The sequence below is a fragment of the Burkholderia sp. D-99 genome (assembly GCF_011605345.1).
Lineage (GTDB): Bacteria > Pseudomonadota > Gammaproteobacteria > Burkholderiales > Burkholderiaceae > Burkholderia.
Map to the genome: position 1 here is coordinate 56,612 of NZ_JAAOXM010000007.1, position 55,348 is coordinate 111,959.

The 55,348-nt window shown below is 65.0% G+C and carries 62 protein-coding genes and 1 tRNA gene (2 of these 63 cut by a window edge); 40 read left to right on the top strand and 23 right to left on the bottom strand.

From position 1 onward, the window contains the following. Positions 1–1,336, top strand: the 3' portion of a protein-coding gene (locus HAV18_RS23935) for a glycosyltransferase family 39 protein (RefSeq protein ID WP_166960716.1). It extends 557 nt beyond the left edge of the window; 1,336 of the gene's 1,893 nt are visible here — the last part of the coding sequence; the start codon falls outside the window, past its left edge; the stop codon is at positions 1,334–1,336. Between the two features lie 185 nt (positions 1,337–1,521). Here the strand turns inward: HAV18_RS23935 and HAV18_RS23940 are convergent, their stop codons facing one another. From HAV18_RS23940 to HAV18_RS24015, 16 genes are all read right to left on the bottom strand, one after another. Next, positions 1,522–2,139, bottom strand: coding sequence for a DUF924 family protein (locus HAV18_RS23940; protein WP_166960719.1), 618 nt, complete (start codon positions 2,137–2,139; stop codon positions 1,522–1,524). Further along, complete coding sequence (locus HAV18_RS23945; RefSeq protein WP_166960722.1) at positions 2,136–2,867, bottom strand: alanyl-tRNA editing protein; 732 nt, start codon at positions 2,865–2,867, stop codon at positions 2,136–2,138. The genes HAV18_RS23940 and HAV18_RS23945 overlap by 4 nt, the downstream gene beginning before the upstream one ends. A gap of 105 nt (positions 2,868–2,972) precedes the next feature. Then, a complete protein-coding gene (locus HAV18_RS23950; RefSeq protein WP_166960725.1) occupies positions 2,973–3,383 on the bottom strand; it encodes a group II truncated hemoglobin in 411 nt (136 codons plus the stop codon). A gap of 43 nt (positions 3,384–3,426) precedes the next feature. Beyond that, positions 3,427–6,042, bottom strand: a complete 2,616-nt coding sequence (locus HAV18_RS23955; RefSeq protein WP_166960728.1) for an ABC transporter permease — start codon at positions 6,040–6,042, stop codon at positions 3,427–3,429. Next, the gene (locus HAV18_RS23960) at positions 6,039–6,656 is read right to left on the bottom strand and encodes a DUF4126 domain-containing protein (protein WP_021161113.1); all 618 of its coding nucleotides are present in this window, start codon (positions 6,654–6,656) and stop codon (positions 6,039–6,041) included. Before HAV18_RS23960 ends, HAV18_RS23955 begins: the two co-directional genes overlap by 4 nt. Before the next feature lie 226 nt (positions 6,657–6,882). Beyond that, complete coding sequence (gene sugE / locus HAV18_RS23965) at positions 6,883–7,203, bottom strand: quaternary ammonium compound efflux SMR transporter SugE (protein WP_021161112.1); 321 nt, start codon at positions 7,201–7,203, stop codon at positions 6,883–6,885. A 163-nt stretch (positions 7,204–7,366) separates the two neighbouring features. Continuing rightward, positions 7,367–7,651 (bottom strand): DUF333 domain-containing protein, encoded by a 285-nt coding sequence (locus tag HAV18_RS23970; RefSeq protein WP_166960731.1) that lies wholly within the window; start codon positions 7,649–7,651, stop codon positions 7,367–7,369. A gap of 158 nt (positions 7,652–7,809) precedes the next feature. Then, the gene (gene kdpE, locus HAV18_RS23975; protein ID WP_048249307.1) at positions 7,810–8,508 is read right to left on the bottom strand and encodes a two-component system response regulator KdpE; all 699 of its coding nucleotides are present in this window, start codon (positions 8,506–8,508) and stop codon (positions 7,810–7,812) included. Next, the gene (locus HAV18_RS23980) at positions 8,501–11,344 is read right to left on the bottom strand and encodes a DUF4118 domain-containing protein (RefSeq protein WP_166960735.1); all 2,844 of its coding nucleotides are present in this window, start codon (positions 11,342–11,344) and stop codon (positions 8,501–8,503) included. Before HAV18_RS23980 ends, kdpE begins: the two co-directional genes overlap by 8 nt. Positions 11,345–11,501: 157 nt before the next feature. Beyond that, positions 11,502–12,083 (bottom strand): potassium-transporting ATPase subunit KdpC, encoded by a 582-nt coding sequence (kdpC, locus tag HAV18_RS23985; protein WP_166960738.1) that lies wholly within the window; start codon positions 12,081–12,083, stop codon positions 11,502–11,504. A 25-nt stretch (positions 12,084–12,108) separates the two neighbouring features. Next, the gene (gene kdpB, locus HAV18_RS23990; protein WP_166960742.1) at positions 12,109–14,193 is read right to left on the bottom strand and encodes a potassium-transporting ATPase subunit KdpB; all 2,085 of its coding nucleotides are present in this window, start codon (positions 14,191–14,193) and stop codon (positions 12,109–12,111) included. A 54-nt stretch (positions 14,194–14,247) separates the two neighbouring features. After that, a complete protein-coding gene (kdpA, locus tag HAV18_RS23995) occupies positions 14,248–16,053 on the bottom strand; it encodes a potassium-transporting ATPase subunit KdpA (protein ID WP_166960745.1) in 1,806 nt (601 codons plus the stop codon). Beyond that, positions 16,050–16,142, bottom strand: coding sequence for a K(+)-transporting ATPase subunit F (gene kdpF, locus HAV18_RS24000; protein ID WP_006752209.1), 93 nt, complete (start codon positions 16,140–16,142; stop codon positions 16,050–16,052). Before kdpF ends, kdpA begins: the two co-directional genes overlap by 4 nt. Positions 16,143–16,442: 300 nt before the next feature. Continuing rightward, complete coding sequence (locus HAV18_RS24005) at positions 16,443–17,417, bottom strand: quinone oxidoreductase (RefSeq protein WP_166960748.1); 975 nt, start codon at positions 17,415–17,417, stop codon at positions 16,443–16,445. Positions 17,418–17,594: 177 nt separating this feature from the next. Then, positions 17,595–17,987 (bottom strand): methylglyoxal synthase, encoded by a 393-nt coding sequence (locus tag HAV18_RS24010; protein WP_060172963.1) that lies wholly within the window; start codon positions 17,985–17,987, stop codon positions 17,595–17,597. Positions 17,988–18,042: 55 nt separating this feature from the next. Next, positions 18,043–18,822 carry an SDR family oxidoreductase gene (locus tag HAV18_RS24015; protein WP_166960751.1) on the bottom strand — a complete coding sequence of 260 codons (780 nt, stop codon included), beginning with the start codon at positions 18,820–18,822 and terminating at the stop codon, positions 18,043–18,045. A gap of 226 nt (positions 18,823–19,048) precedes the next feature. Here HAV18_RS24015 and upp point away from each other — a divergent pair, with 226 nt between their 5' ends. The 32 genes from upp (at position 19,049) to HAV18_RS24175 (ending at position 42,151) form a co-directional block, all read left to right on the top strand. Then, positions 19,049–19,699 (top strand): uracil phosphoribosyltransferase, encoded by a 651-nt coding sequence (gene upp, locus HAV18_RS24020; protein WP_011352740.1) that lies wholly within the window; start codon positions 19,049–19,051, stop codon positions 19,697–19,699. A 218-nt stretch (positions 19,700–19,917) separates the two neighbouring features. Continuing rightward, on the top strand, positions 19,918–20,646 hold the full coding sequence (locus HAV18_RS24025) for a YebC/PmpR family DNA-binding transcriptional regulator (protein ID WP_006478227.1): 729 nt from the start codon (positions 19,918–19,920) through the stop codon (positions 20,644–20,646). A gap of 104 nt (positions 20,647–20,750) precedes the next feature. Then, entirely contained in the window at positions 20,751–22,028 is a 1,278-nt protein-coding gene (gene purD, locus HAV18_RS24030; RefSeq protein WP_166960753.1) for a phosphoribosylamine--glycine ligase, read from the top strand. 118 nt (positions 22,029–22,146) lie between these two features. After that, positions 22,147–23,070, top strand: a complete 924-nt coding sequence (gene hemF, locus HAV18_RS24035; protein ID WP_166960756.1) for an oxygen-dependent coproporphyrinogen oxidase — start codon at positions 22,147–22,149, stop codon at positions 23,068–23,070. Positions 23,071–23,082: 12 nt separating this feature from the next. Next, entirely contained in the window at positions 23,083–23,808 is a 726-nt protein-coding gene (locus tag HAV18_RS24040) for a nicotinate-nucleotide adenylyltransferase (protein ID WP_166961349.1), read from the top strand. A 4-nt stretch (positions 23,809–23,812) separates the two neighbouring features. Beyond that, entirely contained in the window at positions 23,813–24,259 is a 447-nt protein-coding gene (rsfS, locus tag HAV18_RS24045; protein ID WP_027786832.1) for a ribosome silencing factor, read from the top strand. 25 nt (positions 24,260–24,284) lie between these two features. Further along, entirely contained in the window at positions 24,285–24,755 is a 471-nt protein-coding gene (rlmH, locus tag HAV18_RS24050; RefSeq protein WP_006484265.1) for a 23S rRNA (pseudouridine(1915)-N(3))-methyltransferase RlmH, read from the top strand. Between the two features lie 51 nt (positions 24,756–24,806). After that, the gene (locus HAV18_RS24055; RefSeq protein WP_166961352.1) at positions 24,807–25,439 is read left to right on the top strand and encodes a nucleoside triphosphate pyrophosphatase; all 633 of its coding nucleotides are present in this window, start codon (positions 24,807–24,809) and stop codon (positions 25,437–25,439) included. Between the two features lie 8 nt (positions 25,440–25,447). Then, the gene (gene rng / locus HAV18_RS24060) at positions 25,448–26,917 is read left to right on the top strand and encodes a ribonuclease G (protein ID WP_166960759.1); all 1,470 of its coding nucleotides are present in this window, start codon (positions 25,448–25,450) and stop codon (positions 26,915–26,917) included. Positions 26,918–27,086: 169 nt separating this feature from the next. Further along, positions 27,087–28,322, top strand: a complete 1,236-nt coding sequence (locus HAV18_RS24065; RefSeq protein WP_166960762.1) for a site-specific integrase — start codon at positions 27,087–27,089, stop codon at positions 28,320–28,322. An 81-nt stretch (positions 28,323–28,403) separates the two neighbouring features. Further along, positions 28,404–29,222, top strand: a complete 819-nt coding sequence (locus HAV18_RS24070; RefSeq protein ID WP_166960765.1) for a hypothetical protein — start codon at positions 28,404–28,406, stop codon at positions 29,220–29,222. Positions 29,223–29,387: 165 nt separating this feature from the next. Continuing rightward, the gene (locus tag HAV18_RS24075) at positions 29,388–29,618 is read left to right on the top strand and encodes an AlpA family transcriptional regulator (RefSeq protein ID WP_166960768.1); all 231 of its coding nucleotides are present in this window, start codon (positions 29,388–29,390) and stop codon (positions 29,616–29,618) included. Continuing rightward, complete coding sequence (locus HAV18_RS24080; RefSeq protein ID WP_166960771.1) at positions 29,615–29,938, top strand: transcriptional coactivator p15/PC4 family protein; 324 nt, start codon at positions 29,615–29,617, stop codon at positions 29,936–29,938. Before HAV18_RS24075 ends, HAV18_RS24080 begins: the two co-directional genes overlap by 4 nt. Before the next feature lie 147 nt (positions 29,939–30,085). Beyond that, positions 30,086–30,361, top strand: coding sequence for an XRE family transcriptional regulator (locus HAV18_RS24085; RefSeq protein WP_166960774.1), 276 nt, complete (start codon positions 30,086–30,088; stop codon positions 30,359–30,361). Between the two features lie 68 nt (positions 30,362–30,429). Beyond that, positions 30,430–30,711: a hypothetical protein gene (locus HAV18_RS24090; protein ID WP_166960777.1), complete on the top strand. Its 282-nt coding sequence runs from the start codon at positions 30,430–30,432 to the stop codon at positions 30,709–30,711. Continuing rightward, positions 30,708–30,851, top strand: a complete 144-nt coding sequence (locus HAV18_RS24095) for a hypothetical protein (RefSeq protein ID WP_166960779.1) — start codon at positions 30,708–30,710, stop codon at positions 30,849–30,851. The genes HAV18_RS24090 and HAV18_RS24095 overlap by 4 nt, the downstream gene beginning before the upstream one ends. After that, on the top strand, positions 30,844–31,077 hold the full coding sequence (locus HAV18_RS24100) for a hypothetical protein (RefSeq protein ID WP_166960782.1): 234 nt from the start codon (positions 30,844–30,846) through the stop codon (positions 31,075–31,077). The genes HAV18_RS24095 and HAV18_RS24100 overlap by 8 nt, the downstream gene beginning before the upstream one ends. Then, positions 31,070–31,282: a hypothetical protein gene (locus HAV18_RS24105; protein ID WP_166960785.1), complete on the top strand. Its 213-nt coding sequence runs from the start codon at positions 31,070–31,072 to the stop codon at positions 31,280–31,282. Before HAV18_RS24100 ends, HAV18_RS24105 begins: the two co-directional genes overlap by 8 nt. Next, positions 31,275–31,679, top strand: a complete 405-nt coding sequence (locus HAV18_RS24110; RefSeq protein ID WP_166960787.1) for a hypothetical protein — start codon at positions 31,275–31,277, stop codon at positions 31,677–31,679. Before HAV18_RS24105 ends, HAV18_RS24110 begins: the two co-directional genes overlap by 8 nt. Beyond that, positions 31,676–31,861, top strand: a complete 186-nt coding sequence (locus HAV18_RS24115; RefSeq protein WP_166960790.1) for a hypothetical protein — start codon at positions 31,676–31,678, stop codon at positions 31,859–31,861. Before HAV18_RS24110 ends, HAV18_RS24115 begins: the two co-directional genes overlap by 4 nt. Beyond that, on the top strand, positions 31,858–33,183 hold the full coding sequence (locus tag HAV18_RS24120) for an AAA family ATPase (protein ID WP_166960793.1): 1,326 nt from the start codon (positions 31,858–31,860) through the stop codon (positions 33,181–33,183). Before HAV18_RS24115 ends, HAV18_RS24120 begins: the two co-directional genes overlap by 4 nt. After that, complete coding sequence (locus tag HAV18_RS24125; RefSeq protein ID WP_166960796.1) at positions 33,180–33,668, top strand: hypothetical protein; 489 nt, start codon at positions 33,180–33,182, stop codon at positions 33,666–33,668. The genes HAV18_RS24120 and HAV18_RS24125 overlap by 4 nt, the downstream gene beginning before the upstream one ends. A 112-nt stretch (positions 33,669–33,780) precedes the next feature. Next, positions 33,781–34,152, top strand: a complete 372-nt coding sequence (locus HAV18_RS24130) for a single-stranded DNA-binding protein (protein ID WP_166961354.1) — start codon at positions 33,781–33,783, stop codon at positions 34,150–34,152. A gap of 10 nt (positions 34,153–34,162) precedes the next feature. Then, positions 34,163–34,840 carry a hypothetical protein gene (locus HAV18_RS24135; protein WP_166960799.1) on the top strand — a complete coding sequence of 226 codons (678 nt, stop codon included), beginning with the start codon at positions 34,163–34,165 and terminating at the stop codon, positions 34,838–34,840. Between the two features lie 122 nt (positions 34,841–34,962). After that, complete coding sequence (locus HAV18_RS24140; RefSeq protein WP_208102102.1) at positions 34,963–35,964, top strand: hypothetical protein; 1,002 nt, start codon at positions 34,963–34,965, stop codon at positions 35,962–35,964. Positions 35,965–36,243: 279 nt separating this feature from the next. Further along, positions 36,244–37,284, top strand: coding sequence for a hypothetical protein (locus HAV18_RS24145; RefSeq protein ID WP_166960802.1), 1,041 nt, complete (start codon positions 36,244–36,246; stop codon positions 37,282–37,284). A gap of 86 nt (positions 37,285–37,370) precedes the next feature. Then, positions 37,371–39,122, top strand: a complete 1,752-nt coding sequence (locus HAV18_RS24150) for a phage tail tip lysozyme (protein WP_166960805.1) — start codon at positions 37,371–37,373, stop codon at positions 39,120–39,122. 6 nt (positions 39,123–39,128) lie between these two features. After that, positions 39,129–40,205: a site-specific integrase gene (locus HAV18_RS24155; RefSeq protein WP_166960807.1), complete on the top strand. Its 1,077-nt coding sequence runs from the start codon at positions 39,129–39,131 to the stop codon at positions 40,203–40,205. A gap of 232 nt (positions 40,206–40,437) precedes the next feature. Beyond that, positions 40,438–40,626, top strand: a complete 189-nt coding sequence (locus tag HAV18_RS24160) for a hypothetical protein (protein ID WP_166960585.1) — start codon at positions 40,438–40,440, stop codon at positions 40,624–40,626. 167 nt (positions 40,627–40,793) lie between these two features. Then, positions 40,794–40,870, top strand: a tRNA-Met gene (locus HAV18_RS24165). A 368-nt stretch (positions 40,871–41,238) separates the two neighbouring features. Beyond that, positions 41,239–41,817 carry a hypothetical protein gene (locus tag HAV18_RS24170; protein WP_166960809.1) on the top strand — a complete coding sequence of 193 codons (579 nt, stop codon included), beginning with the start codon at positions 41,239–41,241 and terminating at the stop codon, positions 41,815–41,817. A 73-nt stretch (positions 41,818–41,890) separates the two neighbouring features. Next, entirely contained in the window at positions 41,891–42,151 is a 261-nt protein-coding gene (locus HAV18_RS24175; protein WP_166960812.1) for a pyocin activator PrtN family protein, read from the top strand. Between the two features lie 109 nt (positions 42,152–42,260). Here HAV18_RS24175 and HAV18_RS24180 read toward each other — a convergent pair whose 3' ends face one another. The 5 genes from HAV18_RS24180 to HAV18_RS24205 form a co-directional block, all read right to left on the bottom strand. Continuing rightward, positions 42,261–42,536: a SinR family protein gene (locus HAV18_RS24180; RefSeq protein ID WP_166960814.1), complete on the bottom strand. Its 276-nt coding sequence runs from the start codon at positions 42,534–42,536 to the stop codon at positions 42,261–42,263. A 639-nt stretch (positions 42,537–43,175) separates the two neighbouring features. After that, complete coding sequence (locus HAV18_RS24190) at positions 43,176–44,111, bottom strand: site-specific integrase (protein ID WP_166960817.1); 936 nt, start codon at positions 44,109–44,111, stop codon at positions 43,176–43,178. A 248-nt stretch (positions 44,112–44,359) separates the two neighbouring features. Next, entirely contained in the window at positions 44,360–44,899 is a 540-nt protein-coding gene (locus HAV18_RS24195; protein ID WP_166960820.1) for a hypothetical protein, read from the bottom strand. A 291-nt stretch (positions 44,900–45,190) separates the two neighbouring features. Continuing rightward, complete coding sequence (locus tag HAV18_RS24200) at positions 45,191–45,814, bottom strand: Fic family protein (RefSeq protein ID WP_166960823.1); 624 nt, start codon at positions 45,812–45,814, stop codon at positions 45,191–45,193. Between the two features lie 4 nt (positions 45,815–45,818). After that, positions 45,819–46,007 (bottom strand): hypothetical protein, encoded by a 189-nt coding sequence (locus tag HAV18_RS24205; protein ID WP_166960826.1) that lies wholly within the window; start codon positions 46,005–46,007, stop codon positions 45,819–45,821. Positions 46,008–46,737: 730 nt separating this feature from the next. On the opposite strand from HAV18_RS24205, the gene HAV18_RS24210 reads away from it, so the two are divergent. From HAV18_RS24210 to HAV18_RS24230, 5 genes are all read left to right on the top strand, one after another. Further along, complete coding sequence (locus HAV18_RS24210) at positions 46,738–47,073, top strand: YggL family protein (protein WP_166960829.1); 336 nt, start codon at positions 46,738–46,740, stop codon at positions 47,071–47,073. 482 nt (positions 47,074–47,555) lie between these two features. After that, the gene (locus tag HAV18_RS24215) at positions 47,556–48,785 is read left to right on the top strand and encodes a collagen-like triple helix repeat-containing protein (RefSeq protein ID WP_166960832.1); all 1,230 of its coding nucleotides are present in this window, start codon (positions 47,556–47,558) and stop codon (positions 48,783–48,785) included. Between the two features lie 259 nt (positions 48,786–49,044). After that, entirely contained in the window at positions 49,045–50,007 is a 963-nt protein-coding gene (locus HAV18_RS24220; RefSeq protein WP_166960835.1) for a PRC-barrel domain-containing protein, read from the top strand. Then, positions 50,004–51,263, top strand: coding sequence for an MFS transporter (locus HAV18_RS24225; RefSeq protein WP_166960838.1), 1,260 nt, complete (start codon positions 50,004–50,006; stop codon positions 51,261–51,263). The genes HAV18_RS24220 and HAV18_RS24225 overlap by 4 nt, the downstream gene beginning before the upstream one ends. A 41-nt stretch (positions 51,264–51,304) precedes the next feature. Beyond that, positions 51,305–51,871, top strand: a complete 567-nt coding sequence (locus tag HAV18_RS24230) for an aromatic acid exporter family protein (RefSeq protein WP_166961359.1) — start codon at positions 51,305–51,307, stop codon at positions 51,869–51,871. 64 nt (positions 51,872–51,935) lie between these two features. On the opposite strand, the gene HAV18_RS24235 is transcribed toward HAV18_RS24230, so the two are convergent. Together HAV18_RS24235 and msbA are read right to left on the bottom strand one after the other, a co-directional pair. Then, the gene (locus HAV18_RS24235) at positions 51,936–52,316 is read right to left on the bottom strand and encodes an RcnB family protein (RefSeq protein WP_166960841.1); all 381 of its coding nucleotides are present in this window, start codon (positions 52,314–52,316) and stop codon (positions 51,936–51,938) included. A gap of 94 nt (positions 52,317–52,410) precedes the next feature. Beyond that, positions 52,411–54,162: a lipid A export permease/ATP-binding protein MsbA gene (gene msbA, locus HAV18_RS24240; RefSeq protein ID WP_243771763.1), complete on the bottom strand. Its 1,752-nt coding sequence runs from the start codon at positions 54,160–54,162 to the stop codon at positions 52,411–52,413. A gap of 225 nt (positions 54,163–54,387) precedes the next feature. Here msbA and HAV18_RS24245 point away from each other — a divergent pair, with 225 nt between their 5' ends. Continuing rightward, positions 54,388–55,140: a glycosyltransferase family 2 protein gene (locus tag HAV18_RS24245; protein WP_166960847.1), complete on the top strand. Its 753-nt coding sequence runs from the start codon at positions 54,388–54,390 to the stop codon at positions 55,138–55,140. Between the two features lie 120 nt (positions 55,141–55,260). Then, positions 55,261–55,348 carry the beginning of a glycosyltransferase family 2 protein gene (locus HAV18_RS24250; RefSeq protein ID WP_166960850.1) on the top strand. 755 nt of this gene lie beyond the right edge of the window, so only the first 88 of its 843 coding nucleotides appear in the window; the start codon lies at positions 55,261–55,263; its stop codon lies off the right edge, out of view.

Genomic DNA, 55,348 nt, shown 5'->3' on the forward strand with positions numbered 1-55,348 from the left:
CGTCATCAAGCACGTGCACGACATGATGACCGACGTCGCGCTGTTCGCCGGCACGGCAATCGGCTTTAGCGGGCTGCTCGAACTCGTGATGCAGCACGTCGCGCGCGCGCAGCAGATGCGCCACGGGCTGCCGGTCCGGCCGTCGGGCCGCTGGGCCGCGCCGATCTTCGGCGCGGGCGTCGGCATTGCACTGATGACGAAGGGGCTGTTCGTGCCGCTCGTGTTCGCGGCCACGCTCGTCGGCACGCTGGTGCTCTATCCGGCCTGCCGCACCCGCTCGTTCGCACGCTCGCTCGGCGTCGCCGCGCTCGTGTTCGCGCCATTCGCGCTCATCTGGCCGATCGCGCTGTTCCTGCGCTCCGAGACGCTGTTCATGACGTGGTTCTGGGATAACAACGTCGGCCGCTTCTTCGGCTTCTCCGTCCCCGAACTGGGCGCGGAAAACGACAAGCCGTTCTTCATCCTTCGCGCGTTCCTGCTCGTCGGCTTCCCGGTCGCGCCGCTCGCGATCGTCGCGCTCGCGCGCGGTGTGTGGCGCGACTGGCGCGCGCCGCGCGTGGCGCTGCCCGTTATGTTTGCCGGCGTCGGTCTCGTCGTGCTGCAAGTGTCGGCAACGTCGCGCCAGCTCTACATCCTGCCGTTCTTCGCACCGCTCGCGCTGGTCGCCGCGCAGGCCATCGAACGCCTGCCGCGCCGGCTGCATCTCGCGTGGGATTACCTGAGCCGCATCCTGTTCGGCACGGCCGCCGCGCTCGCATGGGCAATCTGGGCGGTGATGGCCAATCCGGCCGCGTCGCGCACGGATCTCGCACTGCTCGGCCGCTGGCTGCCGCTCGACTGGACGATGCCGATCGAACCCGCGCTCGTGATCGGCGCGCTCGCGCTGACGGTCGGCTGGCTGACGCTGCTGCCGAAGCTGCGCGCGACGGGCCTCTGGCGCGGTGCGCTGTCGTGGGGCGCCGGCGCACTCGTCGCATGGGGGCTCATTTACACGCTGCTTCTGCCGTGGCTCGACGTCGCGAAGAGCTACCGCTCGGTGTTCGACGACCTGAACGCGCACCTCGCGCTCGAATGGAACGACGGCGACTGCATGGCGAGCCTGCACGGGCTCGGCGAATCGGAAGCGCCGATGCTGTACTACTTCTCCGGCATCCAGCACACGCCGATCGACGACGCGAAGACGACGCGCTGCACCTGGATGATCGTCCAGGGTGTGCGGGCCGTCGATCCGGCGCCCGGCAGCGAATGGAAACTGTTCTGGACGGGCGCACGCCCGGGCGACAACGACGAACTGCTGCGCGTCTACGTGCGCACGCCTGAGCAGCACCTGCAGTAATGCACGGCGCCACGGCGCGCCGTCGGACCTGCCTTCATGCCGGGCGTGGAGCGGTGAGCACCACCGCCTGATCCGCGAACAGCCGCCGGGAAATGCGCGCCGCCAACCGGCGCTCCCGGCCGACACGGTGCCCGTGTGACGCCGCGGGCCTGCCCCCTCCCCTTATCGCTCGACTGCCCGGATCGTCAGAACGAGGAACCGGGCTCGCGAAGAAACGCCGTCTCCTCGTCGCTCGACGCACGACCGAGAATCCCGTTCCGGTGCGGGAAGCGGCCGAAGCGCTCGACGACGGCCGCGTGCAGCAACGCGAAGCGGTGATAGCTCTCGCACCCTGCCTCGTCGCGGATGCCCGCGCACAGGCGCACGGCTTCGCGCTGGCTCTCGACCGATTCGTCGTGCTCGAACGGCAGATACGCGAACGCGCGGTGATGACCGCTCGGCAACTGCACGTCCCAGCCGGCCGCGACGACACGGCGCGCGAGCACGAGCGCCTTCGGATCGGCGGCAAACGCGCGCGGCGTGCCGCGATGGATGTTGCGCGAGAACTGGTCCAGCACGACGATCAACGCGAGCGCCCCCGACGGCGAGTCGGCCCAGTGATCGCAAGCGCCGTCGCAGGCGGCGTCGAGCAGCGCGCCGTAGCGCGCGCGCAGCACGTCGTCGAACGCCGCGCCGCCGTTGAACCACACCTTGCGTTCCTGCCCGAATTCGGCCGAGCCCGGCTCGCCGAACCAGAAATCCAGAATCTCCCGCGCTTGTGGATCCAGCGCCGTTGCGTCGGCGCGGCCGGTGTCGATCGTCATGCAAACTCCAGTACGAGGCGCCGGGTGCGCGCGCTCTTCTTTTCCAGTTTCGCGACCCGCAGCTCGCCGATTTCGGACGTGTTGCGCACATGCGTGCCGCCGCACGGCTGCAGGTCGACATGCTCGATGCGCAGCAGCCGCACCCGGCCGAGGCCCATCGGCGGCTTCACGCTCATCGTGCGCACGAGTTCGGGCCGCTCGGCCATCTCGTTGTCGGTGATCCATTCGGTCGTAACCGGGTGTGCGCCGACAACAAGGCCTGCGAGACGCCGCTCGACGTCGTCGCGGTCGATCGAATCTGACGTCGCGAAATCGAGGCGCACGTAGTCGGCCGTCACGCTGCAGCCGTCGACCGCGTACGGCAGCACCGCGCACATCAGGTGCGCGGCGGTATGCAGGCGCATGTGGCGGTAGCGGCGCAGCCAGTCGATCTCCGCGGCGACGCGCGTGCCGGGCACGAGCGCCGCGACACGCGCCTCCTGCCCCGGTGCGGGCACGTGCACGGCATCGTCGGGGGTCGCGCCGTCGAACTTTGCCTTGCGCGTATCGGCAATCGCGATCGTGCTGCCATCGGGCAGCGTCAGCGTGCCGGTGTCGCCGGCCTGGCCGCCGCCGAGCGGATAGAACACGGTGCGGTCGAGCCGGATGCCGTCGTCGCCGACGGCCAGGACGACCGCGTCGCATTGCGTGAGGTACGCGTCTTCGCGAAACAGCGCTTGTGTCGTCATCGGGCGAGCCTCGTATCGATTGGGGAAAGCGGCCAGTGTCGCGCCGCGCGGCGCACGCGCCCAGACGCAGATCGTCCCGCGCGCAGGCAGCGGCGTACCGGTCGATCAACCGGGCCGGTTGCGCATCCAGTCGGCCGTTTCGTAGAACGAATGCATGAGCCGCTCGCGCAGCGGTTCGGGCAGCCCGACATCCTCCATCGCCCACGCCATGCAGCGCAGCCACTGGTCGCGTTCGACCGACGCGATCGGGAACGGCAGGTGCCGCGCGCGCAGCCGCGGATGGCCGAACCGGCTGATGTAGTGGTCGGGGCCGCCGAGCCAGCCGCACAGGAACCAGAACAGCTTGTCGCGCGAACCGTCGAGCGACGGCGGGTGCACCGCGCGAATCTGCGCGAACTCGGGCTCCAGGTCCATCAGGTCGTAAAAGCGGTCCACCATTTCGCGTACGCGGGCTTCACCGCCCACGAGCTCGAACGCCGTCGGCTGCGACGGCGCATCATCATTCACATCGGTCATACGGATAGTCGGAAAACGGGATCTTCGGGGCCGCCGGCGACGCTCATGCGTCGCGCAGCGACTGCAGCGCGGGGCGCCGCAACACATTATGCAGGCTCAGCCAGCCGGCCGCACCGGCGCACGCGACGCCAGCCGCGATGCCGGCCGGCACGAGCCACGGATCGACGGCGAGCTGAAAGTCGAACACGCGCGACGCGAGCACCCAGCCGACTGCGATCGCGCCCGCTGACGCCAGCGCGCCGGCCAGTGCGCCGACCACGACGAATTCCGCGCGCTGCACCGCATTGACCTGCGCACGCGACGCGCCGAGCGCGCGCAGCAGCGCAGCCTCGCGCACACGCTCGTCGCGCGTGCCGGCCAGCGCCGTGTACAGCACGAGCACACCGGCCGCGAGCGTGAACGCGAACAGGAACTGCACCGCACCGACCACCTGCAGCATCATCCGCTGCAACTGCGCGAGGATCGGCGCGACGTCGATCGCGGTCAGGTTCGGGTAGCGCGCGATCAACGGATCGAGCAGCGCGGCGTCCGATGCCGGCAAATGGAAGCTCGTCAGGTACACGGCCGGGAAATCCTTCAACACCGGCGGCGGCATCAACACGAAGAAATTGACGCGGAACGAGCCCCAGTCGAGCTTGCGCACGCTCGTGATCGGCGCGTCGACCGTCAGCCCCGTCACGTCGAAGCGCAGCACGTCGCCCGGCTTCACGTTCAGCGTCTTCGCGAGGCCGGCCTCGATCGAGATCTGGGGCGTGGCCGCGGTGCCGAACCAGTCGCCTTCGACGATCCGGTTGTCGGACGGCAGCTCGGTCGTATAAGACAGGTTGAACTCGCGGTCGACAAGCCGGCGCGCCTCGTCGGACGGGTACGCGTCAGGGTTCACCGGCTTGCCGTTGATCGCGACGAGGCGGCCGCGCACCATCGGCGCGGGTACTGCGTCGCGCACGCCGTGCGCGGTCAGGTAGGCCGCGACGTCGGCGCGCTGGTCGGGCTGGATGTCGATCAGGAACTGGTTCGGCGCATCGGGCGGCGTCGACTGCCGCCAGCCCGCGACGAGGTCGTTGCGCGTGATCGCGATCAACAGCAGGCACATCAGGCCGAGCGCGAGCGCGGTGATCTGCAGCGCGCTGGCCGTGCCGCGCCGGTGCAGCGACGCGAGCGCGTAACGCCAGCCGACGCCCGCGGCCACGCGCGCATTGCGCACCGCGCGTGCGGCGGCGAACAGCACGAGCCGTGCGATCAGCGCGAAACCGACCAGCGCGCCGGCGAAACCGCCCGCGACGATCAGCCCGAGCTTCAGGTTGCCGGCGGCCACGATCAGCAGCCCCGCGAACAGCACGACGCCGATCGCATACGCAGCCCACGCGGTGCGCGACGCATCGCCCCACTCGCGCCGCAGCACGCGCACCGGCGGCACGCGCGTGAGCGGCACGAGCGGCGGCAGCGCGAAGCCGAGCAGCAGCACGAGCGCGGCGCCCACGCCGATCAGCGCCGGCCACAGCGTGGGTGGCGGCAGCACCACGTCGATCAGGCCGCCGAGCGCGGCCAGCAACGCCCAGTGGCCGCCGTAGCCGAGCACCGCGCCTGCGGCGCCGGATACGATCCCGATGCCGGCGAATTCGAGCGCGAACAACGCGCCGAGCGTGCGGCGGCTCACGCCGAGACAGCGCATCGTCGCGCAGCCATCAAGGTGGCGCCGCATGTAGCGCTGCGCGGCCATCGCGATCGCGACCGCCGCAAGCAGCGCGGTGAGCAGTGCGACGAGTGTCAGGAAGTGGCGTGCGCGATCCAGCGTCTGCCGCACCTGCGGCTGGCCTTCCTGCAACGATTCGAGACCGGCGCCGCGCAGTTTCCCGCCGTCGACGCGTGCGTGCGCATACGCTTCGAAGCGCGTGACGGCCGGCTGATCGCCGGCGACCAACAGCCGGTACGTGACACGGCTGCCGTAGCCCGTGAGCCCCGTCGCGGCGAGTTCATCCGCGCGCATCATCAGCCGCGGCGAAAAATTGACGAACGAAAACCCGCGATCGAGTTCACGGGAGATCGATGCGGCAACCTTGAACGTGCGCAGCCCGACGCGCACCGTATCGCCCGCCTTCAGGTGCAGCGCATCGAGCAGCGCCGGATCGGCCCACACGGTGCCGGGCGCGGGAATCCCCGCAGCCTTCTGCACGGCGGTGGCGCCGGCCGGCACGATGTCCACCGCGCCGCGCAGCGGATACCCGGACGACACGGCCTTCACGGCCGCGAGGCGCGAGGGCGCCGCGTCGGTCGCCGGCCCGCCCGTGGCGGACGCGATCATGCTCGGGAAGATCGCGGTCGTCGCGGTACGCAGGCCGAGCGCGCGGGCCTGCCGGTCGAACGACGGATCGACGGGGCGATCGGCCCGCACGACGAAATCGGCGCCGAGCATCTGGCGCGCGTCGCGCTCGAGCCCCTGGCGCAGCCGATCAGCGAGGAAGCCGACGCTCGTCAGCGCCGCGACCGCGAGCACCAATGCGAGGACGAGCAGCGTCAACTCGCCCGCGCGCCAGTCGCGCGCGGTCATGCGTGCGGCCTGGCGGATCAGGTCGCCCAGGCCGAAGCGGCCGGCATGCGCGGGTACCTCATGGCCGGGTTGCCCGGCCGGCGGCTGCGCCGCGTGTTGCCGCCCCTTCAATCGCGCTTCCCCCCGATCGAGTTCAGCCGCGACACCATGTGGTTCGCCATGCCGCGAAAGCCGCCCGAGACACCACGCCACAGGCGCGGGAGCGCCCACGCGGAAGCCGCGATGAACGCGGCGAGCAGCACGAGGAAGGCGAGCGGCACGAAGAACGCGAGCACGAGCCCGCCGACCACGAGGCCATCCTCGGTCGACGATGCGACCCAGTTCGAAATCGGTTCGGGAGACAGGTTGATCAGCGCACGCGTGCCGGCCTTCGCCACGTGCGCGGCACCGGCGAGCGAGCCGCCGGCGAGCCCCGCGACCGCGAGCACGGTCGGATCGGCATGGCCGAGTGCGCCGGCGGCGAGCACGGCGCCGGCCGGGATGCGAATGAAGGTGTGCACGGCATCCCACAGCGAGTCGAACGCGGGGATCTTGTCGGCAAGGAATTCGGTGACGGTGAGCACGGCCGCGGCGCCGATGACCCACGGCGACATCAGGACGGCCAACGTGTCGGGCAGGTGGAGCCAGCCGAACCGCGCCAGCAGGCCGGCGATCAGCACGGTCAGGTACAGGCGCAGGCCGCTCGCCCACGCGAGCCCCGCGCCGAGCGAAATGGCTTCGATCATCGCCCTCTCCTTGCACTTTCCGTGCGATTTGCCGATTGATCGGATCGGGTCGGACAGACCGGCCGCGCGGCGCGTGGCGACCGGCACCGTGTGCCGCGAGAAGCACGACGGTATTCAGGCCCGAATGCGTTCCATTATAGACAGGCTATCCGGGTGACCGGCGCAATTCCGCAGCGCGACATCCCGGGCGCACGTGCGCCCGGGTGCCGACGCCCGGATGCCGACGTCAGGCAGCCGACGACAGCTTGAGGCCGATCAGCCCCGCGACGATCAGCGCGGCGCTCGCGACGCGCGCGACGGTCAGCGCCTCGCCCATCATCACGATGCCGAACACGAACGCGCCGACCGCGCCGATGCCCGTCCACACCGCGTACGCGGTGCCGAGCGGCAACTGGCGCATCGCGACCGCGAGCAGCCCGAAGCTGGCCAGCGCCGTCACGATCGTAAACACCGACGGACCGAGCTTCGTGAAGCCGTCCGACGATTTCAGGCCGGCCGCCCAGGCCACTTCCAGCAAACCAGCAATCAACAACCATACCCACGCCATCTCGACGTACTCCGTATCGGATGGGGCCGTCCCCGTTGAAGCGAATGGCCCGGGGTCGTCCCCGGGCGGCGCCGAGTATAACAAGATGCTTACGGACGCGCCGGCTGCGGGGCAGGCCGGCGGCCGCTCGGGGGGCGCGATCGGCCGGGCCCGGTCAGTTCGGTCAGTTAGATACGCGCTTCGGCGTGGCACCGCCGACGCAGCGGTCGTCGCGGTACAGCGCCCATTCCTCGCACACGCGGCCGTCCTTGAACACGCACATTCCGACCTGCCCGCTCGACAGGTTGCGGATCGTGTGGCGGCCGCCGAGCTTGGCGCAATTGACCGACGCGGGATTGGCCATCGCCTGCTGGGGCGACGACGGTTGCTGCCCGGGCGGCAGCGGTTGGGCGAACGCGCCAGACGCAGCAAGCGCCAGCGCACAGATGACGACCAGACGGACGGACATTGCACGCTCCTCGTTTTCGTTCGCGGAACGGTCAGGATAACGGGGAATGAGCGCCGGGTGTGCACCGCGCGCGCAGGCCGCGAGACTGTCGCGCCGACGCAACCCTGCCGGCGCGCAACGTCACGCGCACGTGCGCCGCGGCAGCCCGGCCGGCTCCGTCATGCGGCGCCGACGAGCCGGTATCCGACGCCCGTCTCGGTGACGATGTACTCGGGCTGCGCCGGGTCGCGCTCGAGCTTCTGGCGCAGGTGCGCCATGTAGATGCGCAGGTAGTGGTGGCTCTCGACATGCGACGGCCCCCACACGTCGCGCAGCAGCTGCCGGTGCGTGAGCACGCGCCCCGCGTGCCGCACGAGCGTGGCGAGCAGCCGGTATTCGAGCGGCGTCAGGTGCACGATCTCGTTGTCGCGCCACACCTGGCGCAGCGCGAGATCCACGATCACGGTGCCGAAGCTCACCTTCGGCGACTCGTTCGCGCCGCCCTGGTTGCGCCGACGCAGTTGAGCGCGAATCCGTGCGCGCAGCTCGGACACGCCGAACGGCTTGGTGAGGTAATCGTCGGCGCCCGCGTCGAGCGCCGCGACCTTCTCTTCTTCCTGGGTTCGCGCAGACAGTACGATCACCGGCACCTCGGACCAGCCGCGCAGTTCGCGGATCACGTCGAGGCCGTCGGTATCGGGCAGGCCGAGGTCGACGATCACGAGATCGGGCTTGCGCGTCGCCGCGTCGATCAGCCCCTGTTTGCCCGTCTCGGCCTCGAACACGGCGATGTCCTCCTCCTCGAGCGCGGCGCGCACGAAACGGCGGATCTGCTTTTCGTCCTCGATCAGGACAACGGTCAGGCTGGGTTCACTCATGGTCTGGCAATGACTCGGATGGGGACGATGCGCCCGGCACATCGGGTTCGTCGTCGGGCACGGCAGGCGCGGCTGGCGGCGTCTCGACCGGCAGCGTGAACCAGAAGCGCGCGCCCGTCACATGGCCGTCGGGTGCGGTGCGGTTGAGCGCGCCGATTTTACCGCCGTGCGCCTCGACGATCGCGCGGCAAATCGCAAGGCCGAGCCCGATGCCCGGCGTCGCCGATTCCTTCTCGCCGCGCGTGAACTTGTCGAAGATGCGCGTTTCCATGCCGGCCGGCAGGCCCGCGCCGTAATCGTCGACATGCACGCGCACGAACGGCAGCCCGTCTTCGGTCACGCGCTCGGCGCCGATGTCGAGCGGCGCATCGGGCGGTGTGTACTTCGCCGCGTTTTCAAACAGGTTGGTGAACAGGCGTTCCATCAGCACCGCGTCCATCTGCAGCAGCGGCAGGTCGGCCGGCAGCACGACGCGCGCGGGATGGCGCGCGAGCACGCGCTTGCATGCGGCGAGTGCGGCGCCGACGGTTTCCTCGAGCAGCGACCACTGGCGCTTGAGCTGCAGGCTGCCGGCCTGCAGCCGCGCCATGTCGAGCAGGTTCGTGACGATGCCCGTCATCCGCAGTGCCTCGTCGTGGATCGCGTCGACGAGTTCGCCCTCGCGCTGCGCAAAGCGTTCGGCCGCCGCGGTGTCGCCGCCCTGCGCGGCCGCGCGCCCGTTCGCGAGCATCGACGAGAAGCCGACGATCGTCGTGAGCGGCGTGCGCAGGTCGTGCGAGATCGCCGACAGCAGCGAGTTGCGCAGCCGCTCGGATTCCATGTTGACGAGCGCGTCGCGCGCGATTTCGACGTAGTGCACGCGTTCGAGCGCGAGCGCGATCTGCGCGGCGAATGCGTCGAGCATCCGCTGCTGCTCGGGCACCTCGAGCTCGCGCGGCTCGCGTGACGCGACCGCGAGCACGCCGCGCGTGCGCATCGGCGCCTTCAGCGGCAGGTACAGCGCGACCGTCGCGGGCAAGGTATCCGTGCCGCGGCCGGCTGGCTTCTGCTGGTCGTACACCCACTGGCCGACGTCGCTGTCGAGATCGGCGCCCGTCAGCGTGACGGCCGCGTCGGGCTCCTCGATCTTCTGGCGCACCTTGTCCGCGCTGTCGGGCAGCAGGAACGCGACGCGCGCGCGGAACACCTCGCCCACGTGGCGGCTGCCGATCTCGACGATCTGCTCGGTCGTCAGCGCCGCGCCCAGCTCGCGCGCCATCGCGTAGATCGCACCGGTGCGGCGCTCGCGGCGCTGCGCGACGCTCGCCTGGCGCGTCAGCGTCGACGTCAGGTGGCTGATCACGAGCGACGTCAGCAGCATCCCGAAGAAGGTCAGCAGGTATTGCGTGTCGCTGACCGAGAACGACATGCGCGGCGGCACGAAGAAGTAATCGAACGCCGCCACCGACAGGAACGACTGCAGCACGCCCGGGCCGCGCCCGAGCCGCACGGCCGAGAACACGACGCCGAGCAGGTACAGCATCACGAGGTTCGTGAGGTCGAGCCGCTCGGACACGAGGCTCGCGACGACCGTGATCGCCGCGCAGATCGCGGCCGCGTATGCGTAGTGCCGCGGCGGCGAACGATGCGTGCCGAACTGCGCGAACGCGTCGCGCCAGTCGCGCGCACGCGCGTCGAGCGGCGCGGCGCGCGCCTCGTCGCTCGCCGACGCGCGGATCAGCATCAGGTCGACGTCGCCCGCGCGCTCGGCGAGCTTCTCGCCGAACGGCCGCGCGAAGCGGCGCATGAGCCCGACCTTCGGCGAGCCGCCCGCGACGATCTTCGACACGTTGCGCACCTTCGCATAGCCGATCAGCGCGGCGACTGCGTCGGTGCCCGCCAGCGTGGCCGTCTCGGCGCCCAGCTCGGCCGCGAGCTTCAGCGCGTCGAGCGTGCGCTGCCGCTGCGCGTCGGGCAGCCGCTGCAGGCGTGGCGTCTCGACATACACGGCGATCCAGTCGGCCTTCAGGCTCGCGGCGAGCCGTGCGGCCGCGCGCACGAGCGTCGGCGCCTCGGCGCCGGGCCCGACGCACACGAGCAGCCGCTCGCGCGCCTGCCAGATGCGCTGGATCGAGCGGTCGGCGCGGTATTCGCGCATCTGCGCGTCGACGCGATCGGCCGTGCGTCGCAGCGCGAGTTCGCGCAGCGCGATCAGGTTGCCCTTGCGGAAGAAGTTGCGCACCGCGCGCTCGGCCTGCTGCGCGAGATAGACCTTGCCGTCGCGCATCCGCTCGAGCAGTTCCTCGGCCGGCAGGTCGACGAGCGTGACTTCGTCGGCCGCGTCGAACACGCGGTCGGGCACGGTCTCCCACACGCGGATGCCGGTGATCGCGCCGACCACGTCGTTCAGGCTTTCGAGGTGCTGGACGTTGACGGTCGTATACACGTCGATGCCCGCGTCGAGCAGCTCGTACACATCCTGCCAGCGCTTCAGGTGCCGCGCGCCCTGCACGTTCGAATGCGCGAGTTCGTCAACGAGGATCAGTTGCGGCTGGCGCGCGAGCGCGCCGTCGAGATCGAATTCGGCGAGCGTGCGGCCGCGATAGTCGATGCGCGCGAGCGGCAGCACGTCGAGGCCGCCGAGCAGTGCGGCGGTTTCGCTGCGACCGTGGGTCTCGACGATGCCGACGACGACGTCGACGCCTTCCTGCAGGCGCTGGCGCGCGGCCTGCAGCATCGCGTAGGTCTTGCCGACACCGGCCGATGCGCCGAAGAAGATCTTGAGCTGGCCGCGGCGCTGCTTTTCTTCGTCTCGCTGCAGCTTGTCGAGGAGTTGGTCTGGATCTGGACGGTTCATGCGTCAGGAAGGCGGAGCGCCCGGATGCGCGCGAGTACGAGCATTGTTGTTCCAAATCGCCGCAAAAGGCAAAGACGGCGCGTGCGCCGTCGGGAAAATGGCGCGTCCGGCGCGAATCTGGCCGCGCCGGACGCCGGTTGCCGCGCCGTGCGCCCGGTCAGTGCGCGGCCTGCGCCGCGTCGAGCGCGAGGTTCAGCTTCAGCACGTTCACGCGCGCCTCGCCGAGCACGCCGAACTGGCGGCCGGCCGTGTTCGCGGCGACGAGCTGCGCGACCGCGTCGGGCGCCAGGTTGCGCGCCTTCGCGACGCGCTCGACCTGGTACGCGGCGGCAGCCGGCGTGATCTCCGGATCGAGGCCGCTCGCCGATGCCGTCACGAGGTCGACCGGCACGGGCTTCGACATGTCGGTGCCTGCGTCGCGCAGCGCGGCGATGCGCCCCTTCACCTGGTCGGCGAGCGACGGGTTCAGCGGGCCGAGGTTCGAGCCGCCTGAGCCGGTCGCGTTGTACGGCATCGGCGCGGTGGCCGACAGCCGGCCCCAGAAGTATTTCGGCGCGTCGAACTGCTGGCCGATCAGCACGGAGCCGACCACCTTGCCGTCCTTCTCGATCAGGCTGCCGTTCGCCTGCGACGGGAACACGGCCTGGCCGAACACGGTCATCACGGCCGGGTAAGCAAGACCCGTCACGGCGGTCAGGACGACAAACAGCACGACGAGCGGGCGAATCAACGTTTTCATGATGTTTCCTTCAATGGCGGCCGGTTCAGGCCCAGCCGAGTGCAGCGAGCGTCATGTCGATCAGCTTGATGAACGGGAACGGCAGCAGCACGCCGCCGAGGCCGTACACCAGCAGGTTGCGGCGCAGGAGCGACGCGGCGCCGAGCGGCCGGTACGTGACGCCCTTCAGCGCGAGCGGGATCAGCGCGACGATGATCAGTGCGTTGAAGATCACCGCCGACAGGATCGCGGAAGCCGGCGACGTCAGGTGCATGATGTCGAGCACGCGCAGCTGAGGATAGGTGGTCACGAACGCGGCCGGGATGATCGCGAAGTACTTCGCGATGTCGTTCGCGATCGAGAAGGTCGTCAGCGAACCGCGCGTCATCAGCATCTGCTTGCCGATCTCGACGATCTCGATCAGCTTCGTCGGGTTCGAGTCGAGGTCGACCATGTTGCCCGCTTCCTTCGCGGCCTGCGTGCCCGTGTTCATCGCCACCGCGACGTCGGCCTGCGCGAGCGCCGGCGCGTCGTTCGTGCCGTCGCCCGTCATCGCGACGAGCCGGCCGGCCGCCTGGTGCTCGCGGATCGTCGCGAGTTTGGTTTCCGGCGTCGCTTCCGCGAGGAAATCGTCGACACCCGCTTCCGCCGCGATCGCCGCGGCCGTCAGCCGGTTGTCGCCCGTCACCATCACGGTCTTGATGCCCATCTTGCGCAGCTCCGCGAAGCGCTCCTTGATGCCGCCCTTCACGATGTCCTTCAGCTCGATCACGCCGAGCACGCGCGCCGCCCCTTCATGCAGGTCGGCCACGACGAGCGGCGTGCTGCCGCGGCGCGCGACCTCGTCGACCGCGCGGCGCACTTCTTCCGGGAAGCGGCTGCCGTGCGCCTCGACGTAGTTGCGGATCGCATCGGCAGCGCCCTTGCGGATCTCGCGACCCGGAAGGTCGACGCCGCTCATCCGCGTCTGCGCGGAGAAGCCGATGAACGTCGCGTGCAGCTGCGCCATGTCGCGCTGGCGAATGTTGAAACGTTCCTTGGCCAGTACCACGATGCTGCGGCCTTCCGGCGTTTCGTCGGCGAGCGACGACAGCTGCGCGGCATCGGCCAGCGCTTCCTCGGTCACGCCCGGCGCCGGCACGAACGTCGATGCCTGGCGGTTGCCGAGCGTGATCGTGCCGGTCTTGTCGAGCAGCAGCACGTCGACGTCGCCGGCCGCTTCCACCGCGCGACCTGACGTCGCGATCACGTTCGCCTGCATCATCCGGCTCATCCCCGCCACGCCGATCGCGGACAGCAAACCGCCGATCGTCGTCGGGATCAGGCACACGAGCAGCGCAACGAGTGCGGTGATCGTCACGACGTGGCCGGCCTTCATCGCTTCGACCGAGAACATCGAGAACGGCAGCAGCGTCGCGGTCGCGAGCAGCATCACGATGGTCAACGCGACGAGCAGGATCGTCAGCGCGATCTCGTTCGGCGTCTTCTTGCGCTTGGCGCCCTCGACCATCGCGATCATCCGGTCGAGAAACGCCTCGCCGGGGTTCGCGGTGACCTTGACGACGATCCAGTCGGACAGCACGCGCGTGCCGCCCGTCACCGACGAGAAGTCGCCGCCCGATTCGCGGATCACCGGCGCGGATTCGCCGGTGATCGCCGATTCGTCGACGGATGCGACGCCGTCGACGACCTCGCCGTCGGCCGGGATCACGTCGCCCGCTTCGACGAGCACGACGTCGCCCTTGCGAAGTTCGGTTGCGGTTGTGATGCGGATCGGCGACTTCGGATGCGGCTCGTTGAGCTTCTTCGCCATCACGTCTTTCTTCGCGCTGCGCAGCGATGCAGCCTGCGCCTTCGAGCGCCCTTCGGCGAGCGCTTCGGCGAAGTTCGCGAACAGTACCGTGAACCACAGCCACAGCGCGATCGCGAGGATGAAGCCCGACGGCGCTTCGGCCTGGCCGGCGAGCGCCGCGATCCACAGAATCGTGGTCAGGATGCTGCCGACGTACACGCAGAACATCACCGGGTTGCGGAACTGCGTGCGCGGCGTGAGTTTCTTGAACGAGTCCACGATCGCCGGGCGCAGCAGCGCCGGATCGAACATGGACCGTGTTGCGGAATGTTGAGTCATTGCGATCTCTTCAATCTCTTCAGTCTTTTCAATGTGTCGCCATGCGGGCGCGCATCACGCGCCCAGCCACATCATCAGGTGCTCGACGCCCGGGCCGAGCGCAAGCGCCGGCACGTAGGTCAGCGCGCCCACCAGCAGCACGGTGCCGAGCAGCAGCACGACGAACAGCGGACCGTGCGTCGGCAGCGTGCCGCTCGTCACCGCGATGCGCTTCTTCGCGGCCAGCGAACCGGCGATTGCCAGCACCGGCACGATCGTGCCGAAGCGGCCGAACCACATCGCGATCGCGGTCATCCAGTTGTAGAACGGCGTGCCGACCGTCAGGCCCGCGAACGCGCTGCCGTTGTTGTTGGCGGCCGAGCTGAACGCGTACAGGATTTCCGAGAAGCCGTGCGGGCCCGGGTTCGCGATGCCGGCCTTGCCCGCATCGGCGAGCACGGCGATCGACGTGCCGACCAGCACGAGCAGCGGCGTGAGCAGCACGACGATCGACACCATCTTCATCTCGTACGCTTCGATCTTCTTGCCGACGTACTCCGGCGTGCGGCCGATCATCAGGCCCGCGACGAACACGGCGAGCAGCGCGAACACGAGCATCCCGTAGAGACCCGAGCCGACCCCGCCGAAGATCACCTCGCCGAGCTGCATCAGCAGCATCGGCACGAGGCCGCCGAGCGGCGTCAGCGAATCGTGCATCGTGTCGACCGCGCCGCACGACGCGGCCGTCGTCGCGACCGTGAAGATGCCGGTCTGCGCGATGCCGAAGCGCGTTTCCTTGCCTTCCATGTTGCCGCCCGGCTGCAGCGCGCTCGTCGACTGGTCGACGTGCAGCGCGGCGAGCGTCGGGTTGCCGCCCTGCTCGGCATTCACCTCGACGCCGATCGCGATCACGAACGCGACCGTCATCGCCGCGAGCACCGCGATACCCTGCCGGCGATCGCCGATCACGCGACCGAACACGAGACACAGCGCGGCCGGGATGATCAGGATCGAGAAGATCTGCAGGAAGTTCGCGAACGGCGTCGGGTTCTCGTACGGATGCGCGGAGTTCGCGTTGAAGAAACCGCCACCGTTGGTGCCGAGCATCTTGATCGCTTCCTGCGACGCGACCGGGCCCATCGCGAGCGTCTGCTTCGTGAGCGGAGTCGGCACCGTGACCGCGTTGCCCTTGTCGTCCTTCACCGGGTTGCCCTGCGCGTCGAGCTTCGGCGCCGCATAGGTGCTCGCCTGCAGCACCGGCACGTCCTGGTACGCCTTCATGTTCTGGATCACGCCCTGGCTCATCAGCAGCGCGGCGATCACCACCGACATCGGCACGAGCACGTACATCGTCACGCGCGTCAGGTCGACCCAGAAGTTGCCGATCGTCTGCGCGGTATGACGTGCGAAGCCGCGAATCAGCGCGATCACGACGACGATGCCGGTTGCCGCCGACAGGAAGTTCTGCACGGTCAGGCCGAGCATCTGCGTCAGGTAGCTGACGGTCTGCTCGGGCGTGTAGTCCTGCCAGTTCGTGTTGGTGACGAAGCTGACGGCCGTGTTGAACGCGCCGTCGACCGTCATCGCGCCGAATTGCTGCGGGTTGCCGGGCAGGAAGCCCTGCAGGCGCAGCAGGCCGTAGAGAAACAGCGCGCCGAGCGCGTTGAACGCGATCGTCGCGATCGCGTACTGTTTCCAGTTCATCTCGCTGCCGGCGTCGACGCCGGCGATGCGGTACAGCGCGCGCTCGAGCGGCCCGAACACGCGCACGACGCGCGAACTGCCGTCCATCACCGCCGACAGGTAGCGCGCGACCGGTACGGCCGCCGCGAGCAGCACGACGATGAAAAGCAGCGTCTGAAAAAGATTGTTCGCGTTCATTCGATGTCCTCCGCGCGCAGCAGCGCAAAGACGAGATACGCGAACAGCAGGGCCGTCGAGGCGCCCGCCAGCCAAAGCATCCAGGTCATGCTCGCCCCCCGCGACCGTATTGCACGAGCTTGTCGCAACCGGCAACCAAACCGAGGATCAGCGCGGTGAAAAGCACCAGGGCGCCGATAAATACCCCATCCATTTTTGTGTTCTCCGTCATCGAAGTGAGACGAGTAGAACCTTATGGGAACGCACGTAAAGGACGGGTCAAAGGTATCGGGGCGGATATAAAAAACGTGTAAACGCGAGGGCGGGGGCGATTCGGGGGCGGGACGGGCGGCGTCGAAGCGCCACCCGCGAAGGCGCGTGCCGGCATGGCGCCGGCACGGTGGGACGGGTCAGGGAACGAGGATCGTCGATCCGGTGGTCTTGCGCGCTTCGAGATCTTCATGCGCGCGGCCGACTTCCGCGAGCGGATAACGCTGGTTGATGCTGGTCTTCACCTTGCCCGACAGGATCACGTCGAACAGTTCGGCGGCCGCGGATTCGAGATCGGCGCGCTTCGCGATGTACGAGAACAGCGTCGGTCGCGTGAAGAACAGCGAGCCGCGCGACGAGAACTCCTTCGAGTCGATCGGCGGCAGCGGGCCCGACGCATTGCCGAAGCTGACGAACAGCCCGAGCGGCGCGAGGCTGTCGAGCGAGCCGATGTAGGTGTCCTTGCCGATCGAGTCGTAGACGACCGGCACGCCCGCGCCGTTCGTGATCTCCTTCACGCGCTGCGTGAAGTTCTCGCGCGTGTAGACGACCGGATGGTCGCAGCCGTGCGCCTTCGCAAGCGCGGCTTTCTCGTCGGAGCCGACCGTGCCGATCACGGTCGCGCCTAGCGCCTTCGCCCATTGGCACACGAGCAGGCCGACGCCGCCGGCCGCCGCGTGGATCAGGATCGTGTCGCCGGCCTTCACCGGATACGTGCGGCGCAGCAGGTAGTGCGCGGTGAGACCCTGCAGCATCACCGATGCCGCGTCGTCGTAACTGATGCCGTCCGGCAGCTTCACGAGCCGCTCGGCCGGCATCACGCGCTCCTGCGCATACGCACCCGGCGGCTGTCCGACGTACGCGACGCGGTCGCCAGCCTTGAGCGCGGTCACGCCGTCGCCGACGGCCGTCACCTCGCCCGCCGCCTCCATCCCGAGGCCGCCGGGCAGCGGCTGCGGATAAAGGCCGGTGCGGAAATACACGTCGATGTAGTTGAGCCCGACCGCGTGCTGCCGGATGCGGACTTCGCCCGCCTTCGGCTCGCCGACCTCGACATCGACCCACTTCATCACGTCCGGGCCGCCCGGCTGGTCGTATCGGATTGCTTTCGGCATCGTTTCGCTCCTTGTCTCTCTATCGGTCAGGGAAATGGTCGGATCGCCGACGCACGGCGCCGACCGATGCAGGAAACAGCCGGCGGCAGGCGCGCGTCGCGATGCACGATTCTCGCCCGACGCCGCCGTCCGTGCATGGCCCTGCCCGCAACAGGGGCAATCGGGCCGCACCGCGACCTAGCAGCGGTCCTGCATGTTTCGCGCCAGATCGTCGAGCAGCATCCGCGCGGTCGCGACGTTGGTCGCGACCGGCACGTCGTGCACGTCGCACGCGCGCACGAGCGCGGTGATGTCGGGGTCGTGCGGCTGCGCGGTCATCGGGTCGCGCAGGAATACGACGATGTCGACGCGGCCGTCGGCCAGTTCCGCGCCGATCTGCAGGTCGCCACCGAGCGGCCCCGACAGCTTGCGCTCGACTTCCAGCCCGTGCGCCGCCGCGATGCGGCCGCCCGTCGTGCCGGTCGCGACCAGCCGGCATTGCGCCAGTGTCTCGCGATATTGACCCGCGAGCGCGACGATCTCGTCCTTCTTCGCGTCGTGCGCAATCAGTGCGATGCGGGGTTTGCTCATCTCCGGTTCCTTCGTCGTTCGGTGGTTGTCGTGATCGTGATTCGGCGGATGCAGGTCAGAACGTGCCCGGATACGCGCCGCCGTCGAGCAGCCAGTTCTGCCCGGTGATGTAGCCGGCATGCACGCTGCACAGGAACGCGCACGCCGCGCCGAACTCCTCGCGCGTGCCGAGGCGGCCGGCCGGGATGTCCTTCGTGCGCCGCGCGCGCATCTCGTCGAGCGTCACGCCCTGCGCCTTCGCCGAAGCGGCGAGCGTGGTCGCGATCCGGTCGGTGTCGAACAGGCCCGGCAGCAGGTTGTTGATCGTCACGCCCTGCCCCGCGACCTTGCGCGACAGCCCCGCGACGAAGCCGGTCAACCCCGAGCGCGCGCCGTTCGACAGCGCGAGCACGTCGATCGGCGCCTTCACGGCCGAGCTCGTGATGTTGACGATCCGGCCGAAGCCGCGCGCGATCATCCCGTCGAGGGTCGCGCGGATCAGCTCGATCGGCGTGAGCATGTTCGATTCGAGTGCGCGGATCCAGTCGTCGTGCGAGAAGTCGCGGAAGTCGCCGGGCGGCGGGCCGCCCGCATTCGTCACGAGAATGTCCGGCTGCGGGCACGCGGCGAGCGCGGCCGCGCGCCCGTCCGGCGTCGTGATGTCGCAGGCGACCGCGGTGACCGACACGTTCGCGCCGGCGCGGATCTCCTCCGCGGCTTCCTCCAGCGTGTCGCGCGTGCGCGCGACGATCACGAGGTTCACGCCCTCGGCGGCCAGCGCTTGCGCGCAGCCGCGACCGAGCCCCTTGCTTGCCGCGCACACGAGCGCGGTCTTTCCTGCGATGCCGAGATCCATCGTCGATTCCTTGGTGGCGACACGCGCCGGCGCGGCCCGTTCGCCTGCCTGGACCACGGGCGGGCCAGGCAGGCGAACGGGCGGGCGCAGGCGCGCGGTTTGTCGTGAGACGTCGATATTATCCGGATCATGCGGCGCGCCTTGGTAAAATTGCGGACATAAGCGCGCGGCCGGCTTGCGCCCGCCCCCGCCCCCGATCCTCTTTTGCCGCCAAGGCGCCCCCGTCATGAAACAGGACAGCCGTTTCCCGAACCTCTTCATCACCGATCACCCGCTGATCCAGCACAAGCTCACGCACATGCGCGACAAGGACACGTCCACGCGCACGTTCCGCGAGTTGCTGCGCGAAATCACGCTGCTGATGGGTTACGAGATCACCCGCAACCTGCCGATCACGACCAAGCGGGTCGAAACCCCGCTCGTCGAGGTCGACGCGCCGGTGATCGCGGGCAAGAAACTGGCGATCGTGCCGGTGCTGCGCGCGGGCATCGGGATGTCGGACGGCCTGCTCGACCTGGTGCCGTCCGCGCGCGTCGGCCACATCGGCGTGTACCGGGCCGACGACCACCGCCCGGTCGAATACCTGGTGCGCCTGCCGGATCTGGAAGACCGCATCTTCATCCTGTGCGACCCGATGGTCGCGACCGGTTACTCGGCCGTGCACGCGGTCGACGTGTTGAAACGCCGCAACGTGCCGGCGGCGAACATCATGTTCGTCGCGCTGGTCGCCGCGCCCGAGGGCGTGCAGGTGTTCCAGGACGCGCACCCCGACGTGAAGCTGTTCGTCGCGTCGCTCGATTCGCACCTGAACGAGCACGCGTACATCGTGCCGGGCCTCGGCGACGCGGGCGACCGCCTGTTCGGCACCAAGAACTGACACGCCGGCACGGCCGCGCGGCGCGCGGCCCGGCTCGCGGCGGCCCGCCCGGCCGTTCGGCCATGCGCGGCGGCCCCGATCCGGCGGTCGCCGCGTGATAAAATCCCGATCCACTCGACACGCGCGGCCCCGCGGCTTCATGCCCGCCGAAACGGCCGCCGACTCAACGACACATTGAAACAATCGCCCGCGCTGCGCGCCCGGGCACGGAGAAAGGTATGGCTGGTCATTCGAAATGGGCCAACATCAAGCATAAGAAGGCAGCGGCCGACGCGAAGCGCGGCAAGATCTGGACCCGCCTGATCAAGGAAATCCAGGTCGCGGCGCGCCTCGGCGGCGGCGACGTCAACTCGAACCCGCGCCTGCGTCTCGCGGTCGACAAGGCGGCCGACGCGAACATGCCGAAGGACAACGTCAAGCGCGCGATCGATCGCGGCGTCGGCGGCGCGGACGGCGCGAACTACGAAGAAATCCGTTACGAAGGCTACGGCATCAGCGGCGCGGCGATCATCGTCGACACGCTGACCGACAACCGCACCCGCACGGTGGCCGAAGTCCGCCACGCATTCTCGAAGTTCGGCGGCAACATGGGCACCGACGGCTCGGTCGCGTTCATGTTCGATCACGTCGGCCAGTTCCTGTTCGCACCGGGCACGTCGGAAGACGCGCTGATGGAAGCCGCGCTCGAAGCCGGCGCGAACGACGTCAACACGAACGACGACGGCTCGATCGAAGTGCTGTGCGACTGGCAGGCATTCTCGGCGGTGAAGGACGCGCTCGAAGCCGCCGGCTTCAAGGCCGAACTCGCCGAAGTGACGATGAAGCCGCAGAACGAAGTCGAATTCACCGGCGACGACGCGGCGAAGATGCAGAAGCTCCTGGACGCGCTCGAGAACCTCGACGACGTGCAGGACGTGTATACGAACGCCGTCATCGTCGAGGAATGAGATGCCGGCCGCCGTGCACCCGTTGCGGCGGCGGCCCGATCGAATCCGCGGCCGGCGCGCCTGAGCGTGCCGGCCGCCCTGTTTTCTAGTCTGCGGGGAATCCCATGAAACTACTCGTCGTCGGTTCCGGCGGCCGCGAACATGCGCTGGCGTGGAAGCTCGCGCAGTCGCCGCGCGTCCAGATGGTCTACGTCGCACCCGGCAATGGCGGCACGGCGCAGGACGAGCGTCTGAAGAACGTCGACATCACGGCGCTCGACGAACTCGCCGATTTCGCGGAAAGCGAAGGCGTCGCGTTCACGCTCGTCGGGCCGGAAGCGCCGCTCGCGGCCGGCATCGTCAACCTGTTCCGCGCACGCGGCCTGAAGGTCTTCGGCCCGACCCGCGAAGCCGCACAGCTCGAGAGCTCGAAGGATTTCGCGAAGGCGTTCATGAAGCGCCACGGCATCCCGACCGCCGAGTACGAAACGTTCTCCGACGTAGCCGCCGCGCACGCGTACATCGACGCGAAGGGTGCGCCGATCGTCGTGAAGGCCGACGGCCTCGCGGCCGGCAAGGGTGTGGTCGTCGCGATGACGCTGGAAGAAGCGCATCAAGCCGTCGACATGATGCTGTCGGGCAACAAGCTCGGTGACGCCGGCGCGCGCGTCGTGATCGAGGAATTCCTCGATGGCGAGGAAGCGAGCTTCATCGTGATGGTCGACGGCAAGCACGCACTGGCACTGGCTTCGAGCCAGGACCACAAGCGCCTGCTCGACGAAGACCGCGGCCCGAACACCGGCGGCATGGGCGCGTATTCGCCCGCGCCGATCGTCACGCCGCAGATGCACGCACGCGTGATGCGCGAGATCATCATGCCGACCGTGCGCGGGATGGAGAAGGACGGTATCCGCTTCACGGGCTTCCTGTATGCGGGCCTGATGATCGACAAGGAAGGCAATCCGCGCACGCTCGAGTTCAACTGCCGGATGGGCGACCCGGAAACGCAGCCGATCATGGCGCGCCTGAAGAGCGATTTCTCGAAGGTCGTCGAGCAGGCGATCGCGGGCACGCTCGACACGGTCGAGCTCGACTGGGACCGCCGCACCGCGCTTGGCGTCGTGCTGGCCGCGCACGGTTATCCGGACGCGCCGCGCAAGGGCGACCGCATCAACGGGATCCCGGCCGAAACCGAGCAGACGGTCACGTTCCATGCAGGCACGACGCTCGACGGCGGCAAGCTGACGACGTCCGGCGGCCGCGTGCTGTGCGTGGTCGGCCTCGCCGATTCGGTGCGCGAAGCGCAGCAGCATGCGTACGACACGATCAACCAGATCAATTTCGAAGGCATGCAGTACCGCCGCGACATCGGCTTCCGCGCACTCAACCGCAAGAGCGCTTGACGTCGCAATCGCCGCCCCGCCCTCGCGCGGCGGCGGCCCCTCTGCCGGGGTTCGATAGAATGCCCGGCAGATGCCTTTTTTACGGCCCCCGCTTCGGGCGGGGGCACCCAGTCCAGACATGACCGATTCAACCTACGACGTAGCGCGCGTGCGCACGTACCTCCAGGGCCTGCAGACACGCATCGCCGATGCGCTCGGCGCGCTCGACGGCACGCCGCTCGCAACCGACGCATGGCAGCGCGGGCCGGCCGAACGCCTGCGCGGCGGCGGCTGCACGCGGATTCTCGAAGGCGGCCGCGTGTTCGAACGCGCGGGGATCGGCTTTTCCGACGTCGCGGGCGACGCGCTGCCGCCGTCGGCGAGCGCGGCCCGCCCGCAGCTCGCGGGCCGTGGCTTCGAGGCGCTCGGCGTGTCGCTGGTGCTGCACCCGCGCAATCCGTACTGCCCGACCGTCCACATGAACGTACGGATGCTGATTGCGACGAAACCGGGCGAGGAGCCCGTGTTCTGGTTCGGCGGCGGCATGGATCTGACACCGGTTTACGGTTTCGAGGACGACGCGCGGCATTTCCACCAGACTTGCAAGGACGCGCTCGACCCGTTCGGCGTCGAGCTTTACCCGCGCTTCAAGAAATGGTGCGACGAATATTTCTTCCTGAAGCACCGCAACGAGATGCGCGGCATCGGCGGGATCTTCTTCGACGATTTCTCGGAACCCGGTTTCGAACGCTCGTTTGACATGATGCAAAGCGTCGGCGACGCATTCCTGCAGGCCTACCTGCCGATCGTCGAGCTGCGTGCCGACCTGCCGTACGGCGAGCGTGAGCGCGACTTCCAGGCGTACCGTCGCGGCCGCTACGTCGAATTCAACCTCGTGTTCGACCGCGGCACGCTGTTCGGCCTGCAAAGCGGCGGCCGGACCGAGTCGATCCTGATGTCGATGCCGCCGGTCGCGAACTGGCGCTATAACTGGCAACCCGAGCCGGGAACGCCTGAAGCGCGCCTGTACAGCGACTTCATCGTCCCGCGCGACTGGGTCTGACCCGCACGCGTGATGCTTCAAGAAAAGGACGCGTTTCTGGACACCACCGCCCGCCCCGCCCCGCTGCCGCGCCGTATCGGCCTGCTGGGCGGCACTTTCGACCCGATCCACGACGGCCATCTCGCGCTCGCGCGCCGGTTCGCCGAGCTGCTCGGGCTGACCGAACTCGTGCTGCTGCCCGCCGGGCAGCCGTACCAGAAGCGCGACGTGTCGGCTGCCGAGCATCGGCTCGCGATGACCCGCGCGGCGGCCGGCTCGCTGTGCGTGCCGGGCGTGACCGTGACCGTCGCCACCGACGAGATCGAGCACGCCGGCCCGACCTACACGGTCGACACGCTCGCGCGCTGGCGCGAGCGGATCGGGCCGGACGCGTCGCTGTCGCTGCTGATCGGCGCCGATCAGCTCGTGCGCCTCGACACGTGGCGCGACTGGCGCACGCTGTTCGCCTACGCGCACATCTGCGTGTCGACGCGCCCGGGTTTCGACCTGGGCACGGCGTCGCCGGACGTTGCGCAGGAAATCACCGCGCGGCAGGCGGGCGCCGACGTGCTGAAGGCCACGCCGGCAGGCCACCTGCTGATCGATACGACCCTTTCGTTCGACATCGCCGCAACCGACATCCGCGCACACCTGCGCGAATGCATCGCGCGCCATGCGCAAATGCCCGACGCATCGGCCGAGCATGTGCCGGCCGCCGTATGGGCCTATATTCTTCAACATCGCCTCTACCACACCTGATTCCATGGATATTCGCAAACTGCAGCGCGTGATCGTCGACGCCCTCGAAGACGTCAAGGCGCAAGACATCAAGGTGTTCAACACCAGCCACCTGACCGAACTGTTCGACCGCGTGGTCGTCGCTTCGGGCACCTCCAACCGCCAGACCAAGGCCCTCGCGTCGAGCGTGCGTGACAAGGTCAAGGAAGCCGGCGGCGACATCGTCAGCTCCGAAGGCGAAGACACCGGCGAATGGGTGCTCGTCGACTGCGGCGACGCGGTCGTGCACATCCTGCAGCCGGCCCTGCGCCAGTACTACAACCTCGAGGAAATCTGGGGTGACAAGCCCGTGCGGATGAAGCTCGGCGGCGGCAAGGGGAACGGCTTCGCCACGGCCAGCGAAGGCGACGAGGACGAGGAAGAAGCCGCGCCCGCACGCCCGGCGCGCAAGACGGCCGCCCGCCGCCGTTGAGTCCCGAGTCGTTACGCGTCTCCCGATGAAGCTTTTCATCCTTGCGGTCGGCCACAAGATGCCGGGCTGGATCGCATCCGGCTTCGACGAATACACGAAGCGGATGCCGCCGGAACTGCGCATCGAGTTGCGCGAGATCAAGCCCGAACTGCGTTCTGGCGGCCGCAGCGCCGAAAGCGTGATGGCGGCCGAGCGGCAGAAGATCGAGGCCGCGTTGCCGAAGGGCGCGCGCCTCGTCGCGCTCGACGAGCGCGGCCGCGACTGGACCACGATGCAGCTCGCGCAGGCGCTGCCCGGCTGGCAGCAGGACGGCCGCGACGTCGCGTTCGTGATCGGTGGTGCCGACGGGCTCGATCCGGAACTGAAAGCGCGTGCCGACGTGCTGCTGCGCATCTCGAGCATGACGTTGCCGCACGGGATGGTGCGCGTGCTGCTCGCCGAACAGCTTTACCGGGCGTGGAGCATCACGCAGAATCACCCCTACCACCGCGCATGACGTGTCGTCCTCGAGACGCGCGCCATGCGCGCTCACCGAGATAACGACACCATGCCGTCGAGCACGTCCCCCGCGCTTTTCCCGACCCTTTACCTCGCTTCGCAAAGCCCGCGCCGCCAAGAGCTGCTGCAGCAGATCGGCGTACGCTTCGAACTCCTGCTGCCGCGCCCCGACGAGGACGCCGAAGCGCTCGAGGTCGAACTGCCCGGCGAAGCCGCCGATGCCTACGTGCGGCGCGTGACCATCGCGAAGGCCGAAGCCGCGCGTGCACGCCTCGTCGCGAGCGGCAAGCCGGCCGCGCCGGTGCTGGTCGCCGATACGACCGTCACGATCGACGGCGCGATCCTCGGCAAGCCGGCCGACACCGGCGACGCGCTCGCGATGCTGACGCGCCTCGCAGGCCGCGAACACGCAGTGCTGACCGCCGTCGCCGTGATCGATGCCGACGGCGAACTGCTGCCGCCCGCGCTGTCGCGCTCGTCGGTGCGCTTCGCGGCCGCGTCGCGCGACGCGTACGCGCGCTACGTCGAATCGGGCGAACCATTCGGCAAGGCCGGCGCGTACGCAATCCAGGGGCGCGCGGCAGAATTCATCGAGCGAATCGACGGTTCCCATTCAGGTATCATGGGTCTGCCCCTTTTTGAGACCGCGGCGCTGTTGCGCGCCGCGCGTGTCGCCTTCTGAATCCCACCATGAACGAAGAAATCCTGATCAACCTCACGCCGCAGGAAACGCGGGTCGCACTCGTCCAGCAAGGCGCGGTGCAGGAGCTTCACGTCGAGCGCACGCTGTCGCGCGGGCGGGTCGGCAACATCTATCTCGGCAAGGTCGTGCGCGTGCTGCCCGGCATGCAGTCGGCGTTCATCGACATCGGCCTCGAGCGCGCGGCATTCCTGCACGTCGCCGACATCTGGCATCCGCGCCTCGCGGGCGAGCCGCAGTCGGGCACGCCGCACCAGCCGATCGAGAAGATCGTGTTCGAGGGCCAGACGCTGATGGTCCAGGTGATCAAGGATCCGATCGGCACGAAGGGCGCACGGCTGTCGACGCAGGTCAGCATCGCGGGCCGCACGCTCGTCTACCTGCCGCAGGAGCCGCATATCGGCATCTCGCAGAAGATCGAGAGCGAGGCCGAGCGCGAGGCCGTGCGCGCGCGCCTGACGGCCGTGATCCCGCCGGACGAGAAAGGCGGCTACATCGTGCGGACGATCGCCGAGGATGCCACCTCCGACGAACTGGCCGGCGACGTCACGTACCTGCGCAAGACGTGGGCGACGATCGTCGGGCTTGCGCAGCGGCTGCCTGCGACGAGCCTGCTGTACCAGGATCTCGATCTCGCGCAGCGCGTGCTGCGCGATTTCTCGAACGACGACACGACGCGCATCCAGGTCGATTCGCGCGAGACGTATCAGCGCCTCGCGGAATTCGCGTCCGAGTTCACGCCGGCCGTGGCCCCGAAGCTGCATCACTACACCGGTGAGCGGCCGCTGTTCGACCTGTACAACATCGAGACGGAAATCCAGCGCGCGCTGTCGCGCCGCGTCGACCTGAAGTCGGGCGGCTACCTGATGATCGACCAGACCGAGGCGATGACGACGATCGACGTGAACACCGGCGGTTATGTCGGCGCGCGCAACTTCGACGACACGATCTTCAAGACCAACCTCGAAGCCGCGCACACGATCGCGCGGCAGTTGCGGCTGCGCAACCTCGGCGGGATCATCATCATCGACTTCATCGACATGGAGAACGCCGAGCATCGCGACGCGGTGCTGTCCGAGCTGAAGAAGGCGCTGTCGCGCGACCGCACGCGCGTGACGGTCAACGGCTTCTCGCAGCTCGGGCTCGTCGAGATGACGCGCAAGCGCACGCGCGAATCGCTCGCGCACGTGCTGTGCGAGCCTTGCCCGACCTGCCAGGGCAAGGGCCAGGTGAAGACGTCGCGCACCGTGTGCTACGACATCCTGCGCGAGATCCTGCGCGAATCGCGGCAATTCAACCCGCGCGAATTCCGCGTGATCGCCGCGCAACAGGTGATCGACCTGTTCCTCGACGAGGAATCGCAGCATCTCGCGATGCTGATCGACTTCATCGGCAAGCCGGTGTCGCTGCAGGTCGAATCGAACCTGAGCCAGGAGCAGTACGATATAGTTTTGATGTAGGGTTTACCCCATATCAACCAACATCACCCAACCTCGTTAGAAGCCTTGCCCAGCAAGGCTTTTTCAATTTTGAAGGATCTTCCCGTATCATCCGGTTTCAAGGAAGCGCACCTCAAGTGGGTAGCTAGATGGGTAGCTAGCAGCGCTAATACTCTGGAGTTGGCCTCGCATGGCGAAACGGGAATCGAACCTGCTAACCGATGTACAGCTTCGCAAGTGGCTGCGTGCCGGCGAGCCTATAGCAAAATCGGACGGCGGCGGCCTCACATTCACTCTGTCTCAAGGCGGTACTGCCGCATGGGTGCTTCGATTTCGGCACGGAGGACGGCGCCAAGAACTGACCCTTGGTCGATACCCAGATCTTTCGCTATCAGCTGCACGCACGGCTGCAGCTAAAAGGCGCGTCGAAGTGAGCGAAGGCATCAACCCGGCCGATGAAGTCCGCAAAGTCAAAGTGCGGAAGGATTGGACCGTTCGGCAACTCGCGAAGGATTACCGCGAAAAGGTACTCAGCACGTTCGCAGCCAGCACGCAACGCAGCTACGGCCGCAACATCAAGCGCGTCGAGAACGGCATGGGATCGATGTCTGTTCAGTCTGTCGGGCCTGCCGACATCGTGGCCGAGATCGAGCGCCATGACCTCGGATGGGTCGAAACGTTCACGCTTTGGTGCGTTCTGCGCGGTATGTTCAAGCACGCGACTGGCAAGAAAATCATCGTCGCAAATCCATGCGCGGGCATCCAGCTCGACGCGATCATCGGGAAACGGCCGGAAGTGAAGCAGCGACTAATGCTGACCGACGACGAACTTCACGTCCTGCTGAACGCGAAAATGCGCGACGTGAACCTCTACGCCGTGAGGATCGCGCTTGCAACCGGTGTGCGAATCTCAGAGCTATTCACCGCACTCCGGCGGGACCTACACCTAAATGAGGCACGCTGGCACGTTCCGAAAAGCAAGACAGGCCCGGAAATGGACATTCCGCTCGCGCCCATCGTGATCGAGTGGTTCGAGCGGTTGCTCGATCTAGCTGGAACTTCGGAATACGTCCTGCCAGCCCGATTGAGCAATCGCATCGATCGGCACGACGGTGACACACACGTATCGAAAGACGCAATTCGCGAGGCGATCGACTACTGGATCGAGCATCATGCCCCCGCGATTCGCCGCTTTACACCTCACGATCTTCGAAGCACGATGAAGAGCCATATGCGCCGGCTCAAGGTGTCGCGCGACATTTCGGAAATGTGCTTGAACCACAAGGTCCCTGGTGTGGAAGGAATCTACGATCAGTACACGTACTGGGATGAGCGGCGCGAAGCTCTAGAACTATGGGCCGCCTATCTGATTGCGCGTATGCATGGTGAAAAATGGAATGTGATACCGATCAATAGATCAGCATAGCGTTTGGCCTCACCAAGCTCGCAAGGGCATCGCCGGGACCGCAACCCGGTATGAGCGACATGAATTGCAACAGGGAGCACAATGGAATCCGAATCTGTAGGAACCGAAATCCAGCTATCTCAGCTGCAAGGATATTTCTCCACGATGTCGCCGGCTGAATACATAGGGTGCGACGGCAGCGATCCGGAGAATGGCCCATGGGAGGCATGGTGTTCTGGGCGCGTTGACGAGATTCCAGGCGACTTCGCGCTATTTGTGTGGTGGCATTTCGCGGCGGCTATTTCTGTGTTCATGTCCCCTGCTCAATCGGGATACCCAGAATACGTTTTGAATGATCCCAATCGAGCAGAAGGTGATAACGCGAAACGGTTAGCAAGCGAAAGCCTGGTGCGCGCGCTAAAGGACGTCGAAGCATCGGTTGGCAGCCCACTCTCGTTGAATCGAAGATACGATGAAACCGACTTCTGGGCGGGCGATCCAAATGACAACTTGTACCCGATACGACTCGCTAGCGCATATTCGCTTTGGTGCATCGATCAGTGCATGTTGGCCCTCTACAACAAGGACGCTTTGTCTTCAGCGAGGGCCATGGGGTACGCGATTTCATCCCTTGACCTAGCTCAGGAATATGAGCGAGCAGTTGCCGGGCCGGCGCCTCATGGCATTCGCATCGCATTACGCACCATCGGCCAGAGCGGTGGGAAGGCAAAGCACGCCCGGGACCCAAGGCAGGTCGAAAAGAAATTCGTTCGCGAATGTTGGAACGAATGGCAACGAGAACCGGCAAAGTACAAAACCAAAGCCGCATTCTCGCGGGACATGCTTGAGAAATGCACCCATCTCGTCAGCCAAAAACAAATTGAGGACTGGTGCAGGGATTGGGAAAAGAGTGGACTGTAGGCCTAGCGGTAGACTGAGCAGTATGCCCTCGAACTGAGTTGTCTACCGCCACACGCAGAGACGCCCCAAAGTCTCGTCAATACTATCGGTGTCGCCCGTCGCAAATTGAATCACGACGGCGCGATACCTGCCGGGCCGTATCGCGCCACTTCAGGAGCGATACTGATGTCCCACCTCGCAAAAGCCTTGCTTTCTAAGGCGCTCGTCTCATTCGATGATCTCCCCGACTCTGCCCACGTCGACGTGCGCACCGTTGCCGGCCTGTACGGCTGCGCGGTCCCAACGGTCTGGCGCCGGGTTGCGTCTGCACTGATCCCCGCCCCGAAGAAGTTCGGCCACTCTACCCGATGGAACGTCGGCGAGCTGCGCGCCGCTCTCACGGGAGCGCACGCATGACGAACCCGACGACCCAAAATGAAAAGGGCCGCGACTCCGGCAAGAGCGCGACCCAGACGACCCGAGGCAATGATACCCCGCTCGTCGACCATTCGACGTGCTTTCTCGACGTTCTCCGTAGTGCAACGGAACGCCTCCGCGTCCAGCGACGTCAGTACCGCGGGCGCGAGTTCCTCGACGTACGCTGCTGGTATCTAGACACTGATGGCGTATACCGTCCGAGCCAGAAAGGCGTCACCCTCAACCCGTCTCAGCTCGCCGAGCTCGTGCAGGCGCTGATGATCGCCGGCCGGGCGTTCGATGCGAAGGGGGTGAACTGATGAAAAACCGAACGGGTGGCATACTGTTGACAAGTAGCTCCAATGGGGCTAATTTCACGTCCATAGGGAAACGCAGTCGCGAGTCCCGTTTACCCCGAAAGGACGAAACCATGAAGCTCACGTTATCCGCGTGTCGCGCGGCTACCCATGCCTATCAAATACACTCCCCCCTCGCCGGAAGATCTCTCGGCATTGAAAAACAGTCTCGGGATGACCGGGAAGCAGATGGCCGATCTGGCCTGGCTTGCGGGCGACCAGCACTGGCGCAAGTACACGAATCCGAACCCGGATACCGGGCGTCAAATGAACCCGCAAATGCTATTCACGATGATGGCTCATTTGGAGCTCGACTCGGAGACCCTCGAGCGAATTCTCAACAGGATGCGGGCGGTCGGCGCGACGATCGATCTGGACAGCGAGTAATCGCCGGTGGCGCGCACGTTGCCGCGTTCCCGGATTCCCTCACATCATCGGCCGATCCGTTCGACCTCGTGCCGAGTTCCTGGCGCAACGGTCGACCGTCAAAGCCCGCGATCGCGGTCACCCAGGATCTGTTCGAGCTCGCCGGCATCCGCGCCGCGGAACACTGGCTGAAGGTTCGCCCCACCGCACGCCCGAACCCGTGGTGCCGGTCGACGTTCGACAATCTCGTCGCCGGCCTCGGTCGCATCCCCTCCTACGCCAACTGCCTTGCAGCGTTCGAACGCTCGTTCAAGCGCCGTATCGAAGCGGCCTCCCGCGCTGATCGAGAAGCATTGGAGGTGCGCGCATGAACTCGACCGCTCTCGAAATTGTCCGTCGCGCGCTTCGTGACGCGGCTATGTCCGACCACCCGAATGATGCTATCGACACGCTCGCCGACGCCCTGATGCGTCTGGCCAATCTCGCTCGTACGGAGGCAGCCCATGTCTAACAATAGCCGCGACTACGGTAAGTTTCAGCGCATCCCCGGCGTCAGCAGAGACTGCGCTATCAGCGGCCGAGCGATCTTCGGTCTGAGCATCGACGCGGATCATTTCGAGCCCGAGGAGCTCGAAGCCGCACTGCCTTTGTTGATCGACATTCTGCGCGAAGAGTACGAGCTCGCGCGGGGACGTGTCGAGGAGCGTCGCGCCCGTGCGGAGGTGTCCCATGGCTAACGTGGCACAAATACATCCGGCCGCGCCGTTCGCGTCGACGGCCGTCCAGCAACTGGAGCAACTCGAGGCGATGTTCCATGCGATCCGCAGCGAGCTTGAGACGGATTGCTATGCGTATCAGCTGGCGAATCTCGGACAAGAGATCGCGAGTGGCTTCGCGGCCACCATGCAGAAAGTCGCGACTTCGGAGGCTCGCCATGGCTAATCGGCAACCCGACGCGGCCGGACTGCTCGCCTTCTTCTGGGATCGCTTCGATTCGCGTGCCGCATCCGACGACGATCTGGCGTATTTGTCTGCGGCTACAGGAGAGGCAGCAAACATGGCCTTCACCCTCAGCACTCACATCGCGGGTCTTGCCGGCCTGATAGATGGTGACCGCGGCATCGAAGACAAGCCGCAATGCGGATCTCTTCAGGATACAGATCAGACGGCGTTGCTGTACCGCATCGCCGACGAAGTTGAGGCGATCGCCCGCATTGCCCATATCGGAAGCGAGTCGGAGTGTTTGCTGCGCATTCGACTGACGGAGAAGCTGGCGGCCAGCAAGTCTCGTCGTATCCAAAGAGATTTGCATTCCTCATCAGATAAGGCGACCGCATGAGTTCGACGAAGAGCCAGAGTATCCGGGCGCGCGCCAACTCCATGATCGAGCGCGAAATCGAGCGCTGCAAGAAACAGATGGGTGACCGCGAGTGGGAAAAGCACAAAGAGTGGGTGACAGCGAACATCGTGACTGCAGCCAAGATCTGGCTCAACCGGAAAGCAGCGGAGGGCCTGCTATGACGGACCATCTTATCGATTTTGCTCTCGACGATGAACTCGAGGCGAGTCGCATCGCGGCAGCGCGCTCAGCATTCTTCGCGCAGGCCCGCAGCGTGAATGACGAAAAATCACGGCCGGCTGTAACGCTCTCACGCGCCTCCGACATTGTGCCGGAAGCAATTCGCTGGCTTTGGCCGGATTGGCTCCCGGAGGGGAAATTGACCCTGCTGGCGGGATCTCCGGGGACTGGTAAGACGACGCTCGCACTCGCGCTGGCCGCGACCGTCACGCGTGGTGGCACCTGGCCGGATGGAACGGTCTGCAATCGCGTCGGTGATGTCCTCGTGTGGAGCGGCGAAGACAACCCAGCCGATACGATCGTTCCGCGGCTGATGGCGGCCGGTGCGGATCTTGATCGGATACACATCATCACGGGCCGCACCGACGGGAACGGAGAATTGCTTCCATTCGATCCGGCTGCCGACATGCCATTGTTGTCCGAGCGGCTGACAGATATGGACGCGGCGCGTCTGCTGATCCTCGATCCGATCGTTTCCGCAGTGTCTGGCGACGCTCATCGTGTCAACGACGTGCGACGGAACCTCCAATCGCTGGTCGACATGGCAAACGCACATGGTTGCTGCGTACTCGGCATTTCGCATTTTGCCAAGGGCACCAAGGGCAGTTCCCCCGCCGAGCGCGTTATCGGCTCACAAGCGTTCGTCGCGCTCGCCCGCATGGTGCTGATTGCCGGCAAGGACGAGACAGCCGAGCGCCGCATTCTGGCCCGAGCAAAATCGAATATCGCCCCGGATGACGGCGGCGTAGCGTATTCGCTCGAACTGACCGAAACGAACGGTATTACGGCAAGCCGGGTTGTATGGGGTGCGCTGATCGATGGATCGGCCCGAGACATTCTGGGCGACGTTGAGCAAGACGACGAAGAGCGCACCGGGCTGGACGATGCCTGCGAATTTCTGACCGGTCTGCTGTCGGATGGACCGGTCAGAACGAAGGTTCTGAAAGCTGACGCGGACGGTGCCGGTTTCAACTGGAAAATGATGCAAAGGGCCGGAAAAAAACTCGGCGTGGAAACACGCAAGATTGGGATGAAGGAAGGATGGGAATGGGCGCTCGCGAAGGAGACAGCCCCCGAAGAAGACACGAAGAATCCCACTCTCTATACCGTGTCCTCTTCGGGAAGTCGTGTCCCCTTCGGCTCTGGCAAGGGTTTGCGGGCGGTCGATTTTGGCGATTCTACCGAAGGGGACATTGCCAAGGGAGTGTCGTCTTCGGAGAATTCTTCCGAGAATCCGTGCGGAGAATCGGAGACGGACCTATGAACGCCATCGCAATTGTCAACAAAGCGAAAGCTATGGGAATCCGTCTGAGCTCGAACGGCGACAAGGTGAAGCTGCGCGGGCCGGCTGACGCTATTGCCGTCATCAAACCGGAGATCGCTGCTCATAAGTCGGAAATTCTGGCCCACCTTAGAGCCGCGGAAGTCGAAGAGGCGGAGACTCCCGCCGATTGCGTCGGGGCGCTCCGTGAGCCAGGCGCCGGTCTATATCTGCCTTGGGGGCCGTATCTCGACTCGACCCGGCTCAAATCCATACAACGCGAGCTATTCAAGGTCGTCGACGAGCTCGCGAGATTGGAGCACTGGCGCGACGACACCTACGACCTAGTAATCGGCGCGATAGAACGTCAGCCACTATCGACGCTCTTGCCCGACCTTGGCTATTTCAGGGACCGACTTCAGATTGCGCGAGCCGAGAATCAGGCGCGGCAGGCAGCCGCCCAGCGGGCGTGGAGGTTCAATCGATGAGTGCCATCAACGCACGCGGCCGCGAGTCGCGACGATGTATGGCTTCTTCAGCTTGACGGGCATGGGATCATATTCGGATGCGGCAACACGACACACGAACAGGGGGTAAATGATGATCGATGGCTTGGTAAGCGGGCGCCTCTACGGCGAAGCCCAGATCGGAACAGGACAGAATGGAAAGCGGTTCGTGACATGCAAGGTGCGCGCGACTGCTGGCGACGGCGAAACGCTGTTCGTGAATGTGATCGCGTTCAACGTCGATGTACAGACTGCATTGCTCGCTCTCGACGACGCGGACAGCGTATCGCTCTCGGGCGCGCTTACGCCAAAGGTCTGGACTGACAAGAATGGCATCGTGAAGCCGGCGCTCGATATGGTCGCCCATGGTCTTCTGACGGCATATCACGTGCAGCGCAAGCGGAAGGCAGTTCATCCGCCCGCGTCAGACGAGCCCAAGACGGCCGGCACGAACGACGATCTTTGAGGGAGGGCACATGAACTTCTACAAGCTCAAGGAGGCTGCGGCAGCGATCGCTGCAGAGCTCTACCCCGCTGACGCTGCCGACGATAGCAATGATCCGCACGCGGACGTCGAGCGTTGCTATCTCGCTGCGCTTCAGCACGCCGTCTGCGAAAACGAAATCGTCTATCGCGATCCGGGTAGCAAACTGCCTATCCGGCAAGACGGTATCGCGGCCTTCATGACCTCAACCTGGTGCATCGTCAGCGATGCCGACCTCAATGCGTGGCTCGATAGCCTCGGCGTTGGTGTTCAGTTGCCAACCGAGCCACGCGGCGTCACCGCTCAGGCGCACGAATCCGATAGGCCGGCAGCGCAGACGGACGAGTGGCCGAAGAGTACCGCGCTGGCGAACGCTCTAGGACCTTTCATTGGTCGCCCCAACGGGGTTGATTGGCTGCAGAAGAGATTGGGCGATGCTGAGGACTACCCTGCTCTGAAAAAATATCGGCGAATGGAAGAGAAAAAGCGGGTGGCGCGTTGGAATGCCGCTGGCGTAGCGCTCTATTTGGTTAATGAGGAAGAATTGTCTGCGGAAAATGCACGAGCCGCACTGCAAAAGCACTACCCCCACTCAGTCGACCTTGTGGGCGATCTCGGTCTTCCGCAGAAAACGGTATCGGCTACCTGGTACCCGAACGACGGCGACTAGTCGTATGGCCTACTCCGGTGACTCTACGGTCACCGTACGGTCGCGCTGACCGGTTACCGGAACTACAGTTCTCTCGACATCTGACGTCCGCATAGTGCGGCCGCCCCGACCGAGAGGACTCTATGGCACGCACCCAGCAGCCCATCCCCGCCGCCCAGGCGAAGCCCGATTTGACCATCGACGCAGAGACGATCAGCAATCTGCGCGAACTGCTCGATCAGCGCAAAAAGCTCGACGACGCGGTCAATGCTGCGCCGGCCGAAATCAGCGCGCTCGAATCCGAGCTCTCGAGCCTTCGCCAACAAATGGCGACCCTCGATGCCGAAGTCGTGCTCATCGACGATGCGCAGCTACCCGCCAAGCAGAAGCAGATCAAGGCGCTGGACGGAGTCATCGCGGAGAAAGGTTTCTCTGTACGTCGCGCGCAGGCGCGTCTCGAAACGCTTGAGGCCCTCGCGCCGGACCTCGACGAAAAAATCGAAATCGCAATTGGCTTCGTCCGCGTCGAGGCCAGTATCGCGGCGCAATCACTGCGATCCGACATCGCCGAAGAGCTCCGCGGCAAGCTGCACGAGCTGCAGCTCATCTACGCGAAGGTTCGTGCACTGCACGGTCTCGTACGGGCCGACCGAACGGGAGACTTCCTGCAGAGCGCGCTCATTCCGGACCTCGATCATTGCATGCGCATCACTACGCGCAGCGGGACTTACGAAGCGTCCACCAATTTGCTGGAAACCAGGAGCGATGACACCGCAGCGGCAGAGGCACAAATCTCTGAAGCAATGCGACCGATCACGGACGTGTTGGTGCTCGCGCGTAAGCACAGGCCATATGTGCCGCTCGCAAAACGCCCCGCTCCGTACGTCCGCAAGGGTGCTTGGGATGGCCCTGGCGGCCGCATCGATCGCCCGGAAGAACCCGAAGTACCGCCGGTTCGCATGAAAACGATCGAAGAGGCCCTCACCGAGCCGTACGAAATCAAGGGCGACTCGAGCGGATTCCGGACGTGGCAGAAAGCGAATGAAATGAATATCGGGAAGGAACTCGCAAACCGAGACGACCTCGGCAAGTTCGAAAGCGAAGATTGGACGAAAGCGGACCAGCAGCGCTTGGCTGCTCTCTAAGCCGACCACGCGAAGCTCTGGCGTGAGGCGGCGTGCCTTGTCGAAGTGCCAAGCCCCAGCCGGCGGTGGGTAAAAACACCGGCAACTGCCGATGCTTTTGGAAGCGGAACCTCTCCCAGCTACCCCGCTGGGTTCTAACGCGGCAGGCGGCAGTAACACCAAAGGGAATGGTTAGCACTATCAAGTGAGTGAACGAAGGCTATAGCAACGAGGAGGCATGTGATGTTTCGAATTGATGACGCAACTGCAGCGTCCTCGTTGCCTACACAGGAAAATGCAATGTACCAATACGATGACCCCACCGCAGTTTCGGTAATGCCCGTGCCGGCCGCGGCTGGAACCGCGGGCTTCTTTACGGACGGGAATCCTGCCACGGCGGTGCCGTCGACTGTTTTGCGCGCGGACTTCATGAACACCCTGATGATGGAAGTCTTGAACGTCTTGAGCGCTGCGGGGATCGCTCCTGACAAGACGAAGCAAGACCAGCTTCAGAAGGCAATCAGTGCATTGTTGCAACAGGCGACTCGCACAAGGCTCACACAGAACACGAACTTCTACGTCAATGCATCGACGGGCAGCGATAGCAACAATGGGCTGACGTCCGGGGCTGCGTGGGCGACGATTACAAAGGCGCTCACGGTACTGCAGCAGAACTACGATCTCGCGGGGTACACGGCAACAATCAACGTTGCTGCTGGGTCGTATGCCCCTGGCATCGCGATCGGGGCGTTCTTTGGCGCGCTCGCTTCTAATTCTGTACAGGTGGTGGCGACGGGATTAGCGACTGTCACGAATCCATCTGGTGGCTCAGCAGCTTGTTTTTATGCAACTGCTGGGGCGCAGTTCGCTATATCGGGCCCGTTTACGCTCGTGAACAATAGCAACGGGTCATCGTGTGCGCAGGCATCCGGCTGGGGATCGATTCTGAACATCGGCTCCGGCTTGACCTTGGGGTTCTCAGCTGGGTCACATTTCCTCGCAAATGCCGAGGGCGTGCTCAATATCAACGCCAACTACTCGATTGCGAATAACGGCGGAGCTGGAAGCCACTACAACGTCGCGAATGGTGGCTCATTGAACGTCGCCGGGGGTATCACCGTTACGATCGGGACCAGCATCGGAATCACGAATGCATTCGCATTTGCGAACGGTCTATCGCAGATCAATGCGGTCGGGATCACCTTCTCCGGAACATCGAACGTCACCGGATCCCGATATACCTCGCAGACAAACTCCGTGATCAACACGAACAGCGGAGGTACGAATTATTTCCCGGGCTCCACAGCTGGCTCGTCGTCGACTGGTGGACAGTACGTTTGATGAGATTTCACGTAGTACGTTTCAGAGTTGGAACGGCCAACAGCGCCTCCGAAGACAATAGCGTCACGCCATAAGGAAAGCCTGCAATGGCATCGAATTCGTTCAATCTCGTCATAAGTGCGACCGACAAGGCAACGGCCGTAGCACGGCGCGTCAATGATTCGATCGCGAAGATCACGAAACCGATCGCCGACGTCAAATCGTCGGTGGCTGCCTTCAACAAGGAAACCGGCCTCGACCAGCTCGGCAAGAAATTCGAATCGGTCGGGAAATCGGCGCAGTCCGTCGCACGCAGCGTCGCATCGATTGCGCCACCTCTCGCGGCAATCGTCGGCGTTGGCAGTGTGGCGGGCATCGCTGCATTTGCGACGAGCTGGGGGCGCGCGGCCACCGAAATCGCCAATACGTCGAGCGTGATTGGCGTTTCGACGACTGACCTGCAGCGTTATCGCGGCGCCGCTCGTGTCGCGGGCCTGTCTGCCGACGCAATGACGAGCAGTATGCAGTCGCTCGGAGACGCGTTCGAGGATGCATCAGCTGGTCGAAACAACTTCGTTGCCGGCGTTCTCTCCGACAAGGGGATCGGCATTCATCGTCTGAAGGATGGCACGATCGACGTCGTGCGCGGCCTTCATGACGTTTCGGCTGCGGCTTCTAAGATCACGAACGCGCAGGCGCAGCGCAAGTTCCTCGACATTTTCGGGCTTGGTGGCATCCAGGCGATGATCCGCCGCGGCTCCATCGACCAGTTCGTTTCGAAATTCGACGAACTCAACGCGACGATGTCGCCCGAGCAGATCGCGCAGGGCGAGAAATTCAATCAGTCCATGATCGCACTGGACGCGTCGGTCGACAAACTGAAGAACTCGGTCGGTTCAGCTCTTGCGCCGGCGCTCGGGCGCGCGGTCGATGAGTTCGCGCGCCTTGCGGACGATTACGGACCAAAAATCGCGCACTGGATCGACAACGTTGACTGGGACAAGACTGCGAAATCGATCGCTGACGTCGGTGAATCTCTGGGTGGCGTCAAGGGTGCCGCGCTCGCCATCGCCGCAGTGACGTTCGCTGGGCCGATCGCGGGACTTGCGTCTCTAATTGGGAAAGCAACGACTCTCTCCACAATTCTGATGCCGCTCGCGGCAAATCCGATCGTTGCCGGCGCTCTCGGTCTGATGTACAGCCAAGGTCTGAACAAAGGCGAAGGTGACACACGCCTGACGCAGCCGGGCGACGTATGGGACGGCGACCCGATTGGGACAAAACGTCGCAACGGCGCCGCGAAAGACCCTATGACGTCCTATGTCGTCAAGTACTTCATGATGAAGGGGTGGACTCGCCCGCAGTCGGCTGGCATTGCTGCGAGCCTATGGCCGGAGAGTGGATATAACCCACGCGCCGTCGGCGACAACGGACATGCATATGGGGTCGCTCAATGGCATGAAGATCGCCAGGCTGCGTTCAAGAAGATTTTCGGCATCGACATTCGCAAAGCGACGCTCGAACAACAACTTGACTACGTTGACCATGAGCTCCGCTACGGCCCGGACAAGGGTGCGCAGCAGGCCGGGATCCAGCTCATGGCACAAGACTCGTCGGTGGGGTCTGGTGGGGTTGTGTCCCGCCTATATGAACGCCCGAAGGATCCTCGGGAAGAGTACCGACGCGGCCAGATGGCGGCAGAGATTGATTCAGCGGTACGGTCGAGCTATGCGACGCAGAAGCTTGAGGTGACGATTCACATGCCGGGCGCTCCGCATGGTACTCGCGCGAGCGTGCACTCGAACGGCGAAGTCATGGCGACCGGCCAGATCGGTCATTCTTTGTTGATGGGGCCGTGATACGCGATGAGTGTGCATCTCTTCCGTGTCGGCAAGGTATGGCACTATCGCTTCCAGATCAACGGCGCACGCCAGCAACGCTCATCGCGTGAAACGGATCGGCAGCGCGCCGAGCAAGTTGCGGAGCGTGCATTTCGGGAGGCGAAGCTCTGGACGCGTGACAGCAAGGAGTTGCCGACCTTGCGTGAGCTCGTCTCTCAATGGCTAACGATCCACGAGCCAACGGCCAGTCGCGCACACATCAAGGTTGTGGAGACCTTCGGCCGGCTGCACCTCTACGGGCTGGCCGACGTGCTGATCGACGAACTGTCGACCGATCGCGTCGAGCTCGCGCGCGTACAGCATCTCGAATCGCATGCACCCGTGTCGGCCAACCAGTGGCTCAAGGTCCTGCGCCTGCTCTGCAACTGGGCGGTGCGTCGCGGCATCCTGCCGGTGATCCCGTTCCGTGTCCGCGCGCTGAAGGTCCAGAAGAAACCGCGAGCGATCCTGCCCGTGAAGCTGGCCCAGGATTGGTTGGCGGCCATCGACACTGCGGAAAGTGAGCGAAACGGCGTTCGAACCGCGGTGCGACTGATGCTCGGCATGGGCCTGCGGGAATCGGAGACCATCACGGCCCGATGGGAGTGGCTCGACATCGCTCGTCAGACCTACACGCCGGGTCGCACGAAGGGGCGCGAGGCCGATGCCATTCCCGTTCCTGCCTGGTTGATCGACTACCTGATGCTCGACTGGAAACCGGCCGGCCTGATCCTGCAGAAGGCGAACGGTCGCCCCTATCCGGCCGGCTTCACCCGCTCTGCGATGTTGGCTGCCAACCAGGCGGTCGGCGCACCACACATCACAGCCCACCGCCTGCGCGGCACGTTCGCCACGCTTCTCAGTGAGGCCGGTGTGCCAGTCCAATCTATTCAGCGTGCCCTACGTCACAAGAACCTGACCACAACAGCGGCGTATCTCGAGGTCGACATGGGCACTGTCGCCGCCGGCCAGCAACGCATCGCAGAGAAGATCGGTTTTGGATTACACCCGGATACTTGTGGCGCGCCACTGGCGAACGTCACCCCGCAACTCCAGCAATGACAAGGAATCACGATCCCAAATGGTCATCGCGATTTTTCGGCCCTGTCGATCGAGCCATGTTCGGCAAATGGCCACCATCGCCATGGAATTCCGCCCTTCGGACTACCGGCCCCCCCCCCCTCGAAACCGCCCGGGTCCTTCCGCAAGATTTCCGAACGGGCGGGAACGAAGACTCGCGGATTTCCACCAGCGCTGAGTTTTGAAATTTGGGTAACAGGTAACAGATCGTGCGATGAATCAGAGCGAGTTCGCGGCACTCCACAACGTCAGTCGGAAGACGGTCACAAAGTGGAAGGAGCGCGGCTGGCTTGTGTTTGCGGGCAATGAGGTTGATGTCGACGCGTCGAATGCGAACCTCAAAAATACCGCCGCGACGGTGGTGATCCTGTTACCCAAAGTGTTACCCAAGCACCGAAGGTAACAAAACTGTTACCCAAGTAGCGAGGAAGGTAACACGCAGAGCCGGTCTCGCCAGCGCACCGATAGATCAGGTGACTGCTTCCCGACTAGAGACCTCCAGTGGCTTGATTTCGACGTGGAAGACACCGATCGTTTGACGCACCGCAACAGTGCGAGTACACTCCGCGCCGCGGGGTGGAGCAGTCTGGCAGCTCGTCGGGCTCATAACCCGAAGGTCATAGGTTCAAATCCTATCCCCGCAACCAACATCGAAGCCCGCTCTGCGAAAGCAAGCGGGCTTTTGCTTTGGCTCGGCCACACAGCAGAAAGCCGGTCGCGCTACCCCTGCTCGCAGCACGGGGCTGAATCGGACAGCCCCGTTGCCACCCTCTCACAGATTTGAATCGGCATTCGATCGGGTCGCCACCGGAGCCGCCGAGGAATTCGCGACGGATGTGACCACGCACGCACGAGCGTTGTCATTGTCGGGCGGTGTGGAGCGTCTGGCTTCAGCTAGCCAGCAGCAAGCTCGGTTCCCGGCGTCCGAACTCGAGATGGTGATTGCCGGTAGAGTCTGGTGAATCGAAATGCGAAAGGCTAGCATCTATACCTTTAACGCTTGGAGCGATCGGTCATGGGTGTGGTGCATTCCGTTCTCGCGTGGATGCGTGATAGCACTAACGCCAGCCTTGCGGGCTGGGCGCAAGCCATTGGCGGCGCACTCGCCGTTGTCGCGGCCTTTCTGTTTCCTACATTGCAGTCAAGACGGGAAGCGAAGCTGCGTGCTGATGATCGGCGCATAGCAACGCTTGCGCATGCCGGTGCGCTGCGATTGATCGCTATCGAATGCGAAGAGGCGATCCATGAACTCGTCGGCACGCTGCAACTCGAGCCGGATTCGCCGCCTCGCCACTATGGGTTTCCTCTACCCGACCACCCGCAGCTTGGGATATTTGCAGAGGCGATGGGAGACCTGCTGCCTCGTATTTCCTCGCTGCTCCAGCAACCGGCCTTGCGTGACGATCAGATCAATGCATTGGTCGCAATCCGTAGCTGTTTGAAGGAAGCCAGGCTTCTTTTTGATGGCGTACATAGCCCATACCAAGAGTTTGACTCAAAAAGAAAGGAGCAGGCGCGCACGATCCTAGACCGGATCCAGACATTGCGACAGGAGGCTCAAACTGCCTACGCTGCCATTGCCGCAGGAGGTTAGCGGCAAGTCATCGAGCAGCGAGCACGTGATCGGTGAACCATGCTCATGCATCAATCAACTGAGACCACGGACCATGAACACTGTCTTCCTACTGATGGCTCAGTACAACGCGACAGCGATTGTCCCGATCGAACTCGTCTGCAGGGACTACTTCGGCGCAATGACTGTGCAGACGCTTGTACGTAAGATCTCCGCGGGCGAGATCCCATTGCCGCTGATCCGGATGGAAATGTCTCAAAAATGCGCGAAGGGCATCCACATTCAGGATCTAGCGAACTACATCGATGAGCGCCGGGCTGCCGCGCTAAAAGAATGCGCACAATTGCGTTCCTAGCCGAGCCAAGTCTTCTTTCGCGCTTTGTTCGGCGAGAGGAAAACTAGCTTTTTATACTCTACGCGACTCCCCATCTGTCGGGCAGATGCTACCGAATCGCGAAACTGGCTCAGATGTTGCTCTTGAGCCAAACTGACCCTTCTTGATTAAATCCGCTCCAGGCTGCCGCGCCTGCAGACTGAACTACGAACAGTTTGTCGTCTCGATGCATATGAGGTGACAAGCAATCACGAACTTGAACTGCCGTCTTATTCGTCACAATCACCCATGTCGAGTCGAGGTGATGCCACCAATTAGAAAATGACGTTTTCAGCGCGTTAATCAGGTTCGTGTAGTCGTGGCCATCTTTACGGGTGAGGTCATACCCAACGACATAAGTAATCATCTAGTCATCCATGCAAAAACATGTGGCCCGTGCGGGAGGATGCTCCCGCACGACAACTAACTTACTTCTTCGGTGTTTTTCCGGCACCGTTGTGTGCCGGACGATCCATCTGATAGCTCTGCCCAGGCTTGGGCGTCGGCGGCATTGGCTTTCCCTTTACCGCGGTCCTTTCTTCTCCTGTTTGACCGCCACGGGGACCAACGATCCCATACTCGCCGGATCTAGGGGCGGGTTGCCCTGGTTTTAATTTGCCCGTCATTTTCATAAGCTCCAATTGCGCACGACAGTCTTGACGTCGGCTTTTTTCCGACTTAAAGTCGCGCACTGCACAAAAACAGCCGCTTATCGCCCTGGAAAGTGACAGCGGCTGACCACGCGTCGATCCGATTCCCAGTTTTACCGGGATCGGATCAGCGCCGGTAAACACTACCGTAAACAAGATCGTCGCACAAATTGCGAGCCACCAAATCTGGTGTTAGCTGTCTTGGATACGTCTAGGTGTAGTGGTTGAACAACGATTGTGATATGAAGTATTTAAATAAAATTCAGGTGAAAGAACTCGTATTTCTACCACCTAGATTTAGGCTAACTTTCCTCTCGGATCGACCGTATCCGCGCACATCAGGTAACGGCAGCCAATCATCCTGAAAAGTCGCGGCCATCATCGAGAGATGCTTCAAGGCGCGCCATTTCGATAGCGTCTTGCCGACCGTCTAGCCATCTCGCATAGGTTGTCAGGAATGTGTCGACACTGTGCCCTAACTGCTTCGCGCAAAATGCGGGCGTCATCCCGGCCATCAGCATTGCAGTCGCGTAGCTATGGCGCATGTTGTACGGCCGGCGGTAGCGGATTCCGAGTCGTTTGAGAATCGGAGTCCAGAAGCTTCGACGGAATGCCCGTTCGTCCTCCCATTGCGTGCCGTACCGCGGATCCTGGAAAATTGCTTCGTCAGCGATTCGGGGGAGTGATCGCTGACGCGTCAATGCGGCAAGTGCCCGGCTATTGAGACGAACCATGCGGGCAACTGCCGTTTTCGTTCGATCCTTGTGCTCACCACGCACGAGCGCTTCCGCGACCACTATCGTTCTGTTAAGCAAGTCCACCTTCGACCACTGCAAACCAAAGACCTCTGATGTCCGCAGGCCGCTCCAGAACCAGAACTCGATGAGGTTATGCACTTGCCCAGAATGGATGCGCCCTGCCTCCGCGATGATCTTTTCCGCTTCGTCGCGTGCGAACGGATCGGGCGGCCGTTTTTGATGCTTGGCACGCGGCACGTTCGCTGCAGGATTGCCCGTCAGAACGCTGTCGGACACGGCTAGGTCGAGCGCTTTTCGCAGCACCGAAACATAGTTGTTGATCGTCTTGCCGCTGAGCTCGGGGCGGCCAGCTATCGCGACCAAGATATGGCTCAACTTCAGTTCGCATAGATCGATCATCCCTAGCAACCGGTGGTCACGATCACTTTCCGCAAGCCGCCAAAAGCGGATTGCGCTTTCGTACCCCTGCTTTGTCGACGGTTCAATACGCTGCGCAGCAAGCCAAGTGTCGAACCATGTGGCTACGTTTGGCATCGTGTCATCTCCACATTCATCGTGGATCGAATAGATCTAACGCACGCCCCGTTGACCGAAGTGATTGAACTGCAAAACGGCACAGACATGACGCACGGACCGTTTGCGCTCGAAAACCAGCGCAAGCAACTGATTCGATAGCCATTTTCGCGCACCATCTCGCAACAAATTGATCGACGAAAGTTTGTATCGAACTCTTCGGAGACGTTGCCCAGCAACGCTTTGCAGCACGGTGCACAATGCGCCGCTTAACTTACGCCGCGTTGAAGGCGACGCTCTGTGGGGTCGAGTTCGGCGGCGACACCTCGAGCCCATTTGCACCAACCCTCGTAGTCGCTCGATGGCCCAGCGCCAAGATACTTTTGGCGATCAAGCTCTGCCAGGTATCGACGGATGGATTCGGCGCGAGTCCACGATTCGACCTCAGACAGCAGTTCCTCGTACTGGATGTGCTCGTCAATTGCGTACCTGGCACGATCGGCATCTCGCTGCCGTCTCAATCTGTTTTGCTTGCGCAGTCGCCTTGGCGCTTCGTGCTCGATCAGTTCGGCGATAGTGATGGACCACGGTTCGCCCGGGCTTAACGACGGCAGACCAGGCCGAGGTAAAAGATGGCCCCGCTTGCGATGAATCCAGTAGGCTTGCGGCGGCAGCGGAACCTGCAGTTGCTCGCAAGCCCATTTGATAGTCGGACGGGAAACGCCGAACTCTTTTCCCAGTTCGATCATTGGGATTGACCAAACTTGTTCGTACAACGCTTCGCGGTCGATTCGATTTGACGACGACATGGCTACCCCCTATCACGGTCACCTAGTCCATCGCTGACCGAACATTTGCGGCGCCATGTATTCGGCCCGCAAACGATCAATCGCATCTGTGGTCTACGGTCGAGCGACCTCTCGCCGTGCGTGCTTGCTTAAACGTTCCCGGCGTGGACGATTGGCAATGGCCCACGGAGCGTGAAGATCGAGGGTCCCTTAGAGGTCAAGGCAAGCTGCAAGCTTAGAGGAAGACTTTGACAGCCCTGGTCCTGCCAACTCCATGTGTTGCACCCTCACGGCTGCCGACGCGCCAGCGCGCTAGTCGGTTGCACTCGCGACCTGTTCGTCCAGCAAACGGCTAATTAGATCTGTGAGCGGATCAAGATCGAGTTTTACGCCGCTGGCCTGAGAGCGATCCGCCACCTTTAAAGCAGCTACGTACTCGCTCCTGTTGTCACACAGCAACTCAGGGAGTGTCTTCTTGCCTGGCAGTGCTCCACCGATCCTCAAACAGGCTACGAAATACGCAGCAGCACGCGCGGTTCGCCCATTTCCATTTACGAACGGATGGATATGATTAAGGCGCCATAGAACAAAGGCAGCGAGCTTGGGCGCATCAAATTTGGTCCACCTTGAGTTGACATAGTGGACGAAGTGTTCCATCTGCGCTGGCACTGAATGAGGCATCGGCGGTCGATGGTCGTCCTCATTCTTCCCCAGCTCGACGATGCATGGCCTGTACTCCCCTGCGTAGTCATGCAGGCAGGCGATAGCATGATAGTTCAGCGCCTTGATGATTCTTTCAGAGAGCCATTGTTGTTGAGCTCCCTTGGCGACCTCTATCAGTGATAGCAGGAAAGAGAATTGGCGGGCGGTGTTGGCAACTTCGAGCTGCGTGTAATGCTCGTTCTTCTCGCTCTGCGCCAGTTCCCAGAGGATCATACCTTCAGACGGCAGCGTGCTGCTTCACTAAATTCTCAACCTTCTCGCGAGTCATACCTTCGCGCTGCCCCATGACGCTGTAGACGAACGACACGCGCTGTTGTTCGATGTCCGCCGTGGTCAATTGCTTCTTTGCCGCTGCAGCAAGACGGGCGAGCAGCTTGCCATCTGTTTTCCTGGCAACAACCTTCATAGTTCGTTCCTTGGCACGACCGCACCTGTGGATAACCTGCTTGCGAAGCTATGGGTAGGTGCGAACGGCAAAATTTGAATGTGAAAAAAACTGCCGCAGGGCAGTTATCCACAGGTGACATCCGCGCATCGAAAAATTCGGCGGAGAGATCCGCTCGACCAGCGCAGTGACCGAACTATATCAAATTGCTTATTTTTGAGCCCGTGAAAATTGAGTACCAAATCGACCGTTGCGAATTTGGCAGTGCCCGGCCCAACCTCGCGCATTCGGCCTGCAGATGGTCGATCGCATCTGCGGCGTTCCAGTCGAGCGACAACTCGCGGCTCACGCAACGGTCCACCCGAGCGCGAAACCGCCGCACCAAGTCATCAAACCTGCCCATGTCACTCCTCAGCGCTCGCCATACACGGGGTTACCTTCTATCCCGCTAAGGCATAATGCACGCGAATCGAGTGACGCCGCCACACGGCACAGCGAACTCGACGTCGATGGGTAGCCAGATGGGTAGCCAGCACAGCAGTCGCCCCACGCCATCCACACAACACATTGATTATTAATGATTTTATCAAAAACACCAAAGCAGTACGATATCGTGCTGATGTAAGGCTCCTCCCATCCGCCGCCGGCTTCGCCGCGCGGCGCTTCGATGCGGCGCCCGGGCCGCTCGCGCATGCCGCGTCAGCGCCCGCCGCCGCCCTTTCATTGACCCTTTTCGCACTCACCACACACCATGAGCCAAGGCCACAACCGCCGTCAGCGCAAGAAACTCCATATCGGCGAATTCCAGGAACTCGCGTTCAACGCGACCGCGCATTACCGCAACGAGATGACCGACCTCGAACGCGGCGAACTGATCGATGCGTTCATCGACTTCGTCGAAGCGAACGGGCTGCTGACCGTCGCGTCCGCGGACGAAGGCATCGGCGCCTACGTGATCTCCGGCGCGCCGCGCGGCACGACGACCGACGCCGATCGCGAGCTCGTGCGCGGCTGGCTGGCAGCACGGCCGGAACTGACCGACGTCAAGGTCAGCGAATTCACCGATGCGTGGTATCCGGACGCCTGACTTTCCGGCTTCTCCCTGCATCGGGCAGCGTCGGCCCTGCTCGCCGTCATGGCGGGCCGGGCCGACGCCTGCCTGCACTGCCTCCTCTCCCGCTCCCCCTCCCTTCCCCGTCGCCCGACACCCGCGCGACCGGCACCGACTCACACGATTCGCACCGCGTCGACCGTGATTACCCCGATTCCGGCAGTGAATCGGACGCTTACTTCAATTTAACGATCGTTAAAGGACGTCTCCTGCCGGCAGACCTACTCTGATCGCCAGGAATCCGGTGTTTTCCGGCACGATCGGCAAGCAATACGAAAGAATGCAAACCGCTCGCCCGACAGGTGTTCCGGCTTCCGGTACAGGCGAAAACGCGACACGGCGACAGGTCAATCAGGGAGACAACCAACGATGCGCCAGCCGCTTCCCCATCGTGGCGACGAAAAACCGGCGCACGCGAAGGCCGCCTGACCCACCCCTTCAATCGATACGAGGATGACATGAATACGCCGAACACCCATCAAGCAGGACTCCGAATGATCATGATCGCGGCAGGCGTTGCGGCGCTGATGTCGCTGTCCGCGTGCGGCGGCTCCGGCTCGCTGAGCCAGGGCACCGGCGGTGGCGGATCGGGTTCGGGCGATACGACGGCCACGACCGGCGGTACGGGCAACGGCTCCGGCAACGGGTCGGGAACCGGCTCGACCGTCGGCAGCACGGGCAGCGGCTCCGGTGGCACCGGCAGCACCTCGGGCGCGGGCACCTCGGCCAATGCGCTCGGCCAGACGATCGATTCGTCCAGCAACATCGTGACAGCCGCGGGCGGCACCGTGTCGGGCGCCGGCACGGTGATCGCCGGCCAGTCGCTGCCGGGCACGAACGCGGCGACCACGCAAGGGCTCGGCACCGTCGTGCAGGACGCCGGCGCGGCCGTCACGACGCTCGGCAACGGCGTCGGGTCGGGGCTCGGCCAGCTCGGCGCGTCGTCGAACCCGGTCGGCACGACGGTCGCGAGCACGGGCGGCGTCGTCACGAACCTCGGCAACGCAGTCGCCGCGACCGGCGGTGTCGTGTCGAGTCTTGGCGCCAGCGGCTCGGCACTGGCCCCGCTCGCCCCCGTCACGTCGCCCGTCGGCGGCGCGATCACGACGCTCGGCAATACGATCGCGGGCGGCGGCACAACGCTCGGCACCCAGCTGTCGACCGGCCCCGTCGCGCAGGTCACGGGCGCCGCCAGTTCGGCGATCACGCCGATCACGACGACGGTCGGGTCGGTCACGCAGACCGTCGCAGCGAGCACGCCGCTCGGCGCGCCGCTCACGAACCTCGTGACGACGGTCGGCAACGGTGTCGCGAACGCCGGCACGACGATCGCGAAGACCGGTGGCAATCCGGTCACGACCGGCGTCGGCAACGTGGTGACGGCAACCGGCAACACGGTGGCCACGGCCGGCACGACGCTGCTCGGCGGCAGCGGTGCCGCGACAAGTCCGCTCGCGCCGGTCACGGGGCTCCTGTCGACGGGCGCACTCGGTGGCACGACGGGCGGCAGCAGCCCGGCAGGCGCGCTCACGTCGGCGGTCGGCACCGTGACGGGAGCGGTGTCTGGCGCGGCCGGCGGCTCGCCCGTCGCGGCGCTGACGGGCAGCACCGGTACCGGAGCGATCTCGAAGACGGGCGGCGGCGTGCTCGCACCCGTGACGACGACGCTCGGCGCACTGGTCAAATAAGCAGCCGGCACGGGCGGCGCCCGGATCGTCATCCTCGACGGTCGGGCGCCGCAGCGGCATCCTCGGCCGTCATCCGGCATCACCCGCGTCACCTCCGATCCCTACCTTTTCCCCACAGTCCGCCTGCAACCGGCCATCAAAATCGGTCCTGAAAGCAAGACACGTTAAAATCTCACCTCGCGTGGTGCGCCGCCCGCACCCGCCATCCATCGCCAGCCGCGTGCCGTAGGGCCGCCCCCGACCCATGGAGTGAGTGTCAATGAGCGGCGGACTTCCGTTTCCCGCATCCCGCAAGTCGTTACCGTCCTCGACGGTCTTCCTGATTCTCGCCGCCGCCGTGCTGCTGTCCGGCTGCGGTCTGCTGCCGGTCCAGAACCCGCCCGCGCCGATCAGCGAGGCGCTGGTCGAGCACGTCGAGGAAACCGCCGGCGAGCCGCTGACGATGCCGCCCGTGCCGGCGCCGACGCATCCGGAGGCGCCGGAAGCGCCGAAGAAGCCGCACCGCGAAGCGACGCGGCCGAAACCCGTGCAGCGCCCCGAAACACCGACGCCTCCACCGCCCCCGCCGCCACCGATCGTCGCGACGCGCCCGCTCGACCGCACCCAGATCCATGCGCTGCTCGACAGCGAGGTCGCGCGCCGCAACGGCAAGGTGATCGGCCGCGCGGTCGACATGGTGACCGACGCGAGCGGCAAGCCGCGCGAGATGATCGTCAACCTGCAGGGCTTCATGGGCGTCGGCGACCGCAAGGTCATCTTCCCGTGGAACGTGTTCCGCTTCACGCCGGGCGGCAAACAGGAACCGATCGTGCTCGACGTGCCGTCGGGCGACCTGCCGCCGGCCGCGCGGCCGAAGGCCGTGCCGCTGTCGGGCTCGGCCGCGGCCTCGCCCGCGACACGGCTGCCGATGCTCGACAGCGATGTCGAGCGCCCGAACGGCACGAAGATCGGTCGCATCGTCGACGTGCTGATCGACCGCGCGTCGCAGCCGCAGGCCGTCGTGCTCGACCTCGGCGGCCTCGTCAATACCGACCGTCGCTCGATCGCCGCGAGCTGGGGCGCACTGCGCTTCGTCACGCGCGACAAGGCGCTGCACCCGCAGCTGGACCTGAACGACGCACAGATCAAGGCGTCGCCGCCCTACGCGGCCGACAAGCCGATCGTCGCGGTCTTCCCGCCCGTTGCCCCGGCGCCGGCTTCGTCTGCGAGTGCGACCCGATGACGATCAAGCATTCCGTCAGCGTTCGCAGTCTCCGGTCCCTCGACTGGCTCAACTTCTTCGTTGCAAACGTTCAAACAGGGTTCGGTCCGTTCATCGCGTCCTACCTCGCCTCGCACAAGTGGACGCAGGGCGAGATCGGCATGGTGCTGTCGATCGGCACGATCAGCGCGATGGTCAGCCAGGTGCCGGGCGGCGCGGCAGTCGATGCGCTGAAGAACAAGAAAGGCGCGGCCGCGTGGGCGATCGCGGCCATCATCCTGTCCGCGGTGCTGCTCGCGTCGAGCCCGACCATCGTGCCGGTGATCGCCGCCGAAGTGTTCCACGGTTTCGCGAGCTGCATGCTCGTGCCGGCGATGGCCGCGATCTCGTTCTCGCTCGTCGGCCGCGCCGATCTCGGCGACCGGCTCGGCCGCAACGCGCGCTGGGCGTCGATCGGCAGCGCGGTCGCCGCGGGCCTGATGGGGCTCACCGGCGAATACTTCTCCGCGCGCGCAGTGTTCTGGCTGACCGCCGTGCTGGCGCTGCCCGCGCTGTTCGCACTCGCGATGATCCAGCCGACCCACGAGGTGATCCCGCAATCGTCGAAACCCGACGAGCACGACGAAGCCGGCGAACGCGAAACACTGGTCGAACTGCTGCGCGACCGCCGGATGCTGATCTTCGCGGCCTGCGTCGTGCTGTTCCACCTGTCGAACGCGGCGATGCTGAACCTCGCGGCCGGCGAAGTCACGGCCGGGATGGGCGAGAACGTTCAGCTCGTGATCGCCGCGTGCATCATCGTGCCGCAGGCGATCGTCGCGATGCTGTCGCCGTGGGTCGGCCGCTCCGCGCAGCGCTGGGGCCGACGGCCGATCCTGCTGCTCGGCTTCTCGGCACTGCCGGTGCGCGCGCTGCTGTTCGCGGGCGTGAGCAGCCCGTACCTGCTGGTGCCGGTGCAGATGCTCGACGGCATCAGCGCGGCCGTATTCGGCGTGATGCTGCCGCTGATCGCGGCCGACGTCGCAGGCGGCAAGGGCCGCTACAACCTGTGCATCGGGCTGTTCGGGCTCGCGGCCGGGATCGGCGCGACGCTCAGCACCGCGGCGGCCGGCTACGTCGCCGATCACTTCGGAAATGCCGTCAGCTTCTTCGGGCTCGCCGGCGCCGGTGCGCTGGCGGTGCTGCTGGTCTGGCTCGTGATGCCCGAAACGCGCGTCGAGAACGGCGATGCGGCGGCCGACGAACCGGCCGCCGCATCGCCCGAACAGGCGCACTGACGCCCGCGCGCCGCCGTTACCCGCTTCTTGACCAACGCATGATGGATACGATCAGGACACTCAACGAAGCCCGCCAGCAGATCCAGCAGTCGATCTTCGATCTGTTCAAGGGGCTGTCATTCAGCGAACGGCTCGCCCAAGGCGGGCTGATGGCGCTGCAGGCCGTGTGCGGCGCGTGCCTCGCCTATGTGATCGGCCACGCGCTGCACACCGAGCAGGCCGTGTGGGCGGCGATCACCGCGATCGCTGTCACGCAGCACAACTACTCGGACACGATGTCGCTGTCGCGCGACCAGTTCATCGGCGCGATGGTCGGCGGCGTGCTCGGCTTCGCCGGTGCGGCGCTCGGCGGCGACCGCCTCGTTGCATATGCGATTACCGTCGCGGTCGTGATCGTCTGCTGCTGGTGCCTGAACGTCGGCAGCGCCGCACGGCTCGGCGGCGTAACCGCGACGATCGTGCTGCTGTTTCCGGGCAACGGCCCGCTGTGGGACATTCCGCTGATGCGGCTCGGTGAAGTGACGCTCGGCACCGTGTGTGCGCTGGGCGTGTGCTGGGTGATGTCGAAAATCGAGCGCCGCTGGTTCCGCCGCGCAGCGGCAAAGTGACGCGGCGAACCGGCTGCCCGGCGCGCATCGCGGCATCGCGATACGTGCCGGGCGATCGGCAAGGTCAGTCGCCGATCCGCAGCACGATGCCGGAACCGATCTGCACCAGCAGGTGATCCCCGCCGACGCCGACCCATTGATAGCCGCGCGGCGGCGCGCTCAGGTGATAGCCGCGCCAGTCGTCGATCACGTACTGGCGATCGCGGAACTCGGGGGGAAGCCGGTCGCCCTTGTGCCACTCGCGACGCGGCTGGTCGGCCCAGCGCGGCGGCACGTCGTCCTCATGACGCATCTGGCCGGGCGGCGGGCGTTTCGGGCCGTGGCCACGCTGCATGCCGTGGTCGCCCTGGTCGTTGTGGTTGTCGTGGTCCTGCGCCATCGCGGCCGGCGCGGCGAAACCCGCCGCGATCACCGCAGCCAGCATCATCCCGTGCATCTTCTTCATTGTGCCTTCCCTCCGTGTTGTCACGTCGAACGAAACCACTCGAACTACCCGATGAAGACTAGCACACGGTAACGCGCGGCCGCATGACCGCGCGTTACGCCGCCTGCTGCTGGTACTGGATCCGGTGCAGGTGCGCGTAGAGGCCGCCGTGGCGCAGCAATTCGTCGTGGCTGCCCTCTTCGACGATCTTGCCGGCCTCGAGCACGAGGATGCGGTCCGCCCGCTCGATCGTCGACAGCCGGTGCGCGATCACGAGCGTCGTGCGGCCTTCCATCAGCCGTTCGAGCGCGGCCTGCACGTGGCGCTCCGATTCCGAGTCGAGCGCCGACGTCGCTTCGTCGAGAATCAGGATCGGCGCGTCCTTGTAGATCGCGCGCGCGATCGCGAGCCGCTGGCGCTGGCCGCCGGACAGCCGCATCCCGTTGCCGCCGACGAGCGTGTCGAGCCCGTCGGGCATCGCGGCGACCGCATCGGCGAGGTTCGCGGCCTCGAGCGCGGCCTGCACGCGCGCGCGGTCGGGCGTCTGCCCGTACGCGACGTTCGCGGCGATCGTGTCGTTGAACAGCACGACGTCCTGGCTGACCATCGCCATCTGGCCGCGCAGCGCGTGGAGGTCGTAGTCGGCAACCGGCACGCCGTCGACCAGGATCGCACCGTCGGTCGGATCGAAGAAGCGTGGCAGCAGGTTCACGAGCGTCGTCTTGCCGCTGCCGGACGGGCCCGCGAGGGCAATCATTTCACCGGGCGCGACCTTGAACGAGATGCGGTCGAGCGTCGGCCGCTCGGCCGCGCCGTAGTCGAACGACACGTTGCGGAATTCGATCTCGCCACGCGCTTGCGGCAGCGGCCGGCCGCCGCCTTGCGGTTCGGCCGGCTCGTCGATCAGCCCGAAGATCAGCTCCGCGGCCGTCATCCCGCGCTGCAGCGGCTGGTTGACGTCGATCAGGTGCTTGAGCGGCGAGATCACCAGCAGCATCGACGTGACGAACGCGACGAAGCCGCCGACTGTCGTCTGGTCGTTCGACGACTGCACGACCGCGATCGTGATCACGACCGCGAGCGCGATCGACGCGAGGAACTGCGTGAGCGGCTGAGCGAGGCCGCCGGAAACCGTCATGCGCATCGCGTAGCCGCGCAGGCGCTTGCTCATCTGCGTGAAGCGGTCCATCTCGTACGCTTCGCCGTTGTGCACCTTGACGACCTTGTAGCCGCCGACCGTCTCCTCGACGATGTACGACAGCTCGTTGGTCAGCGTCTGGTGCTCGCGGTTCAGGCGGCGCAGGCGGCGGTTGATCTTGCTGACGAGCCAGCCGATGCCCGGCAGGATCACCGCGACGATCAGTGTCAGCCGCCAGTTCAGGTAGAACAGGTAGCCGAGCAGGAAGATCACCGTCAGCGAATCGCGCACGAGCGTGACCATCACGCCCGTCAGCACCGACAGGATCTGGTTGACCTCGAACACGATCGCATTGATCACCGTGCTCGCGGTTTCGCGCTGGAAGAACGACGCGCTCGTGTGGAGCATCCGCTGGAACATCTCGAGCCGCAGTTGCAGCAGGATGCGGTTCGATACGTAGTTGAGCAGGTAATTCGACGTGTACTGCGACACGCCGCGCACGAGCGCGAGGCCGATCACCGCGATCGGCACGTACCATTTCGCGCTGTCGCTGCCATGCGCGCCGAAACCGTGATCGAGGAGCGGCTTGAGCAGCGCCGGGATACCGGCCTCGGTGGCCGCGACGACGCCCATCGTCATCACGGCGAGCACCACGATGCCGATCAGCGGCCGGATGTACGGCCACAGGCGCTTGAGGACCGTGACCGGCGAGGTGCCGGTGCCGTCCATCGGTTTGCGAAGAGTGTTCTGGGTTTCCAAGGCAATCCTTCTTGAGCCGCAAAGCGGCGCCCGGCGCATGACCGCCCGGGATATCGCCCCCACCGGGCGGGTGCCGAAAAGGGCTCAACATTATAGCCGTACCGCCCCGGCCGGCACGGTCATGACCGACGCGGGCGGCGGCCGGGCCGCGGGTATACTGCCGCTCACCGTTTTCTCCGCCTTTCCGACGATTTCATGGCTGAACCCTCCCTCGGCGTCGCCCTCATCGCCCTCAACGCGTCCGCGCGGCTTGCGCAGTGCCTTGCCGCGCTGTCGTTCGCCGACGACGTCGTCGTCATCGACGGCGGCAGCACCGACGATACCGTCGCGATCGCGCAAGCGCACGGCGCACGCGTGATCGTCGAGCGCGACTGGCCGGGCTTCGGCCCGCAGAAGAACCGCGCGCTCGATGCACTCGACACCGACTGGGTCCTGTCCCTCGATACCGACGAAGTCGTCACCCCGGAACTCGCGCAGTCGATCCGCGACACGATCCGCGCACCCGCTGCGCAGGTCTATGCGGTCGACCGGCTGTCGAGCTTCTGCGGCCAGTGGATCCATCACAGCGGCTGGTATCCGGACTGGGTGCCGCGCCTGTTCCGGCGCGGCTGCGCGCGCTTTTCGGACGATCTCGTGCACGAGCGCCTCGTGTTCGACGGCGCCGCGCAGCGCCTGTCCGGCAAGCTGATGCACTACTCGTACGAGGATTTCGAAACCGTCGTGCGCAAGCTCGACGCGTATTCGACGGCCGGCGCGCGCCAGCGCCGCACGGCCGGCCAGCGCGGCGGCTTCGGCAAGGCGCTCGCGCGCGGCGCCTGGGCGTTCGTGCGCACCTACGTGCTGCGGCGCGGCTTCCTCGACGGCCGCGCCGGCTTCATGATCGCCGTGTTCAACGCGGAAACCGTGTATTACCGGTTCCTGAAGCTCGGCCACGAACAGGCACGCTGAGCACCCGCCCGGCACGCGACCGGCGCGGCGTTACAATGCCGGCCTGCCCGCGCCGCGCGTGCCCGCCCGACAGGCGGCGCCGCGCGCCGCCCGCCACGACGCTCACCGAATCCGACCGCCATGTTCTCCATCATCATTCCGACCTGGAACAACCTGCCATACCTCAAGCTCGTCGTTGACAGCCTGCGCCGCCACTCCGCGTACGATC

Excerpts from the sequence above, each read along its gene's own strand:
- HAV18_RS24150 (WP_166960805.1), top strand. The coding sequence starts at position 37,371 with ATGGCATCGAATTCGTTCAATCTCGTCATAAGTGCGACCGACAAGGCA.
- HAV18_RS24180 (WP_166960814.1), bottom strand. The coding sequence starts at position 42,536 with ATGATTACTTATGTCGTTGGGTATGACCTCACCCGTAAAGATGGCCAC.
- HAV18_RS24010 (WP_060172963.1), bottom strand. The coding sequence starts at position 17,987 with ATGAGCAAACCCCGCATCGCACTGATTGCGCACGACGCGAAGAAGGAC.
- msbA (WP_243771763.1), bottom strand. The coding sequence starts at position 54,162 with ATGGACGGCACCGGCACCTCGCCGGTCACGGTCCTCAAGCGCCTGTGG.
- HAV18_RS24155 (WP_166960807.1), top strand. The coding sequence starts at position 39,129 with ATGAGTGTGCATCTCTTCCGTGTCGGCAAGGTATGGCACTATCGCTTC.
- HAV18_RS24070 (WP_166960765.1), top strand. The coding sequence starts at position 28,404 with ATGGAATCCGAATCTGTAGGAACCGAAATCCAGCTATCTCAGCTGCAA.
- HAV18_RS24055 (WP_166961352.1), top strand. The coding sequence starts at position 24,807 with ATGCCGTCGAGCACGTCCCCCGCGCTTTTCCCGACCCTTTACCTCGCT.
- HAV18_RS24195 (WP_166960820.1), bottom strand. The coding sequence starts at position 44,899 with ATGTCGTCGTCAAATCGAATCGACCGCGAAGCGTTGTACGAACAAGTT.
- HAV18_RS24015 (WP_166960751.1), bottom strand. The coding sequence starts at position 18,822 with ATGGATCTCGGCATCGCAGGAAAGACCGCGCTCGTGTGCGCGGCAAGC.
- HAV18_RS24085 (WP_166960774.1), top strand. The coding sequence starts at position 30,086 with ATGCCTATCAAATACACTCCCCCCTCGCCGGAAGATCTCTCGGCATTG.
- HAV18_RS24205 (WP_166960826.1), bottom strand. The coding sequence starts at position 46,007 with ATGAAGGTTGTTGCCAGGAAAACAGATGGCAAGCTGCTCGCCCGTCTT.
- HAV18_RS24225 (WP_166960838.1), top strand. The coding sequence starts at position 50,004 with ATGACGATCAAGCATTCCGTCAGCGTTCGCAGTCTCCGGTCCCTCGAC.
- HAV18_RS24145 (WP_166960802.1), top strand. The coding sequence starts at position 36,244 with ATGTACCAATACGATGACCCCACCGCAGTTTCGGTAATGCCCGTGCCG.
- HAV18_RS24175 (WP_166960812.1), top strand. The coding sequence starts at position 41,891 with ATGAACACTGTCTTCCTACTGATGGCTCAGTACAACGCGACAGCGATT.
- HAV18_RS23970 (WP_166960731.1), bottom strand. The coding sequence starts at position 7,651 with ATGTCCGTCCGTCTGGTCGTCATCTGTGCGCTGGCGCTTGCTGCGTCT.
- HAV18_RS24120 (WP_166960793.1), top strand. The coding sequence starts at position 31,858 with ATGACGGACCATCTTATCGATTTTGCTCTCGACGATGAACTCGAGGCG.
- HAV18_RS24095 (WP_166960779.1), top strand. The coding sequence starts at position 30,708 with ATGAACTCGACCGCTCTCGAAATTGTCCGTCGCGCGCTTCGTGACGCG.
- HAV18_RS24080 (WP_166960771.1), top strand. The coding sequence starts at position 29,615 with ATGACGAACCCGACGACCCAAAATGAAAAGGGCCGCGACTCCGGCAAG.
- HAV18_RS24215 (WP_166960832.1), top strand. The coding sequence starts at position 47,556 with ATGAATACGCCGAACACCCATCAAGCAGGACTCCGAATGATCATGATC.
- sugE (WP_021161112.1), bottom strand. The coding sequence starts at position 7,203 with ATGGCGTGGGTATGGTTGTTGATTGCTGGTTTGCTGGAAGTGGCCTGG.
- HAV18_RS24100 (WP_166960782.1), top strand. The coding sequence starts at position 30,844 with ATGTCTAACAATAGCCGCGACTACGGTAAGTTTCAGCGCATCCCCGGC.
- HAV18_RS24190 (WP_166960817.1), bottom strand. The coding sequence starts at position 44,111 with ATGCCAAACGTAGCCACATGGTTCGACACTTGGCTTGCTGCGCAGCGT.
- HAV18_RS23940 (WP_166960719.1), bottom strand. The coding sequence starts at position 2,139 with ATGACGATCGACACCGGCCGCGCCGACGCAACGGCGCTGGATCCACAA.
- HAV18_RS24200 (WP_166960823.1), bottom strand. The coding sequence starts at position 45,814 with ATGATCCTCTGGGAACTGGCGCAGAGCGAGAAGAACGAGCATTACACG.
- kdpA (WP_166960745.1), bottom strand. The coding sequence starts at position 16,053 with ATGAACGCGAACAATCTTTTTCAGACGCTGCTTTTCATCGTCGTGCTG.
- HAV18_RS24075 (WP_166960768.1), top strand. The coding sequence starts at position 29,388 with ATGTCCCACCTCGCAAAAGCCTTGCTTTCTAAGGCGCTCGTCTCATTC.
- kdpE (WP_048249307.1), bottom strand. The coding sequence starts at position 8,508 with ATGAGTGAACCCAGCCTGACCGTTGTCCTGATCGAGGACGAAAAGCAG.
- rsfS (WP_027786832.1), top strand. The coding sequence starts at position 23,813 with ATGGATATTCGCAAACTGCAGCGCGTGATCGTCGACGCCCTCGAAGAC.
- HAV18_RS23950 (WP_166960725.1), bottom strand. The coding sequence starts at position 3,383 with ATGACCGATGTGAATGATGATGCGCCGTCGCAGCCGACGGCGTTCGAG.
- rlmH (WP_006484265.1), top strand. The coding sequence starts at position 24,285 with ATGAAGCTTTTCATCCTTGCGGTCGGCCACAAGATGCCGGGCTGGATC.
- HAV18_RS23945 (WP_166960722.1), bottom strand. The coding sequence starts at position 2,867 with ATGACGACACAAGCGCTGTTTCGCGAAGACGCGTACCTCACGCAATGC.
- HAV18_RS24230 (WP_166961359.1), top strand. The coding sequence starts at position 51,305 with ATGGATACGATCAGGACACTCAACGAAGCCCGCCAGCAGATCCAGCAG.
- HAV18_RS23960 (WP_021161113.1), bottom strand. The coding sequence starts at position 6,656 with ATGATCGAAGCCATTTCGCTCGGCGCGGGGCTCGCGTGGGCGAGCGGC.
- HAV18_RS24115 (WP_166960790.1), top strand. The coding sequence starts at position 31,676 with ATGAGTTCGACGAAGAGCCAGAGTATCCGGGCGCGCGCCAACTCCATG.
- HAV18_RS24025 (WP_006478227.1), top strand. The coding sequence starts at position 19,918 with ATGGCTGGTCATTCGAAATGGGCCAACATCAAGCATAAGAAGGCAGCG.
- HAV18_RS24140 (WP_208102102.1), top strand. The coding sequence starts at position 34,963 with ATGGCACGCACCCAGCAGCCCATCCCCGCCGCCCAGGCGAAGCCCGAT.
- kdpB (WP_166960742.1), bottom strand. The coding sequence starts at position 14,193 with ATGACTCAACATTCCGCAACACGGTCCATGTTCGATCCGGCGCTGCTG.
- kdpC (WP_166960738.1), bottom strand. The coding sequence starts at position 12,083 with ATGAAAACGTTGATTCGCCCGCTCGTCGTGCTGTTTGTCGTCCTGACC.
- purD (WP_166960753.1), top strand. The coding sequence starts at position 20,751 with ATGAAACTACTCGTCGTCGGTTCCGGCGGCCGCGAACATGCGCTGGCG.
- kdpF (WP_006752209.1), bottom strand. The coding sequence starts at position 16,142 with ATGACCTGGATGCTTTGGCTGGCGGGCGCCTCGACGGCCCTGCTGTTC.
- HAV18_RS24210 (WP_166960829.1), top strand. The coding sequence starts at position 46,738 with ATGAGCCAAGGCCACAACCGCCGTCAGCGCAAGAAACTCCATATCGGC.
- HAV18_RS24065 (WP_166960762.1), top strand. The coding sequence starts at position 27,087 with ATGGCGAAACGGGAATCGAACCTGCTAACCGATGTACAGCTTCGCAAG.
- HAV18_RS24110 (WP_166960787.1), top strand. The coding sequence starts at position 31,275 with ATGGCTAATCGGCAACCCGACGCGGCCGGACTGCTCGCCTTCTTCTGG.
- HAV18_RS24160 (WP_166960585.1), top strand. The coding sequence starts at position 40,438 with ATGAATCAGAGCGAGTTCGCGGCACTCCACAACGTCAGTCGGAAGACG.
- HAV18_RS24235 (WP_166960841.1), bottom strand. The coding sequence starts at position 52,316 with ATGAAGAAGATGCACGGGATGATGCTGGCTGCGGTGATCGCGGCGGGT.
- upp (WP_011352740.1), top strand. The coding sequence starts at position 19,049 with ATGAAACAGGACAGCCGTTTCCCGAACCTCTTCATCACCGATCACCCG.
- HAV18_RS24245 (WP_166960847.1), top strand. The coding sequence starts at position 54,388 with ATGGCTGAACCCTCCCTCGGCGTCGCCCTCATCGCCCTCAACGCGTCC.
- HAV18_RS24130 (WP_166961354.1), top strand. The coding sequence starts at position 33,781 with ATGATCGATGGCTTGGTAAGCGGGCGCCTCTACGGCGAAGCCCAGATC.
- HAV18_RS24105 (WP_166960785.1), top strand. The coding sequence starts at position 31,070 with ATGGCTAACGTGGCACAAATACATCCGGCCGCGCCGTTCGCGTCGACG.
- HAV18_RS23980 (WP_166960735.1), bottom strand. The coding sequence starts at position 11,344 with ATGAACCGTCCAGATCCAGACCAACTCCTCGACAAGCTGCAGCGAGAC.
- HAV18_RS24125 (WP_166960796.1), top strand. The coding sequence starts at position 33,180 with ATGAACGCCATCGCAATTGTCAACAAAGCGAAAGCTATGGGAATCCGT.
- HAV18_RS24005 (WP_166960748.1), bottom strand. The coding sequence starts at position 17,417 with ATGCCGAAAGCAATCCGATACGACCAGCCGGGCGGCCCGGACGTGATG.
- rng (WP_166960759.1), top strand. The coding sequence starts at position 25,448 with ATGAACGAAGAAATCCTGATCAACCTCACGCCGCAGGAAACGCGGGTC.
- hemF (WP_166960756.1), top strand. The coding sequence starts at position 22,147 with ATGACCGATTCAACCTACGACGTAGCGCGCGTGCGCACGTACCTCCAG.
- HAV18_RS24040 (WP_166961349.1), top strand. The coding sequence starts at position 23,083 with ATGCTTCAAGAAAAGGACGCGTTTCTGGACACCACCGCCCGCCCCGCC.
- HAV18_RS24170 (WP_166960809.1), top strand. The coding sequence starts at position 41,239 with ATGGGTGTGGTGCATTCCGTTCTCGCGTGGATGCGTGATAGCACTAAC.
- HAV18_RS24220 (WP_166960835.1), top strand. The coding sequence starts at position 49,045 with ATGAGCGGCGGACTTCCGTTTCCCGCATCCCGCAAGTCGTTACCGTCC.
- HAV18_RS24135 (WP_166960799.1), top strand. The coding sequence starts at position 34,163 with ATGAACTTCTACAAGCTCAAGGAGGCTGCGGCAGCGATCGCTGCAGAG.